Origin of the sequence: Desulfovibrio sp. JC010 (genome assembly GCF_010470675.1) — a bacterium.
Taxonomy (GTDB): Bacteria; Desulfobacterota; Desulfovibrionia; order Desulfovibrionales; family Desulfovibrionaceae; genus Maridesulfovibrio.
Genome location: NZ_VOIQ01000016.1, coordinates 54479 through 112149 on the forward strand (window position 1 = coordinate 54479; position 57671 = coordinate 112149).

Genomic DNA, 57671 nt, shown 5'->3' on the forward strand with positions numbered 1-57671 from the left:
GTCGGTATGAAGGTTAACTTCATTCGCGATATAACACCCATCCCGCACAACGGCTGTCGTCCGCCGAAACGTCGCAGGGTCTAATTTCGAAGGAGTAATAACCTTGGCCAGATATACAAAAGCAAAGTGCAGACTGTGCCGCCGTGAAGGTGAAAAACTTTTCATCAAAGGCGACCGCTGCTTTACTGATAAGTGCTCTTATGAGCGTCGTCCTTATGCTCCCGGTATTGCCGGTCGCATGAGAAAGAAAATGAGTGACTACGCAATTCAGCTTCGCGAGAAGCAGAAAGTACGCCGCATGTACGGTGTGCTCGAAGGTCAGTTCCGCACCTACTTCAAGCGTGCGGATGCCATGAAAGGCGTAACAGGTGCAAACCTGCTCATGCTTCTTGAAACCCGCCTTGACAACGCTGTTTACCGTCTTGGTTTTGCCAACTCCCGCGCGCAGGCTCGCCAGCTCGTGAAACACGGCATCTTCACCAAAAACGGAAGACGTGTTAATGTTCCTTCCATGCATGTTAAGCCCGGTGATGTTATCGAGGTTCGTGAAGAATCCCGTAAGATTCCCGTGATTGCAGAAGCACAGGAAGTGATTGCCCGTCGCGGCTGCCCCGAGTGGCTCGAAGCTGACGGAGCAAAGTTCAAAGGTGAAGTTAAAGCGATGCCGACTAGGGAAGATATCCAGTTCCCTATCAACGAACAGCTGATTGTCGAGCTGTACTCCAAATAAGAAGGATTAGTGCATGCTTATTCAAGACGGTGACAAACTCATCAACACCCGCAACTGGGCCGAGCTGGTTAAGCCGGAACAGCTTGTGCGTGACCCCAAGTCTAACGAGCTTTATGGAAAGTTCATTTGTGAACCCCTTGAGCGCGGATTTGGAACAACCATCGGTAACTCTCTTAGAAGAGTACTGCTTTCCTCAATGCAGGGAGCAGCCGCGGTTGCTGTAAAGATCGAAGGAGTTCAGCACGAATTCACCACTATCGAAGGTGTGATGGAAGATGTGACTGAGATTGTTCTGAACATCAAGCAGATCAGATTCGCAATGACTACAGATGAACCCCAGTTTCTTACCCTCCGGGTAAACAAGCAGGGCGTCGTCACCGCAGCTGATATTCAGGAAAACCAGAACGTCAAAGTCCTCAATCCTGAGCAGATTATTGCGACTCTGTCCGAAAAAATGGATATGGAGATGACTTTCGAGATCCGCATGGGCAAGGGCTATGTTCCTGCTGATATGCACGAAGGTCTTGTCAACGAAATCGGTCACATTGTAGTCGACTCCAGCTTTTCTCCCATCCGTAAGGTTGCTTACAGTGTGGAGCAGGCTCGTGTCGGTCAGATGACTAACTATGACAAGCTCATTCTCGAAGTTTTCACCGATGGTTCCGTTACCCCTGAGGATGCAATTGCCTACAGTGCAAAGATTCTCAAGGATCAGCTCTCCGTATTCATCAACTTCGATGAAATGGGATCCGAGCAGGAAGAGTCCAAAGAAAGCGACCTCGATCTCAACCCGAATCTGTTCAAGAGTATCGACGAACTCGAACTGTCAGTTCGCGCTACCAACTGCCTCAAGGCTGCCAACATTCGCATTGTTGGTGAACTTGTACAGCGCACTGAACAGACCATGCTTAAAACTAAGAACTTCGGACGTAAGTCTCTCGACGAAATCCGCCGCGTTCTTGACAGCATGGAACTCAAGTTCGGTATGGTCCTCGAGGATTTCGATAAAAAGCATCAGGAATGGCTGAAGAGGAAAGAGAAAAATGAGGCATAAAAAGTCCGGAAGAAAGTTCAACAGGAGCAATTCCCACAGGAAAGCCATGCTGAGAAACATGGTTCGCTCCCTGCTGACCTATGAACATATCCGTACCACTGAGCCTAAGGCAAAGGAACTCAGAAGCAGCTGTGAAAAGCTGATCACCCTTGCCCTTCGCAACGACCTCCACTCCAGACGTCTTGCTTACAAGACTCTTGAGAACCACGGTCTTGTTAAGAAGCTCTTCGATGAAATCGGACCCCGCTACGAAGGCGGCGGTGGTGGTTACACCCGTATCATCAAGCTCGCTGAACCCCGTAAGGGTGACTGCGCTCCCATGTGCATCATCGAGCTGACCAAACGCGCTGACGCTTCTGCTGAAGAAGCTGCAGCACCTGCTGAAGCTCCCGCTGAGGAAGCTCAGGAAGCATAAATCAATGCTTATCCAAAAGGGGCGGAAATTTTCCGTCCCTTTTTTTTATAACTACATATAGATATTTTCGATACGAGAGATTACATGGATTTACGTCGACTCGAAGCGTTCTGCAAAGTTTACGAACTCAAAAGTTTTTCCAAAGCAGGTAAAGAGCTTTTCCTTTCCCAGCCCACTATTAGTGCTCATATTTCCACTTTAGAAGAAGAGCTGGGTGTTCATCTTTTCGACCGTCTGGGCCGTTCCATCATGGCCACGCAGGCCGGAGAGGTGCTTTACCGCAATGCCAAGGATATTTATAACCTGATCGGTAAAGCTCACAACGAAATCAATATCCTGCGCGACAAGGTTGTCGGCGATCTTGAAATAGGCGGCAGCACCATTCCTTCCCATTACCTGCTGCCTGATCTGCTCTACAATTACTGCAAAAAATATCCTGATGTCAGCGTGCACTTATCGGTAGGTGATACCACTGAAATCCTTGAAAAGGTTCGCTCCGGTGAGCTTATTCTCGGTGTGGTAGGTGCAACAGTTGATGTTCCCAATATCGAATTCGTGCCTATCATGCGTGATGAGCTTGTAATCGTAGCTCCGCCGGTGCTGGTGCGTAACTATGACGGTATTGACGACATCCAGCATCTGGCCGAGCTGCCATGGGTTATGCGTGAAGGCGGGTCCGGTACCCGCAAGGCCCTTGAAGCCGGTCTTTCCGAAATGGGTACCAGTGTGCGTGAACTGAATGTCACCGTCTGGGTTGAGTCCACTCAGGCTGTGGTTCAGTGCGTAAAAGCAGGGCTGGGAGTCAGCGTAACATCAAGGCTCGCAGCACAGTCACTTATCGATTCCGGTGAGCTTGTCCATATCAAGGACCTGCCCTTGAATCTCGAAAGAAGTTTCTATCTCGCGCATCTGCAGGGCCGTGAATTCTTCCCCGCCGTGCGCTATTTTATTGACCACGTTAAGCAATTAGCTGGATAGCCTTCGGCGACCCTGCCGGGGGCCTTAAACCCTTTTGGGAAAAGGGTTTAAGAATCCCAAAAATTTTCAGTAAGCTTCGCATGTAGCTTATTGAAGCGTCTTTCATAAAAAAGGCCGTAATATCTTTGTGATATTACGGCCTTTGCTGTTATTAAATTTATTAAAATTTAAATATCTATAAACTCTAATTCAGGAATATGATTTATCTCTCCGGTTTTCAGCAGATATTTTGCAAAAACTTTCAAGCCTTCAATCTCTGTTTTGCCGAGATCGTAGACCAAGCCGTCATAGTATGAACGGCTTTCTTCCAGATTGAGCATGGTCTTGTCTGCGGTCATTTCGCAGATTTTATCGATGTTGGCCTGTCCCCATTCCTTGGCGCGGATCAGATCGCGGATAGCCTGTTTTACGTCTTCACGCTGGGCAGCATCTCGGCGCACGGTCCAGATGCCGAAAATGAATGGCAGCCCGGTCCAGCGGATCCACTCTTCGCCCAAATCGAAGATGTAGGGGTAGTCTGCGTGCTTGCGCAGGTTCAGGGCTTCATCGCCGATGCAGAGGATTGCATCAGGCTGTTCGCCGGCTTCGAGTCTTTCGGTGGCGTTACCGGTCTCGTAAGTGGCATTCAGCGGGATGTATTCGCTGAGCAGGACCTTGAGCAGGGCAGCGGAGGTATGTGTCTGGGCACTGACTAAAACTTTGCAGCCTTTTAGCTGTTCCAGCGGCTTGCGGCTGATCATGATTACCGACTGCACAGGGCCGCGGCTGCCGATGGCCAGATCGGGCAGCAGGAGGTACTGCTCAGAGTGGCGCAGGTATTCGATACTGGAGTTTGATGCGATATGCATCAAGCCTTCAGACATCATTTTGTTCAGCTGCGCGGGCGGTCCGTATACGAACTCGAAATTGTTTTCGATCAGTCCGGCTTCCAGCGGATAGTAAATGGGCAGGACATTCAGGTAGGAGATACGTCCTACTTTGACATTATCCATCAGCGTTCTCCGCGAGAGTGTAGTCCATGAGTCGCTGCTTGGGAACAAATCCGGCTTTCTCGATAAGGTTATGGATTTCAGCCTCGGAAAGTCTGAAGCTCACCCCGGCTGCCTTGACCACGTTTTCCTCAATCATGGTGGAGCCGAAATCGTTACCGCCGTAAAAAAGGGCCAGCTGAGAAATTTTTGGCCCCATGGTCACCCATGAAACCTGCACGTTATCGAAGTTGTCGAGCACAATGCGGGAGACTGCCAGCATGCGCAGATATTCCACGCTGGTCATTTTGCGGGCATCGGGAATATTGGTGTTGTCCGGCTGAAAGGTCCACGGGATGAAGGCGGTAAAGCCTCCGGTGCGGTCCTGAACCTCGCGCAGGGCGAAAAGATGCCTGATGCGGTCGATGGGCTGCTCCTCGTGACCGAACATCATGGTCGCTGTGGTGCGTAGTCCCAGATTATGGGCTGTTTCCATGACTTCCAGCCATTTGGCGGTGTTGCATTTTTTCGGTGCGATATGGCTGCGCACTTCATCCACCAGAATTTCAGCACCGCCACCGGGAATGGAAGCCAGCCCGGCTGCAATCAAACGCTCCAATACTTCTTTGATGGAGATGTTATTCAATTCGCTCCAGTAAACCACTTCCGGCGGGGAGAAAGCGTGGATGTGGACTGCCGGGTAGTTTGCTTTAATGAAGCGGAGCATGTCTTCATAGAAATCGAGTGTCAGGTCCGGGTGGTGTCCACCCTGCATGAGAATCTGGGTGCCGCCCAGATCTATGGTTTCCTGAATCTTCCGGCCCAGTTCTTCACGGCTGATCACGAATCCGCCGTCTTTTCCGGGTGCGACATAGAATGCGCAGAAACGGCAGCCGCAATCACAGATGTTTGAATAGTTGATATTGCGGTCAATTACGTAAGTAACATTCGGCTCAGGATGCTTTTTCATCCGAATGGAATGAGCCAGACTTCCAAGATCAAAAAGATCAGCCTTTTCCATCAAGGTCATGGCTTCATCAAAATTAATGCGTTCCCCGGCCATTACTTTTTCGCCGATCTTGAGAACTTCAGCAGGACTTTGTGTAAGATTTGTCATGTTGTACCTTTTTTGCCTTCGGCGACCCTCCGGGGGCTTAAACCCTTTTCCAAAAGGGTTTAAGAATCCCAAAACGTTTTAATAAGGCTTCGCCAACTTTGTATTAAAAATTTGTCTTAACGATCTATATGCGAAGCAAATTAAAAGGTTTTGAAGGGGATGTGGTCTGGGGAAGGGGAAACTTTTGCAAAAGTTTCCCCTTCCCCAGCCGCCGGAGGCATTCTTAAATTTCATTAAAAGCAGCATCGCGCTCGACTGGTTCAAATCCGCAGCCGATAATCATTTCTTTCAGTTCGCTGCGGCTAAGGCCCTGCTCGGATTCTGCACCGGCCATGTGTCCGATTTTTTCCTCGACTACTGTTCCGTCGAAATCATCCGCTCCGAAATGGAGTGCGGTCTGGGCTTGTTTGACGCCGAGCATGACCCAGTAGGCCTTGATATGCGGGATGTTGTCGAGCATGAGGCGGCTGACCGCGATAGTGCGCAGTTCATCGACCCCGGTGAGCGGATTGTCGATCTCGAGTCTGCTGTTCTCGGTCAGGAAGGGCAGGGGGATCAGGCAGTTGAATCCACCGGATATATCCTGCTGGCGGCGCAACTGGTCAAGATGGTCAACACGGTCTGCAAAGGATTCCACGTGCCCGTAAAGCATGGTGCAGTTGGTGGTGTAGCCGAGCTCGTGGGCTTCACCGTGGATGCGCAGCCATTCTTTGCCGGGAAGTTTTTCCGGGCAGATTTTGGCGCGAACTTCCGGGTTGAAAATTTCAGCACCGCCTCCGGTGAGCATTTCTGATCCTGCGGCCTTGAGTCGTTTGAGCACTTCAACAGTGGAGATACCCTCAAATGAAGCAAGGTGTTCGATTTCTACAGCTGTGAAAGCTTTAATTACAGCCTGCGGTAATCGGTTTTTGATTTCAGTGAAGGTCTCTTCGAAAAAAGAAAGCGGGATATTATGATGACAGCCGCCGACCACGTGTACTTCGCGGGGCGGTATGGGCGCGTTTTCCAGCTTTTCAAGAATATCTTCCCGGCTGAGCTTGAAAGCTCCTTTCTCCTCAGGTTTGCGGGCATAGGCGCAGAACAGACAGCCGTTCACACAGATATTGGTATAATTGATGTGGCGGTTGATTACGTAGAAAGTCTTGTTTCCGTGCAACTGGCGTCTGCGGATGGAAGCCAGCGCGCCCAGTGCGTTGAGGTCTGGGCAGTTGAATAGGGTAAGTCCGTCCTCGGTGGAAAGCCGTTCTCCGGCAAGCACTTTGTCGAGAATCGGGCCGAGTCCGGCATTTGCGAAATAGTTTTTTGAAATCATTTATATCACCTTTGTTCAGCCGTAAATAAAAGTCGCTTCCAGCCATGTCAACACTGGATTTCCGGCTCTTAAAAATATAAAACCATGTCCATGAGCAAAATATTGAAATTAGGCTATTCGCCCTGTCCGAACGATACATTTATTTTTCACGCCCTTGCCAGCGGGGCCGTTAGCATAGACCCTTTCAAACTGGACGTCACCCTCGCTGATGTGGAGGAACTTAATTCCATGGCCCGGTCCGGCAAGATGGATGTCTGCAAGGTTTCCGTCCACGCCGCTGCGCATATTATGGATGACTACATCCTGCTGCGTGCCGGGGGAGCCATGGGCCGCGGCGTTGGGCCTTTGCTGCTCACCGGAGCACCTTGCATCATAGGTGACCTCCATGGCAAGCGTATTGCCATACCGGGACGCAATACCACCGCAAATTTACTGTTCAGTCTTATGTGCCGTGAAGCCGGAATTAAGGTCGAGCTGGTAGAAATGGTTTTTGATCAGGTCATGCCCGCTATCAAAAACGGGGAAGTTGATGCCGGGGTGGTAATCCACGAGGGCCGCTTTACTTACGAAGCCCTCGCTCTTTCCAAGCTCGCCGATCTCGGCCAGTGGTGGGAGGATTTTTCCGGTCTGCCCATCCCGCTTGGTTCCATCGCCATTAAGCGTTCGCTGGGCGCGGAAACAGCAGCCATGGTCAATGCCGCCATCCGTAAATCCCTGACCCTTTCCTATATAGATGAAGAAGCCGCATGGCCTTACATTAAAGAACACGCACAGGAAATGGATGACGATGTCATTCAGCAGCACATCAAGACTTTTGTGACCGACTATTCTGATGATGTAGGCGATGAGGGTGAGCAGGCGGTTTTAAGATTGCTTCAGGAAGCAGCCAGAATGGATGGGCTTGAATTGCCTGCCAAGAATATTTTTATTGAGGTGTAGTTTACCCACTTTTCTCATCCTGACTCAAAATTACCCCGCCCATGACCAGTGCGGCTGCAATAAACTGTATGGATGTGAAAGTTTCACCGAGGATCAGCCAGCCGAGGAAAAGGGTGAAGACCGGGATCATGTTTACATAAGCGGTGGTCTGGTTGGCGGGCAGTCTGCTCATGCCGAAGTTGAAGAGCCCGTATGCCCCGATGGTGATGCAGACCCCAAGATATATGATGCTGCCAGCTGCCAGCGGATCAAAAACCGTGGGTAGATCGGTTGAGGGCAGAGCCAGCAACGGCAGGTAAAAAATGGCCCCCATGAATGCCTGAAACGCGGTCAGGAAAAGTGTGGAGTAGTGGGCGGTCATTTTCTTGAGTACGGTCATGTAGCCGACGGCACAACACATGGCCAGAAATTCAAAGAAGTTACCCATTGCCGGGTTGGGCGCGCTCTCGGTGGATTCCGAAGAGAGGGAAAGCCAGATTCCGCCGCAGACAGCCAGTGCGAATCCGATCAAAGTTCTGCGGCTCAGTTTTTCATCTAGGATGAAGCGCGCGGCAACAGCCATGAGCAGCGGAAGGGTGGCGCAGATCATCCCGGCCTGCGAGGCTGAGGTCATGGTCAGGGCCTGACTTTCGAACACGAAATACATGCACGGTTCGCAAAACCCCATAAAGAACAGCCATTTGAAATCCCCTTTGCGGATGGGCTGCTTCTTGAAATTGGGGATAAAGAACAGAAAACAGAGCGAAGCCAGCATCATACGCCCGAAGATAACGAAAGTAGGATCGTAAACCGCCATGGATATCTTGAGTGCAATGAAGGAACTGGACCAGAGCAGCACTGCTGTGAGCAGGGCGACCACTGCAATATATTGGGACTGGAGAAAAGACATTTTAGCCCTCGCGGGAAAGATATTATCGATAAAGGAACCCTGAAATAGGAGTTGTGATTTGCTTTGTCAATGAACCGTTTTGTCCGCAAAGAAAGAATTTATGACTTTAAAATAAATAAATCCCCGCAAACCGTAGCTTGCGGGGATTTGAATTATTGTCTGGAGCAGTTCTTTATCTGGTCCATGCAAGGAGGTTGAACGGAGAGTATTTGTTGTCCGGGTTTTCTGCGTAACGGCAACCGAGATTGGAATCGTCACGCTTGTTGGTGATATCACACTCGGAGCCTACGTAGTGCGGGCATTTGTTGTTGTTGCAGACAACAATAATGCCCCAGCCGGATTCCGGCGGTGCAATCCAGGGGCTGAGGTCTTCTCCGCAATGGGGACATGTCCTTTCTTCCAGTTCAACGCCATCATAAATATAAGTCACGGTATCTCTCCTTGATTGTTTCTTGAAAAATTAAGTGTGAATTAATTCACAACATATGTAAAGTAAGATTGTATTCTCAGGAGTCAAGGCCGCTTATTCAGTTAGTTCGCGTAAAGTCTTGAAAAGAGCCCGCGCGGACTTGGGAGGCTTGGATTTATCTTTTTCTTTTCTGGCATTGCGGGCCAGTTGGGAGATGCGCTGGCGGTCGGCCTGCGGGTGTTTTTCTACAATTTCATCCAGTACGGAAAAGTCACCGTCAACCAGTCTGTCACGCCATTGTTCAAGGGCGTGGAATTTCATGTTGTCGGCCCGGTTTCCGGTCTCGATATCTTCGAGGAATTCAACCAGCGGCTGAGTGTCCACGTCGCGGATAAGTTTTCCGATGTACTGGACTTTACGCCGTTTGGCTTCATGGGATTTAATTGCCATGGCATCCAGCACTTCCTCAATAAAGTAATCCGGCAGGCCGCATTTCTTGACCAGTTCAGGACCAAGGGTCATCAGCTTTTCGGCCAGCTTCTGCAATGCGATCATCTCACGCTTTTTCTGCGATCTGCTCGGACCGGAAAATTCCTCTTCATCATTATATAAATCATCTGCATCGTACATATATGGTATGCCTCCAGCGGCTAAATTTTATAAACAGCGCGTAGCGCATCATATAATAAAAGTCTAGTTGCGGTTGGTGAGCCAGACTCCGAAGATGGTCAGTGCGCCTCCGGTTACGAGGAAGAGATCCACGGGTTCGTCGAGCATTATGGCACCGAGTGCCACTGCGGTAACCGGGACGAGGTTGATGAAAATTCCGGTTTTGGACGGTCCGATTTGCTGAATGGCTTCGAAGTACCAGCTGAATCCGAGACTTGTTCCGAGCAGGGCCAGATAGATTATGCAGCTGTAATCAATAAAAGATGCACTGACTATTTCAGATAATAAACCGTGATACAGGGCAGGGCCGAATAGCATAAATGTTCCGAAAAGGCAGGACCAAAACACCGTTTCAATGGGATGGATTTTTTTCATGACCGGCTTTCCGGCCAGTGAATAGGCGGCCCAGCTAAGCACGCAGCCGACAATGCACAAATCGCCGAAGCTGGTGCCTTCGGTGATTATGGATACGGGATTGCCGTGCCCGATGATGGTGCTGACCCCGGTCAGAGCCAGTACGAACCCGGCGATTTTCCAGAGCGTGAATTTTTCCTTGAAAATAAGGGCCGAGCCAAGGGCGATGAAGGTCGGGGTGGCCGCGATTATGAGTGCCGCTCGCCCAGCGGTAACAGTCTGCAGCCCGCTGAAAAACAGAATATTGTACAGAAAAACCCCGGTCAGACCGAGGAAAGCCAGCGGCAGAATATCCTTACCGGTGCAGCTTGGCCTTTTGCCCGTGGCCCGGCAGGCAAGAAAGAACATGAAGATAGTGGCAAAGAAAAAACGCAGGAAAGCTGCGGAGTAGGGAGTCAGATCTCCGGCAAGAATGCGTCCGGCGATCCATGTTCCGCCCCAGAAGACAACTGAGCCGATGAGTTTTACGTAGAGTATTGCAGATGATGACATGTTATTTTTGATCACGCAGAAGGGTTATTGTGAAGTCAGTTATGTCTTCAACAATTGGCAGGCATTTTTGCTGTTTGATATTGTTTTCTTTGAATTTTGTTTGCCCCTGAGGTTTACCTAGGTCGCATCCGGTAATTTCAAAGCAATTGAGGGATTCATTACGCCTATTAAAATAGTCAGTCAATTCTTGAATCAGGCTATAACAAATGTCTACTTCCTGTTCTGGGGAGGTGCGCCCGTGAATGACGCTTATCGCCAGAATTGCCCCCTGCAATGCACCGCATACTCCTTTAGTTCTTGACGCTCCGGAACAAAAGCCGGTGGCTATTGCAGGAATCCCCGGATTGTTGATAGACATTGCATCGGTTGTAGCCAGTAGCACACTCTCTGCACATAAATAGCCGTTATTGAAATAATGGTATGCTCTTTTCCCATCCATAATATTCTCCTATAAATATGTGCTAAGTGTGACAGTGTGTGTTTGTCAGGGTGATGCTGCGATTTTATTCTGTTTAACCGGGTCTGATTGTTTAATACAGTAAAAAATGCGACTTAAATTGTGGAATCCGAAGAATGTTCGGGTGACTTGCTTTGTTCTGCTATATTGCCTATTATGCGAACTTAATTCGTCCAATTCCCTTTGACCGTAAAATTCTTCCGATTCTTGTGTGGCAGTTTATTGCATTTCCGAAATCAGACATTTGTTCTGTTTTTTAAGACTCACACTGCTGATTTGTCTAGCACAGTATATACTGTTGTATGTCTATCCTACAAAAATGTATGTTGTACAAAACTGTATTACATTTTTGGTTGATCGATTAATCAACTATTGAGGTGTGCAGTCTGTATATTTTAATGTGCAGTAGTGGAAAATTCAGGTATATAAGGAGATGTGCAGAAATTAATTCGTTTACATAGCTGTTTTGCTTAACTTTTGACGTTTTGATGCGTGTTGTTGTGTAGTTTTTTCTTGACAAAACCCTGAAAATTGAATTTTATTCTAAAAAACAGATGACAAAAAGAAAGATTGACGAAACTGATCGTAGAATTCTGACAATACTTCAGAATAGTGGCCGGGTTTCCAATGCCGATATCGCAAGAAAGGTCGGTATGGCTCCTTCAGCAGTTCTTGAACGTGTCCGTAAGTTGGAGCGCAAGGGCGTGCTTACCGGATATGAAGCCATTGTTAACCCCAAGGCCGTCGGACGTTCCCTTACCGCCTTTATTTTTGTGAATGTGAACGAAGGCGTGGGCGCCACCTCCACCGGCGAAGAGCTTTCCCGCGTGCCGGGTGTGCTGGAAGTGCATTACTGTGCAGGCCGGGACAGCTATCTTATCAAGGTTCGTAGTGAGGATACAGACGGACTGGCCATTATGCTGGGGCAGATCGGAAGGATCGAAACAGTCAGGGACACCAACTCAACCATCGTATTAAACACCATCAAGGAGTCTCGGGCAATTCCTCTGGAAGAGGAAGAAGATTACGAATCATAGCAGACTGTAAAATATCCCGTGAACAGGCTCGGCAGTGTGGGCCTGTAATTCCCTGCTGATCAGGGTGGAGTGATTTTTGATCGGTCTGCAAAATTTATGATTTTGAAGAACCATTAAAAATCTCAAGGAGAGTCAGGTATGAACGCAGAAGTCTCCACTCTGGACAGCAAAGTAATCGAACGCGGGAAGCAGTTTTTTGATTCCATATCCGGTGAAGCACCTTCAGTCTTCAACAAGGGCTGGTGGACAGGCAAGGTTATGGACTGGTCCATGAAAAATGAAGATTTCAAGGTCCAGATGTTCCGCTTTGTTGACGTCCTGCCTTACCTGAACACTTCCGAATCCCTTTCCAGACATATCGAAGAATACTTCGCCGGCGAAGACAGTAACATCCCTGACGTCCTTAAATGGGGAGCCACCAAGACCGGATTCGGCGGCGGACTTGTAGCCAAAGTACTCAACAAGACCATCCGTTCCAATATTGAAGGCATGGCCCGCCAGTTCATTATCGGCCAGAAATCCAAGGAAGCGGTGAAGGGGATTCGCAAGCTGCGCAAGGACGGCTTTGCGTTTGTTCTTGACCTGCTCGGCGAGGCAACCGTTTCCCACGAGGAAGCAGCAGCCTACCGCGACGGTTATCTGGAAGTCCTTGATGCTATTGAGAAAGAATACAAGAAATGGGACGCCCTTGACGCTTCCGGCGACCTAGACTGGGGGCACGCTCCCAAAATCAATGTCGCGGTAAAACCCTCCGCTTTTTACTCCCAGTCCAAACCTGTGGATCTTGAAGGCACCGTACAGGGTATGATGGAAGCCATCGAGCCTGTGTACAAGAAGATCATGGACATGAATGGCTTCATGTGCATTGACATGGAAGCCCTCAAGTACAAAGAACCCACCGTTGAAATGTACAAGCGGTTCAGGAAAAAATACCCTGACTATCCGCATCTCGGAATCGTATTTCAGGCTTACCTGCGCAGCGTAGATGATGACGTTTCCGGTCTGCTGGACTGGGCGCGCGAAGAAAAACTGCCCATCTCTATCCGTCTGGTAAAAGGTGCTTACTGGGATTACGAGACCGTACTCGCCAAGCAGAACGACTGGCCTGTTCCGGTCTGGACCCACAAGCCTGAGTCAGACATGGCTTTTGAGCGCGTTTCCAGGATGATTCTGGAAAACCACGACATCTGCCACTATGCCTGCGCATCCCACAACATCCGTTCCATTTCCTCGGTCATGGAAGTTGCCAACGAGCTTGGTGTACCCGAAGAAAAATATGAATTTCAGGTCCTCTACGGCATGGCAGAGCCGGTACGTAAGGGCTTGCGCAACGTTGCCAAGCGCGTGCGTCTCTACTGCCCCTACGGCGATCTCATTCCGGGCATGGCTTATCTCGTGCGCCGTCTGCTGGAAAACACCGCTAACGAATCCTTTCTCAAGCAGACTTTTGCTGATGAAGCTGATGTCAGCCGTCTGCTGGAAAACCCGGAAATCACCCTTAAACGGGAACTGGATGCCAAGCTTCCCAGAAAGGAAGCAGAGCTTGCCGAAGGCGAGCTGGACCGCTTCAACAACTTTCCGCCCGCAGACTTTACTCTCAAGGAAGAGCGTGAAGGATTTCCGGCTGCCATGGCGAAAATCCGTCAGGATTTCGGTAGGCGTTACCCGCTTTTCATCGGCGGGCAGGATGTGACCACCGACGATACCCTTGATTCTTACAACCCGGCTGATCCTTCTGAAATTATCGGCTCTGTTTGTCAGGCCGGAACAGCAGAAGTAGATAAAGCTGTAGCCACTGCCAAGAGTGCCTACCTTGATTGGCGAGATGTGGAACCCAGGGAACGTGCCCAGTATCTGCTCAAGGCTTCTCAGTATCTCAAGGATAATATGTATGAGCTTTGCGCCATGCAGGTTCTTGAAGTTGGCAAGCAGTGGGATCAGGCACAGGGCGATGTGGCCGAGGCCATTGACTTCCTCGAATATTATGCCCGTGAAATGATTCGCCTCGGTAATCCGAAACGCATGGGTAATGCACCGGGCGAATATTCTCAGTATTTTTATCAGGGCAAGGGTGTTGCCGCAGTTATCGCACCGTGGAACTTTCCGCTGGCAATCAGTGTGGGCATGGTTTCCGCAGCCATTGTTGCCGGTTGTCCGGTTGTCTACAAGCCTGCCGGTATTTCCTCTGCTGTGGGCTACGGACTGGTTGAGATGTTCAAAGCCGCAGGGCTGCCCGACGGCGTCTTCAACTACTGCCCCGGTCGCGGTTCCGTAATGGGTGACCATCTTGTGGATCATCCCGATGTTTCCGTAATCGCTTTCACCGGATCAATGGAAGTGGGACTGCGTATTCAGGAACGCGCTGCCAAGGTCCATCCCGGTCAGGAGCAGTGCAAGAAGGTTATCGCTGAAATGGGCGGTAAGAACGGTATCATAATCGACGACGATGCCGACCTTGATGAAGCCGTACTCGGTGTGCTTTACGCTGCCTTCGGTTTTCAGGGCCAGAAGTGCTCAGCCTGCTCCCGCGCCATTGTTCTTGATTCAATTTACGACCGCTTCATCCACCGTCTCAAGGAAGCAGCAGGGTCCATTAAACTCGGACCTGCTGAAAATCCTGCCAACTACATGGGACCGGTTGCTGATAAGGCGGCTCAGAAGAACGTGCTTGAGTACTGCCGCATTGCCGAGGAAGAAGGCAACGTGGTTATCAAGCAGGAAGCTCCTGCTGAGTACCGCGACAAGGGCGGTTGCTACACCCCGCTGTTGGTTGTGGACGGTATCAGCAGAGAACACCGCATTGCGCAGGAAGAAGTCTTCGGACCTGTCCTTTCCATTATGCGCGCCAAGGATTTTGACGAAGCTATTGATATCGCTAATTCCACCAGATTCGCGCTTACCGGAGCGGTTTACTCCAGAAGTCCCAAAAATCTTGAAAGGGCTTCCCGTGAATTCCGGGTCGGTAACCTCTACCTGAACAAACCCAGCGTAGGTGCTCTGGTTGAACGCCACGCATTTGGCGGATTCAAGATGTCCGGTGTCGGCTCCAAGGCCGGTGGTCCCGACTACCTGCTCCAGTTCATGGACCCGCGTCTGGTCTGCGAGAACACCATGCGTCGCGGTTTCGCACCCATCTCCGAGGATGATGACTGGGTGGCATAAGTATAACTACTAATAATTCCAGTATCCAAGTTCCGGCGGACTCTTCAGGGTTCGCCGGTTTTTTTATATGTAGGTATTTGGTTTTTCTATCAGTCTGATGACATTGAATTGATATTAACGTTTGGACAGATTGATTTTTGCTGGGCTATCAATATTTGTAATTTCTTTATTTTATTGACTTTAATTCTCAATTGAGGACGATTCTGAATGCTGACCCCCATTGCCAAGTCATCGCCCCAAGTCCCTCTGCCCTACCATCCGTGTATGAATGAAGAAGCGCACGACAAAGTTGCGCGCATTCACCTTCCGGTAGCTCCGCTGTGCAATATCCAGTGCGCATATTGTCAGCGAGTGCTGGATGCCCCAAAAGGTTGCGCAACAGGTCCCGGCTCAACTGCCGGGGTACTCAGTGTGGATGAGGCGGTTTCCGAAGCCCGGAATTTTTTAGCCCAGTGGGGACCTGATTCCATTGTCGGTATTGCCGGACCCGGCGATCCTCTGGCTAACCCGGAAACCTTCCAGACCCTTGCCGGAATAAAGGCAGGCAACCCTTCGTGCAAAATCTGCCTGTGCACCAATGGGCTGATGCTGCCGGACGAGGTGCAGCGTCTGGCTGATATCGGCCTTGAAACTGTAAGTGTGACTGTGAACGGGATTGACCGTGAGGTTATGGCTGAACTGCATCCCCGGATTCTGCTTGATGGGCGAACCTATGGCGGAACCGAAGGGGCGGGAATATTCACCGACAGGCAGTGGGCAGGCATAGAATCAGCTATCGCACTCGGTATGAGCGTTAAGGTAAATATGGTGGTTGTGCCGGAAGTTAACGGCGCGCAGGCAGAACCCATAGCCCGCCGGGCCGCGCAGGCCGGGGTTACAATTTTCAATCCCGTCCCGCTTATTCCGCGGGGTGGTCTGTGTTCAGCGGCCAAGCCCGGAATCAAATACATGCAAAAGCTGCGGGAAGAATGTTCAGCGCATCTGCCGGTGTTTACCAAGTGTAAGCAGTGCAGGGCCGATGCCAGAGGAATTCCCGGTATGGAGGTGTCTCTTGCAAAATAAAAAAACTGGAATCAACCGCCGAGCCTTTCTTAAAGGCAGTGCTGCACTGGCAACCTTGGCTGTGCCGGGAACTGCAGGTGCAGCAAAGTCTGACAGTGGCGCGCGTTCCCTTGAGGTCTGGTCTTGCGGAGGTCTGGCAGAGGCATTTATCCCGGCCAATAAAGCGTGGGAAGAAAAGCACGGTGTGCCCATTGCCTACACTGGAGCATTTGCCGGAGCACTTGGTAAGTCTTTGCTTGGAAGTGCCCAGACAGAAGTATTTGCCCCCCGGGTCTTGAAGCTGGCCAAGAAATTGAAAGAGCAGGGCAAGATGCTTTCTTTCCAGCCGCTGTGTTTCACAAAATACGTGCTTATCACCCCTAAAGGTAATCCCGCAGGAATAACCTCAATTGACGATCTCAAACGTCCGGGTGTGAAAACAATGTTTTCGCCGGATTCGTCTCCTCCCGGAGGAGCGGCTGTGACCGGGCTGCTCAAGAAGAGCGGTGTTCTGGACGGAGCCACCAAAAATGCTCAGGCCATGGGCTCATGTGTGCAGCATGATGTGGCTGATATTGCTTCCGGCAAGTATGATGCTTCGGTGGTGGAATTGCGCATCACCCGTTTGCCCCGTTACAAGGACGCTTTTGAAATCTTCGACATACCGGAAAAGTTTTTCCCTGCTCCGCCCATCCCGTTCACAATCGGGGTCATGAAATGGGCCAAGGATATGGATGTAGCCCGTGAATTCGTTAAATTCATCTGTGCAGAAGAAGGGCAGGCCTGTTTTGAAAGGGCGGGTTTTATCCCGGCCCTGTCGGAGGAAGGGCAGCGGCTTGCAGAAAAGTACGGGGTGCATGATGGCTGATATTCAATGGGTGAGAAGAATCATTCAGGCTGGCGGTCTCTATGTTCTGGGCACATTTTCCTATTACGGAGTATTCCGCTGTCCTTTTGCCATACCTTACGTCAGCTGTGAGAACTGTCCGGTCATCCAGTGTCCGGGCCGTAAAATATGGCTCAGTGCGTGGATCGGTATTCTGGCGGCAGCCGTCTTATTCGGAAAGTCCTTTTGTTCCTACGCCTGTCCCGGCGGCATGGTCTCAGAACTGCTGTCACGTTTTGCCATATTCAAGGGCAAGGTCAAAGGAGTGCTGGATAAAAGGATTTCATATTTGAGATACGGACTGCTGGCTGCATCCATGTACATGCTTTGGGGTATGGGCAACCCCCGCTGGGCGGTGCCCATCCGTACCGGGGATTTTATTGAGTCCACAGCACTTACTTTTGAACACGCTTCGTGGTTGTGGCTGCTGCGCACGGCTTTTATTGTTGCCGCCCTTGCCGCAGCACTGCTGGTTCCCCATTTCTGGTGCCGTTTCCTTTGTCCCACAGGGGGATTGCTGGAACCTTTCCGGAAGTTCTCTTTCTTCGGTTACCGGATGGATGATTCCTGTACGGACTGTGGGAAGTGTGATCGTCATTGCGATCTTGAAACCCGTCCGGGTGAGCATAACTGTAACAATTGCGGGGCTTGCGAATCGGTTTGTCCGGAGAATTCCATCGCCTTGAAAAAGTTGCGTTGATATTAAGCTGTATGGTCTGCAATAAGTAAGGTCCGCATCAATGACACCATTGATGCGGACTTTTTTTGGGGGGTTAATGCTTGTTTAGTTCTTAGCGGTTGTCTTTAGCTTCATTCATTTTTTCAATAAGAGCCTGCAGCTCAGATGCGAGCTGGTTGACGTTGTCCGCAGCCTCTGTGGACTGAGCTACATTCTCTGATATTTCAGCAGAAATGGTGTTTATTTCCATGGTCGATGAATTGATTTGTTCAGCTGCTGCAGACTGTTCTTCGGTCGCGGTGGCGATGGATTCAACCTGGTTTGCAGATTCGTTGACTATTTCAACAATGGTTTTAAGCGAATCCCCGGCATCCTCTGCCAGTTCTGTGCATTGGGTAACTGCATCGTCAGTTGTTTTCATGATATCAAGACTGGCGGATGTACCTGCCTGAATTGCTGAAATGGCAGTGCCCACTTCCTGTGTTGCGGTCATGGTTTTTTCCGCGAGTTTACGCACTTCATCGGCAACAACGGCAAACCCGCGGCCTGCCTCACCTGCCCGTGCTGCCTCAATGGCGGCATTCAGGGCCAGAAGGTTGGTCTGGTCGGCAATGTCGGAGATGACATTCATAATCTCTCCGATGGATTCGGCTTGCTGGTCCTGCTTGGCAAGGGCGGCTTGAAGCTCTCCGGCACTCTCCTGAACCTGACTTGTTGCTCCGACTACCTGTTCGACAATGGAAAATCCCTCACGTGCTTTTTCAGCAGCCTCGCGGGTACCTTCGGAAGCATTGGATGAATTGCTGGCTACCTCAAGGATGGTTGCACTCATTTGATCAACGGCGGTAGCAGTTTCCTGTACCCGGTGTTTCTGATTATCGGCTCCATCCATAATTCCCGAAGACTGGCGGGCGAGTTGTTCCGCAGCAGAATTCAGGCTCAAGGTGATGTCTCCGGCGTCATCGGCAATTGCGGAAAGTGTTTCCAGCAGAGAGTTTGCGTATTCTTTTTCAGAATTAGCTTCTTCCATTGCCTGTTGGGCTTTTTGGGCCTGATTGTCTGCCTCGATTGATTTTTGTTCGGCCTCGTCCATGCTTTTCTTTAATTTGATAACCATTTCGGCAATAGTTATGCGCAGGGCTTCTAGTTCACCATGGAAGCTGATTCTATTGCAGGATTCAAAGTCGCCGTTGCTGACCTCTTGGGCGCAGGTTTGTAATTTTGAAAGAGGTCCGAGTATGGAGCGGATTATGAGTAAGATCGCAGCAAGAAGTATTATAGCGGCAATCGCTTCTGCGGTAACAATAGCGGCATTGATCTTTCCCTGCTGGTCGTGCAGGTGTTTTCCTGATTTTTTAGCAAGATCTTCAAGAAGCGGTTCCATTTTATGGATTACAGCCCGGAATTTGTCTTGCTCAGATTTTATCAGGAGAGTCATCTGGGCATATTGGTCCATGTTGTCGTTGTATGCTTTCAGCTTATCAATGATGTACTGCTTGCGTTCAGAGGTAAAGTCAGATTCTTCAACACTGGACATCAAAGCGGTTATGTTTTGGTGAAATTTATCCAGATATTTTTCATCAACCCTCATCATGAAATCTTTTTCGTTCCGGCGTAGCCTGAGAATTCCGGCTTCATACAGTTTGTCATTTCCCATTACAGCTTCTTCCGCATCACGCACAGCTGTGCGCAGTTTTCCAAGCAGACCGGAATCCTTGGTGAGACCAAGTTTAATGTAGTCATCGGCAACGACCATGAATTGTTTCTCATAGCTGGAAGTAAGGGATTTACCCTGAAGTGCAAGGTCCTTGAAAGGACCACGTGCCAGTTCGTCCAGCCTGGCTTGCATTTTTTTGGTCGTTGTTTTCAGGTTGTTAAGATATTTTGGGGATTTGCGCATGATGAAGTCTTTTTCTGCCCGCCGGGCCTGCAGCATTTCAATTTCCAGCTGCAGGGCGTTCTCCTCCATGGTCAGGCTTTCTTCAACAAGTTTGTTTCCAAAAAAGTTGATGGCGAAAACAGCCAGAAAACCCGCAATGGCCATTCCCCCGATGGACCAGAGTTTCATTTTTATAGTCATTGATTTGTCTCCAAAGAACATGTTTGCCTATGTTCATTGATGTTAAAATGTTATACTTCCGTTTGTTGTATTTCCCTATTTCTAGCTTCCCTTTCAGGTTACCAACTGCTAAGCAGCATTATAGAATAATTGGGAAAGAGTGTATTATTATGCAAACAGGTGAGATTTTATTTCACAAATCAGGTTCCACAATGACCGTCTCCGGACGTCTTGATGCCGAAGGGGCTGGGAATATCTGGGAGTCGGCGCGCTCTGCTGTCGCTTCCGGGTGTTCCATCGTTGAATGTTCCGGGGTCGATTATCTGGACGGCGGCGGGGCTTCATTATTTATGATGATGAAAGTGGTCTGCCGGGATAAAGGAAAAACTCTTGCTGTTCAAGGGCTGCGGCCCGAATTTGCTGGCTTTCTTGATTTGTTTGATCTTGAAAAAGCCGCGCCTCCCAAGGAAGAAGCCAAGGGAAAAGAAGGTCTCCGTAAATGGATTACCTCAGTCGGTCTTTCCGGTCAGGAAGTGGCCGCAGATATGCGCGAGCAGATTGAGTTTACCGGGGAATGCGTGCTTGCTTCCTTCAGAACTGCAACCTGCAAGAATAAAATGCGCTGGCCGGATTTCTGGCTGACCTGCGAAAAAGTAGGCGCAGACGGCCTGCCTATTATTTTATTGATCGGGTTCCTGATGGGCTTGATCATGTCTTTTCAGTCTGCCGTGTCTCTGGTCCGTTTCGGGGCTGAAATTTTTGTGCCCAATATGCTTGGGCTGGTTATGTTCCGCGAGCTTGGCCCTATGGTCACCGCGATTCTGCTGGCCGGGAGGACCGGATCAGCCTTTGCCGCCGAGATCGGGACCATGAAGGTCAATGAAGAATTGGACGCCCTGAACACCATGGGGCTTAATCCGGTCAGTTTTCTGGTTTTGCCGAGGGTGCTGGCAACAGTCTGTATGACTCCGCTGCTTACTCTTTTTTTTAATTTTATGAGCCTTGTGGGCGGTGCACTGGTTATGCTTTCCATGGGCTATCCGCTTTCTACATTCACCAGCCGTGTATTTGAAAATGTGCAGTGGATGGATTTTTCAGGTGGTATGATCAAGGCGGTGGTCTTCAGTTTTCTTGTGGCCGGGATCGGCTGCCAGCGCGGGCTGGTAACCAGATCCGGGGCCAGTGCGGTGGGGGATTCCACCACCAGTGCTGTGGTCAGCGGGATTATCCTCATTGCGGTTTTTGACGGGATTTTTGCAGTAATTTATTTTCTGGCGGGAATTTAAATTGATTCGCACGAATGAAAATATAATTAACGTGCAGAATCTGACCTGCGCCTACGGTGAGTCCGTAATCATCGATGATATTTCTTTTGATGTCCGGCAGGGTGAAATTTTTATTATCCTGGGCGGTTCCGGGTGCGGTAAAAGTACCGTACTCAAGCATATGATCGGCCTTTATCCCCCGGCGGCGGGGCAGATCTTTATTGATGGGGACGATATCGGTCCTGCATACGGACAGCAGCGTCTTGAAATTTTGCAGCGTATCGGGGTTATGTACCAGATGGGGGCTTTGTTCGGTTCCATGACCCTGCTTGAAAATGTGCGTCTGCCCTTGGAGGAATTTACCTCCATGCCCCGTGAGGCCATGGATTATACCGCGAGGATGAAGCTTTCTCTGGTGGGCCTGGAAAGCTCTGCCGACAAAATGCCTTCCGAGCTTTCCGGAGGAATGCTTAAACGGGGGGCGATCGCCAGAGCCATGGCCCTTGATCCGAAAATTCTTTTTCTGGATGAGCCTTCCGCTGGGCTTGATCCCATAACCTCGGCTGAACTTGATGAGCTGATCCGCAGCCTATCCCGTTCTCTGGGGGTAACTTTTGTTATTGTAACTCACGAATTGCAGTCAATTTTTTCCATTGCAGACCGGGTAATCATGCTGGATAAAAACACTCGTGGGATTATTGCCGAAGGTGATCCCCACGTGCTCAGCGAGGAGTCTAAGCACCCGCAGGTACGCAGGTTCTTTCATCGTGAAGTAGAAGGAAAAGCCAAAGATCAGAATTTGGCTACGGAGAATACATGAGTCGGAAAACCAATCCCTTCAGAGTAGGGCTTTTCATCATTATCGGCACATTGCTGTTTGTTTCAGTGCTGGCAATCCTCGGTGCCGGTAAAATTTTTGAGCACAGCGTTAAGATGGAAACCTATCTTAATGAGTCCGTGAACGGTCTTGAGGTCGGTTCGCCAATCAAGTTTCGTGGGGTAAAGATCGGTTCTGTTGCCCATATTGATTTTGTAACCGATCATTACGTGGATCTGGATCAGAGTGCATTGCGATATGTATATATTCTCGGTGACCTTAATCATAAGATGTTTAAGACCCGTGAAGGTCAGGATTTAGTGCGTGCCCTGCAAAGGGAAGTGGACCGGGGGCTGCGCGCGCGTCCTGTTTCATTGGGGCTGACCGGGCAGCTGTTCCTTGAAATCGACTACGTGGATCCGAACAAGAATCCACCACTAAAAATAACATGGAAGCCTGAATATATGTACGTGCCTGCGGCTCCGTCCATGATGAGTAAGGTTGAGAGTGCGGTGGCATCTATCAGTGATACACTTGAGGATATCAACAAGGCCAACATTGCCGATGCCATCGAGGATGTGCGTGATGTGGCTAAAAGTTTAACCACTTTTCTCAAGAATGCAGATACCGGGGAGATCAGTAAACGGTTGACCGGAACCCTCACTGAGGCTGAAAAATTTATCGCCCGTATAAACCAGCTGCTGGCTGATCCGCAGGTGGACAACCTCATGCCCGATGTGGCCGCTGCGGCCCGCAATATGCGTTTGGTTATGGAAAGTTCTTCCGGGGACATAGTGGCGGCCATGAAGGACATCCGCAAAGCTTCCGCAAGTGCTAAAAATGTGACCGGGGGCATGGAAGCATACCTGTCAGGTCCGCAAGGCAAGCAGACTTTGGCTGATCTTTCCAAGACGCTTAACAATATCAGCGAAGCATCCGACAGGATCAAAGGGGCCGCTGCAAGGTTTGAATCAACCCTTTCAAGGGTGAATATGACCGTGGCCGGGCAGCAGGGCAATATTGAGGCTATTCTCGACAATGTGCGCAGGCTGATGGAAAATCTGCGTGAACTCAGCAGCGAAGCAAAACAGTATCCCGCCGGAGTCCTCTTCGGTGATCCGCCGAAAAAGGGAAGGAGTGGAGAATAATATGATGAAAAGCAGCTCAGAAAAAATATGCCTTATCAGCAGAACGGGACTCGTGCTGCTGATTCTTCTAGCCTGTTCTCTGTCCGGGTGTGTCAAACTTGAACGCCCGACCCTTGACCGTAAATATTTCACCCTTGATGCGGTCCGTCCGGGCAAAGAGAAAAATTCTATTCACTCGAACAAGAATCTAATTGTACGGCGGGTTAAGATTTCACCACGCTACGAGGACCGTGATCTGGTTTACAAGGTAGGGGAGAGCGGTTTTGAAGCAGATTACTACAATTCTTTTTTTGTTCCCCCGGCAGCGATGATCACTCAGGAGTTGCGGGTCTGGATGGGGGATTCCGGGGTTTTTGCCAATGTGCTTGGCCCGGACAGTATGGGGACCGGGGAGCTTTTGCTGGAAGGATTGGTCAATTCTATTTACGGGGATTATTCAACTGCACAGCATAAAGCAGTGCTCAAAATGCAGTTTATCCTGCTGAATAACGGCAATCCCGACCTGCCCATTCTTTATTCCCGTAATTTCAGCCATGAAATCCCGGTGGAAACAACCGGGCCTGAGGCTCTTGTGCAGGCCATGAATAAAGGGCTCAATGATATTTTTATTGAGCTTGAGAAGGACCTTGCTGATGTTGTCCACGTGAATCATTTTGATTCCGGAGATTATTCACAGGAAAAATAGACCCTGTTTTTGCCCTTGATTTTGCAGCGGTACATGTTGTCGTCTGCGCGTTTAATGACTCTTTCCAGGGGTTCATCGTGGGAGAATTCCGCTACACCGATGCTCATTGTTTTATAGACAGAGGGGCCGGTCGGGGGACGGTATTCGTAGTCCGCAAGTGCTGAGCGGATGTCTTCGGCCACTTTCATGCCCTGCTGCCCGCTTGTTCCGGGCAGGATGACCATGAATTCTTCGCCTCCGTAGCGGAAGGCCCTGTCTGTATTGCGGATGGTTTTTTTTATGATTCTGCCGATTGACTCAAGTATATCATCACCGGCGGCATGGCCGTAGGTATCGTTGAACATCTTGAAATCATCAACATCCATAAGCAGGATGCTCAGCGGCTGTCCGGTATTGCGGCTTTTGAAAATTTCTTTTTCGGCAACGTCCAGCATATGGCGGCGGTTGAACAGCCCGGTAAGCTGGTCGGTGATGCTCATGTTTTTGAAGCGTTCTTCACTTTCTTTGAGCTTCTGCTGTGCTTTTTTTCTTTCCGCTATTTCCTGCTCAAGGGCATAGTTTTTTTCATCCAGTTCATGAAGCAGGGTGGCCAGCTGTGCTGCGTTGTCTTCCTGAAGCTCCTTTACTTCCATCAATTCTTCAATCAGTTCTTCACGACGCAGCTCCGCTTCTTTTTCAGCGGTAAGGTCGTGCATGATACAGATACAGTTTTCAGGGGTATCGTCATTTGTGTCGAGTGTGGCCGCGGTCATATCAACAAAATGGATATGGCCTTCTTTATCTATGATGGAAAGGTTCAGGTTGTTTTTGCTGGTCGGTCCGCGAAAGAGATTGCACAGATATTCACGCCCCTCAACATCATGTGCCGGGGTGATTATTTCATGCAGTGGCTTTTGCTGGGCTTCGTCCGGACCGTAGCCTGTTATTTCAGTGAAAGCTGGATTGGAAAAAAGGATTTCGCCCTGTTGATCCATAATAACGATTGCGGAAGCCGCTTTGGCAAATAATTCCTTGAACCGCGACTGCTCAACGTCAGTATATTTGGAATTCATGGAGTCTTCCAAATTTTTATACTTATCCCTGAGCTCCGCCAATTCTGAATAAATAGATCGTGAATTGCGTAAACTTTGCATTATAGAACACCCCTCGACTTTACTCCACCCTATTGGGGTGACATCTTTACGCTGATTTGGAAACTAATCAAGTGTTTTTTGGTTAAAGTCGAAGATGGGATCTTATTTGCTTGCACTTTATTGAATTTTAGACAAACATGTGCGCGCACTTCTTTTTAGGCAAGATAAAAAATAATTCAGGAAAAAATATAATGATAACAATGAAGCTTCTTCTTTCGCCCGTAATTTGCGCCCTGATCGGCTGGTTTACAAACTTTCTTGCGGTTAAAATGCTTTTTCATCCGCATAATCCTATCAAGGTCGGTCCTTTTACCATTCAGGGCATATTTCCCAAACGTCAGAAGGAGCTGGCCCTGCGCTTGGGTGAAATGATCGAAAGGGAGCTTATTTCCCACGCCGATATTAAAGATGTAATTAATGATCCGGCATTTCTCGATAAACATAAGGAAGTAGTTCTTGAATATCTTGATGTTTTCTTCCGCGAGAAGCTGACCTCCCTGCATCCCATGGTGGGCATGTTTCTTAATGATGAAACCATGAAGACTGTAAAGGGCATGCTTTCCCAGGAGCTTGATTCCATGCTGCCCAAGCTCATCGAGACCACTTCCTCCCAGCTTGAATGTTCCCTTGATTTCAAATGCATTGTTCAGGATAAGGTGGAATGTTTTTCCATGGAACAGCTTGAGTCCATCCTTTTTGCCATTATGAAAAAGGAATTCAAGTTTATTGAGATCATTGGCGGCGTACTCGGATTTATCATCGGTCTGATTCAGGTGGGAATTTTCCTGCTCTAAAGCAGTCTTTTTTCGCGTGCTTTGTCCCGTCCGCAGGTTGGTTTTGCGGACGGGATTTTTTTTGGAATTTACTCAACGCAAGAGTTAAGCATTTTTTGCTTCAAGTCTTAAGAATTATATAGTTCCGCCAAGAGTTTGTTTTTTTTGTTATGGTCATAATTGGACACGGGGAGTCCGCTGTTATGCTTCTGGAGGTTTAATTGCGTTTTTTAATTGTGCTGGGGCAGCTGTTTTTCTTTCTGCTCCTGTCCGGTTGCGCCCAGATTGCCGGACCATACTATCTAAATCACGGAGAGTTTGAGGACGGGATCAGGGTCCTTGGTGAAGAGTTCCGGGAAAATCCTGAAGATGCAGCGGCAGCATATTATCTCGGTCGCTACTATCTTGCCCTTGAAGAGCCGGAGTTGGCAGCCGGGTTGTTGAAAAAAGCAGCCGGGCTTGAGCCTGAGAATTCTGAGTACCGTTTCTGGGTCGGTGTTGCCTGCTGGGCACTGGAAGATTTTGAAGAAGAGCAGGCAAGTTACAGGCAGGCACTTTCTTTAGATGAAGATAATGTCTCGGCAAATCTTTATCTGGCCCACACTTATCTTGATGAAGGTAAACTTGATCAGGCCCTTGTCCTCTATGATAAAGTTATCAGGATGGATAAGTATAACCCACAGGCATTATACAACCGGGCCGACATCCTGACCAGACAGCGGAAGAAAGACGCAGCCTTAAAGGAATGGAAGAAATTCCTGGAATATTACCCGGACGGAAGTCTTGCCGTATACGGAACCGAGCAGCTTAACCGTCTGGGGGATTTTACCTACCGTAACTTTATTCTTGGAAAGCGCAATGTCACTTTGCGGACCTTCAGCTTCAGAGCGGGCAGCACTAAGTCCGATTTTGAAAGCAATCTTTCTCTGCGTGTCCTTTCGGCCATAATGGAGTCGGATAAGGACAGCGCATTTCACATTGTCTCCTACTGTAAAGATAATCCCGCACTGGCAAAGGAGCGGGCACAGAAAATAAAGGCGCATATCCTTAATGCGCATCCCGGAATAAATGCCGCACGTCTGCCGCTCAGCTGGTTCGGTGTGCCGGAAAAAATCAAGCACGAGGGTAAAACTTATAATCTGGATGATTCCATCCGGTTCATCACCGTACTTAAGCAGGAGAATCCATCATGAATAATATTATGATCAGATTCTTATGCTTATTGTCTGTTCTGCTTTCTTTGTTTGTTTCAGCGTCTCCAGCACTGTGCGCGGCCGGAGCGGACGAAACTTCCTATTTTTCCACCCCTGATGAGGCTGATGCGGCCGCAGCCGCAGCCCGCGACGCAGCAGTTAGTGAATCGGAAAATGCAGCCCGTGAAGTTGCTGCTGTTGAAAGTGAAGTAAAAGCCGCCAAAGGTGAGGTGCGGGCGGCATTGCATGATCTTGCTGCTGCGAAACAGCGTGGCAGGACAGAAAAGCTGTCTGCTGCGCGTGAGAGGCTGGAAGCTGCCCGGACAAATCTGGATAAGACGGAGAAGAGGGCCGGAAAAGCAGTTTCAGCTATTACTTCGGTAAAAGCATCAACAATCTCCTCCATGCGCAGCCAGAATATGAGCTGGAGCGAAATTGCCCGCGAGTTGGGTGCTGCAAAGGAAACCCTTGCTCCTGCAGCTTCGCTTAACCGTGATTCAACTCAGCGTGAGCCGGGAGCAGGCATAGGCAAAGGTAATTCCGGTGACCGTAAGGGCGGAACAATGCGTGATCTGGTAAGCGGAATTTCCAAAACTCCCGGTGCTGTCGGCGGCAAGGGCGATATTGCTTTGGGACTGAGCAGGGTTTCCGCTAAAGCAAAAAGCGGCAGTAAGGATTCCCGGACTGCAGAATCCGTGGCGGCCCTTGGCGGGCGGGGCAATGCCCCAACCGAACGTGAAGTTGCCTCAATCAGTGCGGCCATATCCAAGGCACGGGCAAAGCTTTCAAAAATGAAGTCCCGAGCGGCTGTGGCCAAAGCCAAGGCCATAGTGGCCCGAAGCAGAAATAAATAAGTTCATATCAATACAAAAACTCCCGCAATATCATAAAGATATTGCGGGAGTTTCTTTATCTCATACGATTTTGCCAACCTACACGGCGAAGCCCCATTAAAAGTTTTTGAAGAGTCCAGAGAAACTTTTTTCAAAAAGTTTCTTTGGTCCCCGAAGGGCCGCCGGAGGCATTTTATTTCCCAGCGCAGGTCTCCAGAAACATCTTGTGACGCTCTGCGTAGGGCGGATATTTGAAGAATGCTGAACCGGAAACAAGCACATCCGCGCCTGCTTCAACAAGTTCGCGACAATTTTCCATGGTTACGCCGCCGTCCAGCTGGATGAGGGTGTCGGCACCCATGTCATCGATCATCTTGCGCAGGTCACGTACCTTCTGGGTACAGAAGGGGATGTACTTCTGACCGCCGAAACCGGGGTTAACGGACATGATCAGCACCATGTGCAGCTGCGGGATCAGGTATTTGATGGATTCCAGCGGGGTGGCCGGGTTCAGCGCGATTGCGGGCTTTACACCTTTTTCAGCTATTGCGGCTACAGCGCGCTCAAGGTGCACGGTGGATTCGGCATGGATGCAGAGCAGGTCTGCCCCGGCATCGCAGAATTCATCGATGTAACGTTCAGGCTGCTCGATCATGAGATGGCAGTCAAAGAACAGGTTGCATTCTTTGCGCATGGATTTGATAACCGGAGGCCCGAAAGTGATGTTGGGCACGAATTTTCCGTCCATTACGTCAAGGTGAGCCCATTTGAGGCCCGCTTCTTCCAGGGCTTTCAGTTCATCGGCCAGACGGCTGAAATCACAGGAAAGCAGGGACGGGGAAATTATTGTTTCCTTGGCTGCCATTATTTTTTCTCCTTGTCTTCCTTCATGTCAAAATCAACCTTGATCTTGAACATTTTGGTGGCGGGCAGATAGAGAACGCGGATTCCGGTTCTCTCGGTGATTGCATCGAGAGTTCCTTTCACGGTCTCCTTGTCCGGCCCGATGAAGGTAAACCAGATGTTGAAGTCGTTTTCACGCAGGTAGTTGTGGGTCACGCCTTTGTGGCGGTTAACCTCGGCCACGAATTCTTCCATTTTTTCTTCAGGCACGCTGGCGGCGCAAAGAGTAGAATGCCAGCCCAGTTCACGGGAACCGAAGTTCGCACCCACGCGGCGGATGACACCGTCTTCGCGCAGAACGTTGACCCGTGAAAGGGCTTCGTCTTCGGATACACCGACCATTTTCCCGATCTCCTCGTAAGGGCGGGGCGCAATGGGGAATCCGGACTGGATGATGCCGAGAATGTCTTTATCTACTGCGTCCATATTTTATCCTTTCAAATTTTTGATGCGCTTCGCGCTTTTGACGATTTGATTTCGCCTCCGGCGGCCAAAGGGGATAATCCCCTTTGGAATCCCTATTAGTTTAAATAGGTTAATTGTCATCACTAATTAGAACAAATTATTTTCTCTTAATGTCTCCAGCGGCGAAGCCATATTAAAAAAGTTTGGGATTCTTAAACCCTTTTCAAAGGGTTTAAGGCTCCCGGCAGGGCCGCCGGAGGCTTTCTTAAGCCTTTTTAGGCTTTTTCTTCGGCTCGTAGGAACAGAGCGGCTCAGGTCCGAGATAGCTGCCTTCCATGGTCTGGGCACGCGCGCGGCAACCGCCGCAGACTTTTTCGTATTCGCAGTGACCGCACTTGCCGTCGTAGGTGTCGGGGTTGCGCAGGTTCAGGAACTGCGGGGATTTGGCCCAGATTTCCGGGAAGGGAATCTCGCGTACGTTGCCGCAATCGAGGTCGAGGTAGCCGCAGGGCTGCACTTGACCGCGATGGGAAATAAAGCAGAAGCCTACGCCGCCGAGACAGCCGCGGCTGACCGCATCAAGTCCGAAGTTTTCAAAATTGACCGGGATACCTTCTTCCTTGGCCCGCTGGCGCAGGATGCGGTGGTAGTGCGGAGCACAGGTGGCCTTAAGTTGCATGTCGGTGGTCTTCTGGAAATCGTAGAACCAGTTGAGGACCTCTTCGTATTCTTCGGCGGAAATAACTTCCGCCCCCAGTTCGGCAGCACGTCCAGTGGGTACCAGCAGGAAAATGTGCCATGCGGACGCTCCAAGATCTTTAGCGAGCTTGAAAATATCCTTGAACATGTGCAGGTTGTTGCGGGTCACGGTGGTGTTGATCTGGAATTCGATTCCGGCGTCTTTCAGGTACTGAATGCCCTGCATGGCCTGATCGAACGCGCCCACTTCACCGCGAAATTCATCGTGGTATTCAGCTTTGGCAGCATCAATGGAGATGGAGCAACGCTGGATGCCCACTTCCTTAAGCTGAACGGAATTTTCCGCAGTGAGCAGGGTTCCGTTGGGAGCCATTACGCAGCGCAGACCTTTGTCATTGGCATAAGATACCAGTTCGAAAACATCGTGGCGCAGCAGCGGTTCGCCGCCGGTGAAGATGATGATCGGGTCCCCGGTTTCGGGAAAAGTATCGATAAGCGCTTTTGCTTCCTCGGTGGAAAGCTCGCCCGGATAAGGTTCGGGGTGTGCTTCGGCTCTACAGTGCTTGCAGGCAAGGTTGCAGGAGCGGGTGATTTCCCATGCAATCAGACGCAGCGGCGGGGAGCCGTCAGCGTTTTTCTGCGGGATGGGATGCACGCCCGGATGACCTCCGGGATGTCCGCCACCGGGGTGTCCCGGTTTGCCGCCGGGGTGACCGCCCGGGTGTCCACCGCCGGGATGCCCGGCTGTCATTTTTTTATCGCTCATATTATTTCTCGCTCAGTCTTTTGAGTACGTCTTCAGTGAAGTAGGTAAGGATCAGGTCTGCTCCGGCACGCTTCAGGCCTATGAGGGATTCCCAGACCACTGATTCTTCATCCACCCAGCCGTTAATTGCCGCAGCCTTGATCATGGAATATTCACCGCTGACCTGATAAGCCGCAACCGGCAGGTCGAAATTATCGCGTGTCTGGCGGATGATGTCCATGTAGGGTCCGGCAGGCTTTACCATGAGTATGTCCGCGCCTTCAATCACGTCCGCCGCTGCTTCACGCAGTCCTTCACGGGCGTTTGCCGGGTCCATCTGGTAGGTTTTGCGGTCGCCGAACTGAGGTGCGCCTTCCGCTGCCTCGCGGAAAGGACCGTAGTAGCCGGAAGCGTATTTTACGGAATAGGACATGAGCGGCAGGTCTTCGTAGCCGTTTTCATCCAGAATTTCCCGGATGGCGGCAACACGTCCGTCCATCATATCCGAAGGTGCAACCATGTCCGCGCCTGCCTTGGCGTGGGAGAGGGCTGTTTTTGCCAGCAGGTCGAGGGTCGCATCGTTCAAGATGGTCTCGTCCTTAACCAGTCCGCAATGGCCGTGGGAAGTGAATTCACACAGACATACATCAGTACAGACCAGCAGTTCGGGCCAGCGTTTTTTCAGCATGCGCACGGCCTGCTGTACAATGCCGTCCTCAGCATAAGCCTGAGTGCCTGCGGGGTCCTTTTCAGCGGGGATGCCGAAGAGGATCAGGCTTTTCAGACCGTTTGCAACAGCTTCTTCCACTTTGATTTCCAGCTGTTTCAGGCTGAGCTGAAACTGGCCGGGCATGGAGGAAACTTCTTTTTTGAAATTTTCATCGTCTGTTTCATAGACGAAGTAGGGCATCATCAGATCATTGGCGGAAAGGGTTGTTTCGCGCACCAGATCACGAATAACCGGGGTACGTCTGAGTCTGCGTCCCCTATGAAAATCGAATACCATGTGAATGCCTCCGGCGGCCCTTCGGGGACCAGAGAACCTTTTTGAAAAAAGGTTCTCTGGACTCTCCAAAAACTTTTATTAGGGCTTCGCCTTGTTAGCGATATGAAGTCTGTTATAGCCTCGGCAATTAAAACCCTTAAGGATTCCAAAGGGGATTATCCCCTTTGGCCGCCGGAGGCGAAATCATTTTATCAATAGCGCGAAGCGCATCAAAATAAATAAATCCCGGCAGACCTAGTGGCCCGCCGGGATTTAATAATCTTTATCGTCGACAGGACGACCGTCTTGAAACGTTTATCAAAACAGGCGGGCCTAGTCCTTCTTGATTTCCTCATCGGTGAGGTAACAAGCCGGATCTTCTGCCCAGATGTCGCCGTGGTATGCTTCAGCGCGGGCACGGAAGTTACCGCCGCAGATGTTCAGGTAACGACATTCTGCGCAGCGTCCGCCAACGTATTTTTTCTTGTCTTTGAGTTTGTGCAGCAGCTCTATGTTCTCGTCCATCCAGATTTCGGAGAAGGGACGTTCCAGAACGTTGCCGAAGGTGTGGTTGCGCCAGAACTGGTCGGCGTGAACCTGACCGTCCCAGGAGATACAACCGATACCGCGACCGGAGTTGTTGCCTTCGTTGAACTGCAGCAGTTCGAGCACTTCCTTGGCGCGTGCGGGATCTTCTTTCAGCAGACGCTGGTAAACGTAAACACCGTCAGCATGGTTATCAACGGTGAGGATTTCTTTAGGCATGCCTGCATCGTAGAGAGCCTTGGTCTCGTCCATGATCAAGTCAAGCAGCTGGCGGCTTTCAGCGTGGGTCAGATCTTCTTTGATCAGTTCGGAACCACGACCGGAGTATACCAGATGGTAGAAACATGCTCTGGGAACTTCGAGGTCTTTGAGAACCTGAAATACGGAAGGAACTTCAGTCCAGTTGCGTTTGTTGATGGTGAAACGCAGACCGACTTTCAGACCTTCGGCTTTACAGTTCTCAACAGCTTCAAGAGCTTTTTTGTAAGAACCGGGAACGCCGCGGAATTTGTCGTGGGTCTCTTCGGTACCGTCAATGGAGATACCTACGTAGGAAAGGCCGACTTCCTTCAGTTCGCGTGCTTTTTCCTTGGTGATCAGGGTGCCGTTGGTGGAGATAACCGCACGCATGCCCTTGCTGGTGGCGTAGCTTGCCAGCTCAACGAGGTCTTTGCGGACCAGCGGTTCGCCGCCGGAAAAGAGCATTACGGGCGCGCCGAATGCTGCGAGATCGTCGATGATCTCTTTTGCTTTTGAGGTGGAAATTTCATCCTGACCATCAGGGTCAACAGCCTGTGCGTAACAGTGAACACATTTCAGGTTGCAACGTCTGGTCATGTTCCAGACAACAACAGGCTTCTTGTCTTTGGAAAACTGCAGAAGATGAGAAGGCAGTTTGCCGGACTCACGTCCGTAGCGCAGGGCATCGGAAGATTCTACCGCGCCACAGTAAAGTTTAGAAATACCAATCATTTATAAAAATCCTCCCTAGCTGCGTATCACGCGCCAGGCTATCAGTTTTGACGATGTTTTCCCGTGTTGTGAAGTAATAATAATTACTGCTTATGGACCGTCAACCGGGAAAATCAATCGGTTATGCGTAACGAGAGAGCGAGTTTTGAAGTAACACAAATGAAGGCGGGGGAAAAGGGCTAATTGGGAGGTTGTGCAGTCTAATTTAACTATTTGAAAAATATGATTAAATAGTTGAGATTAGTTATCAATTGAAGGGCTTTGGAGTTGAAAGACCTCCCTGTTAGGTGTGTTTTGCAATGAGGTGGCAGCTTAACCGCTGAAACGCCTGTTGATACGAAGCGGCGAAGCCAACTAAAAGGTTTTGAAGGGGATGGGGTCTGGGGAAGGGGAAACTTTTGCAAAAGTTTCCCCTTCCCCAGCCGCCGGAGGCATCAAATCTTAAGGCGCAATAGAAACCTGAACCCGCCTGTTCAGCAGCTTATTGTACTTGCTTGTATTGGGCACCAGCGGATTGGATTCGCCGAATCCTGTTGTGCCGATGCGTTGCGGCGCAATGGGGAAGTTGTCGGTCAGATATTTTTTGACCGCCTCCGCCCGTTCCTTGCTGAGTTTGGTGTTGTATTCAGGTGATGCATCGGAATCAGTATGGCCGCCGATGATGACTCTTTTGTTCTTAAGGTTATCGCTGATGAGCGCTTTACCCAGTTCGTTAAGCAGGGTGTATGATTCCGGCTTGATTTCGGATGAATCCACGTCAAATTGCACCGCGAGGTTGATGGAACGTGGTTTGGCTTTAGCTTTGGAATTTTGCGCAGGAGCGGCTGCCGGGGCTGCCTGTTGCTTGGCTGGCTTAGATGCAACGGATTGATTGTCCGGAGTCATGTTTTTTTTCTGCAAAGGCTGTCCGTTCTGCTGTGGAGCCTGCATTTCAACCATGTTCGGCATCAACCCGGCTACCATGCCCTGATTTGTTTTTTCATAACGGGCCCATGAAGTGAGCGGTACGGCCATATCCTGAGCAATTGCCTGAATAATTTTGTAGAAAGCTGAATCAGGCATGCGGTGCTCACGTTTCACAAAGATAAAATCATCATCCATTTTCTTTTCAATGCGCCCGCTTTGTTCAAAGGAGCAGACCATCTGACCTCGTTTGGTTTCATAGATCCGGACCTGAATGGTCAGGGCGGAATCGTCCATGGTGTGCCCTAAATAGAGGTAGGGAACAACTCCCACCACCAGCAGGTCGTAGCCCCTTGACCGGGCGGTGAAAAGAGCTTCATCAAGTCCCCGGTAGGTCAGGCTTTCATCATAAACCATGGACGGGAAAATCTGCAGGCTGGTCCAGTTCTGCCAGACTCCTTTAGCTACCCGCTGACCCCAGTCGCTGCCTTTGTACATGGTCTGGGTTACATGAAAGGGGTAAAAAAGCGCGGATAGCGGTCCGTAATGGGGCTTGTCCGGCCTTGAGTAAACCATGAGCTGTGACAGGGATACTTCGGCGTCCTGATAATACACGGATTGGGTGGCGATCTGCGGTTCGAAATGGGTGCAGGCCGAAAGAGCCAGCAGAATGATAAGTAGATATTTTTTCATGTTGTTAACCGGGGCTTTGGTTTTATTGATAGTGTCTGAAAATTGACCATACTACAGGTGCTAGTATATCAGCAATATTTATGCCGTAAAGGTGCTGTTAAGTAAAAAGGGCGGTTCCTCATATGAAGAACCGCCCTTGGTTTTTTTATTGTATCAGCTTGGTTGGAGATGGTGCCGCCTGCATGGATTCCAGTATTTGTTCCCGTGATTGGATCAGGCTCTGGCGCAGTTCCATTTTGCGTTGAACAGAGAGTTTTTTGAATTCCGGCTGATGGGTCAATTCGGTGAGCTGATCCATTTCGCCTTTTATCTTTTCCACTCTTTGCAGCAGTTCGCTTTCCGGCGAACAGACCTGCGAACAGGCATCGGCCAGAGCGGTTATCTCCCGGGCCATGTCCCTGAATGTGCGGGGGTTGATTTCTTTGGCAATGCGGATGCGCTCCTTGGCATTGTCCATCTTTCCTTTAATCCATCCAAACATATATATCCCCGGTCAGCTAGATTGTGGGCTGATTGAACTGCATGTAAAAGCCCAGAATAACCAATAGTAACACAATAGGCATCACCATTGAAAGCACAACCCGCATGTATGTCGTATTGTGGATGTTTTTGTACGCGATGATGGAAATTGCCATGCTGATCAGCGCACCTACCATATCGCCTACAAGAGGGATAATGCATAAAACCATGGGGGCGTATGAGTAAGTCGTAGCCCTGAAAGTTGCCTGAAAGCCGCGGTCTCCGGCTCCGAATATCATGAGCAGGACGTGGGTCACGCCTATGAACGGAAAGCTGAGTGCGGCCAGCACCAGCGGATAAAGCAGTAGCGAGAATAAAGCTGAGACTGTTCCGTCTTGCAGGGAGCTGGCAATCATGGAATCATCCATGAATTGGCCCACTTCGGGGCCCATGGAACCGACCAGTCCGGTCATACCCCAGACGAAATTACAGATTTCCTGAAATTCGGCCATCATGACGAAGAAAAATAGAGGCATCAAAAGCCCCTTGAGCGGCATATCCTTGAAAAAAATTGCCGGGGAAAGGATGATCTGTTTGATGGTCAGGAAAAGGCCGGGAAAGAAACCGTATTTTTCCAGATTTTCAAACGGAACCTCATTACCGCCGTCCGGCGACTCGGCAGCGTATGCATGCTCTTCATCATGAATGTCCTCTTCGGGCTTCATTGAATCAAGACGCTGCCAGATATCTGATTTTTCTTCCTGAACAGACTCTTCCCGCGCTGGTTCACCTTGAGCGGCTTCCCGGTCACCGAACTGTTCATCGAATGGAGCAGGCTGTTCGTATCCGTGTTCTGCTGGAGCATGCTCATCATTGGCATGCTGCTGAACATAAGCCGCCGCATCCCCGTATTCTTCTTCGGGTTTGGCGTGGCTGATTTCCTGCGGATCCAGTCCCGGCACGGGATCTGGTTCCACTTCAAAGTCTCTGAATTTAAATTTAGCCTGACATTTCGGGCATGTTGCCAACTGGGCAGTGGCCGGGATTTTATCTTCCGGAATTTCACTGCTGAAATTACACTCGGGACAAGTAACTTTCATATTAAATCCTTGAAGCAGTTTGTCTGAATAGTTTGGTCAGACCTAATAAATTTTATACTGTTAGGCAATGCCAATTGTGCATGAACATCATGACAGATTGATGTCCGGAAGCAGCAGGGGGCCGACTCTTCTGTCTTTTCGGGGGCTAAGCAATTCCTTGGGGATATGTGGAAAATCATTCCCCAGCCGATGGCTGAATCTGCCTTCGGTGGAGTTGTTGAAATTTTTCAGTTTGGATTCGATTTTTTCCCTGCTTTTTAAAATGTGGGTCAGGTGCTGAATCGGGCAGTGCGGAAGAATGCCGGACGGCCCTTTGATTCCGGTCAGCTGTTCGTGGATTTTATTTACGAATTTAAGGTCTTGTGTGTTTTTAAAGAGCCTGAGTTGCAGATCCGGCCACAAGCCGTAGCCGATGCGACTGTGTTTGTTGTCCGGGTAAAAGGTCATGCGGGGCAGATACCAGCCGTTGCAGTTTTCTATTGAAGGTATACGTCTGATTTTCTCCCAACTGTCAGCGTCCAGTCTTTCGTCCGCATCCATATAGATTACCCAGTCGCCGGAACAATGCTCAAGCATGCGGTTGCGTTGTGCAGAAAAATCAGCGTTCAGGGGCTGGCGGATGTTGATGATTTCTGCTTCATGGAATCCGCTCAATTTCGGAGCGTGGTCGTTTTCTGCGCAATCCCAGACCAGCACAATTTCATCAATCCAGTCGGGAAAATTGCGGATGAACTCTTCCAGTTCCGGTTCATCCGGGCTGAGAATGGCACCCGCGGAAATTGATCCGCTGATTGTTTCAGGTTGCTCAATCTGTCTTGTCCCGGAAAAAAGTTTTTGCAGGTTCTGGTGATTTTTCTTGCTTTCGCCTTCCAGTGCGGGATTGAGGATCAGGTGGCAGTCCTCCGTGGAATAGCCGTTCTGGATGAGCAGGAGCAGGATAGCCCATAAGGAAGAGTCGGTCAGCAGGGTGCAATTGGATTGTTTTGAAAAGTCGATGCAGTTTTCTGCATGTAGTCTCCTGACCTGTTCCGGGTAAAGATCACACAGCAGCAGTTCCTGATCCGGCAATTTCATCTCCGCAATGGCTTCGGCAAGCTTACCATCTCCCGCACCGAAGAGAATTACGGTTCCCGCATTGCGCCGCTGTGTAAAGCGGAGGTGTTTTTTCGCTTGTTCATCCGAATCTCCGGCGTCCGGGGTCAAATCTTCCTGTTTTTGCCCGGAAAGGTGATAGGCCAGAATTTGTTGCGAGTAGGTGCTGAAAATATGGTCCATGGCTTAGATAATATTTTTTGTTTTGAGCAGTTCCAGATAAATACAGCCCAGCTTGGCGGCAATGTCCTGAGCACGGAAAAGTTCTGCTGCTTTTGTCCGTCCCTTTTCGCCCATGCGGCGGGCTTCCTGTGGATTGCTCAGCAGGAAATTAACTGCCTGCGCGTACTCATCTGCGTTGCTGGCAATAAGGCCGGTTTCTCCATGATCGACAAGCTCCAATTGGGCATTATCCCGTAAATCCCGGCTGGGGTGGGTGATGACCGGAAGTCCTGCGGCCATGGCTTCGGCAATGACCAGTCCGAAAGATTCCCCGGTGTCATTGGCGTGCACCAGAAATGAGATGGAGTTGAGAAATTCGGCAATTTCATTGTCCGTCAAAACCGGCGATAGGAAATTTACGTATTTTTGCAGATTGTTGTCTGCAACGAATTGTTTCGCTTCCGGGATTCCGCCTATTATCTGGTAGTTGAAAGGTGGCAGTTCCTTTTTCTCAACCAGTGTTTTCAGGATGGGCAGAAAATCAAGGGCCAGGTTGGACCATTTCCCTTTGTCCGCCCGGGAAATCCTTCCGAAACTGCTTTGGGGAAACTTCCGGTCTGCCGGGCAGTTGTCGCGGAACAAGTCAGTATCTACCGGGTTGTAGAGTACTGAGAATTTCGGTTTGACTGCCGGGATAGAATTTACTTTTTCGAATCTCTTTGCGCAAAAGTGGGAGACAAAGAGGTGGCGGTCAATCAGGTCTGCTTCCGGGCTGGGATCGTGGTGCCCGAATACATTTGTTTCCACCAATACAGTAGTCCGGGCCAGCTTGAAGGGGCGCAGTGATCCCGGCTCGGTCCAGCCTGCGCGATGGATGTGGGCTACATGGGGCCGGAATTTTGTCAGAATGGAGAACAGGTCCGGTCCTATGAAAGTAGGGATTCCCTGTTTGCGAAGAAGTTTTCCTCGCGGACCGTCAGATGAAGAGTAGACAGCTGTATGGAATTGTTTTTTATCCAGATTGACGGCAAAGGACTGCATTACCTTTTCCGTGCCGCCCAGCCCCAGAGACGGGGAGATTTGAAGTACCCTGATTCTGTTAGCTTTCATGATTGAAATAAATGACAGATAGGACGCTCTAAGTAAAGAATATACTTAATGGTGTGTTGGTCTGGTCAATGTAAAACAGCCCCTGCCGTAAAGCAGGGGCTGTTCAGTTAGTTAAGCTTGGAGCAAATTCCGGTTTTGTCTTACGCTCCGCCGCCGTATGCATTGGCAGCTTTTTTCAGCCGCATGGAATTGGGAGCGGGCATATTCTGCGGTGCAGCTTGGGGCATGCTGAAGCGTGAATCATTTGCAAAGCTGCGGTTTACGTTTACGCTTCCTGCATTTGCACTGGCTGTGGTCTGCAGGGGCACTGCGGCCTGCGCTTCTTCTGTGGGGATGATTTCCCGGTAAGCGGAAGCAATGCCGTCGATGATCTTGATCACTTCGTCAAGCTTTTCGGTGTCCATTTTCAGGTTAGCCTGCAGAAGTCTGGTGTTGCAGAAGATGTAAAGTTGGCTGAGGTTTTCGGCCAGCTCTCCACCTTTTTCCTTGTTCAGGCTGGAAGTCAATTCAGAGATAACTTCAATGGCTTTGGAGATAAGGATACCCTTGGCGGCGTAATCCCTTTCGTCAATCTTGACCTTGGCCTGCTTCATGAATTTGATCGCAGCATCATAAAGCATAAGGAGAAGTTCTCCCTTTGAAGTGGTATGGACCTGAGTTGAAAGATAAGCTTGAGCGGCTTTTTGCATATATTTGCTCCTCCTGACTTACTGATCGGCAGTCCTTTTTGAAAACCTTAGAGGATTTTTGAATTTTTATTCTTAATTTATATTAAGTTTGGATTTACTTTACATTAATTACTGTTAAGCCCGTTGATGCTTGAAGCCAACTGGGCCTGAATTCCCTGATAGTTACCGAGCAGTGCGTCCAGTCGGGCATACTTTTCAGTCAACATTTGTTTTTTCAGATCAATTCGATCTTCTTCAGATTCAATTTTTTTATCGATATTCTTCATGATCGTATCGTAGTTATCCTGAAGAATTTCGAGCGGGCCGTCTTGGCTGGTGATTTCACCAAGGATTTCGACCATTTCCCCAATTTTTCCAAGCTTCAGATTGATGTGCATTGCATTGGGATCATCTGTGTTGGAGCTGCCGTATACTCCGTCAGTCTTGTTTTCAACACGGATGGCCATACCGGAAGCAGAAGAACCTGAGGCACCGGTTATCTGCCATGTGGTCGAATCCACTGATGCAGGTTCGCCGTTAATCCATGCCTTGGTAAGCACGCCGCCGGAAACTTCGTATCGAACATTGTATTCCCCGGCTTTGGTTGTGCCGTTGATGTGGGATAAGTATGTCAGGTTCGGTGAGTCGGATTCACCAAGGTAGTTGGCGGAAAACAGTTTAGCTACGGCCATGGGATCATCATTAAGGGCTTTTGTTAACTCCTCAGTATCGAGTTCAAGCAAGCCCATATTGGCACCGCCGCTGTCGGCATTTGTTTTAATGCCCAGCTGTGCGAGAGATGAATACCTGTCTCCGGAGGTGTTGCCCGTGGATGGGTCTTCATAAAACCATGAAAAGCCGATACCTTTGTTGGCTACTACTTCCTTCAGTCTTTGCCCGACCAGAAGTTCAACACCGTAGTTACCGGTCAGAATTGAACCTTTAGCTGAATCGGAAGAGGTTGTGACGTCCGTCAGGTCCTTGATCATCTGCCGGACAGTATTGACCTGATCAACAAATTTCTGGACGTTCTCGACCATCCCGTCCTTATCAGTTGTTACACCGATATTCATACTTGCCCCGGAAGCCATTGCCTGCTTCAGGTTTAAGGTCACGCCCGGAATAACATCGTCAATAGTGTTTGACTCCCGTTCAATCCAATAATTTGGAAGATATGGATAGCCGTCTACTTTGATCTGGGCGTTCTGGGCATCCTGAGAGCGGTAATATGTCGTTTCATCAAAAATTGATCCATGAATACTGCTTAATACTATCTGGTGGCTTGCACCAAGATCCAACCCGTAAATTTGCAAATGGACAACGCCGCCGTCGTCGAGGGTTGCAGCTCTGATTTTATCCCGGCTGTCCGCATGGTTGTTAATCATATTAACAAAACCTTGCATGGTGGTCCCGGCAGGAATGTTACTGAGCGTGATTTTGTCACCGTCGTAATAAAAGGTAAATGATCCGGCAGCAGAGAAATAAACGTCACTTGCCTCAGCAGTGCCACCAAGTCCTACGATAATATCATTTTTGGCCAGCTGATGTACTTCCAGAGAGTGAGCGGTGACGTCTGCCTCAGCGGATGCTGTGGCAGTTGCTATGTCTGAATTTGTGCTGGATACGGTCTTAGTCATGAATTCATCAAGTGTATCCATGGACTTGAGCGTAGTCTGCAGACCGAGCAGGGCGGTATTCAGTTCCTGAAATTTTTCAACCTTATCGCTCCACGAGCTTTTCCAGCTTTCGAGCCTGTTGATATGGGTTCGTTCAAGCTTGATAAGTCCGTCAATGAGCTGCTGGAAGTCTGTTCCAGAGCCGAGACCGGTAAAGTTGATATTTCCTGAGGTGTAATCAGACATAAATTTCTCCGGGAATTTTTTTCCCTGGTTCTATTCTCACCTCATCCGATGCAATCAGGATGCCAAATATTAATGCCGGGTTAAGATGGTGTTAATGGTTCTTTGTTTTGTACTAATATGAAAGCCGGGCCGGCAAAACCGACCCGGCTGTTCACATTGGTCTGACTTAGTCAGAATGTTTCATGCTGCTTTCAGGTTATTAACCGATGAGCTGCATAGCCATTCTGGGCATGCTGTTAGCCTGCGAGAGCATAGCTACTGCGGACTGGGTCAGGATCTGGTTGCGGGTGAACTCGGTCATTTCAGTTGCAACGTCAACGTCGGAGATCTGGGACTCCGCAGCCTGAACGTTTTCTGCCTGGATGGACAGGTTGGTAATGGTGTTTTCCAGCCTGTTCTGCAGGGCACCGAGGTTAGCGCGGATCTTATCCTTGGAGATGATCGCGTTGTTCAGAGCGTCCAAAGACTTCTGTGCCAGTTCCTGAGTCGAGATGCTCTTTCCGTCGTTACTTGCTGCACCTGCACCGACACCGAGGGCCGAAGCAGTAGAAGTGCCGATGGAAACATAGTAGTAGTCCTCTGCGCTGTCGTTAGCGGTACCGAAGTGAACCTTTACAGGACCAGTCGAGCTGAGAGCGGCCCCGCTGTGGGCAGAGTTTTCACCGGACATGTTACCATTGAGCAGGTGAATACCGTTAAAGTCAGTTGCGTTAGCAATACGGGTGATTTCTGAAGCCATGGCCTGATATTCGGAGTCGATGATCAGACGCTGGTCAGAGTTGTAGGTACCGGTTGATGCCTGAGTTGCAAGTTCCTTCATACGAATGAGCTTTTCATCAATAACACCGAGAGCGCCGTCAGCGGTCTGGATCATTGAAATTGCATCGTTGGCGTTACGGATACCCTGGTTGAGTGACTTAATGTCCGCGCGCATAAGTTCGCGAATTGCGAGACCTGCAGCATCGTCAGCCGCGGTTCCAACACGAAGACCTGAAGACAGGCGACGGGTTGATACACCGAGGTTACCATACGATTCCGCCAAGTTGCGGTTGGCATTCATAGCCATCAAGTTGTGGTTAATTACTAAAGACATGTTTTCCTCCTTGAAATGTGATCTTTGGCTTCCTTGCCAAAAACATTGCCTTGGAACTTCGGTTCACAAAGCGAAACTGGTCCTTCGTGACTACCTGATCGTCTGAAACATAGATAACTTTAGGGTTGGTGATTTTTTTTTGTTTTTTGAATAAAAAAAGGGACCTCCGTTTATGGAGATCCCTTTCTGTAATATTAATTTTTATAAAAAATGATTAGCGCGGCGTTATGTCCTTCAGCTTATCCCGTGCAGCTTTAAGGGATATTCCCCGTTTGCCGATGATGGTCTCGAGGTTTTCTTCAGCGTCCGAACCGCGCAGGTACATGGGGATAGGCATTTCAGTTGAATATTCAGCTTTTTCTGCAGCTTGCAGTATGTCATGCACAGCGGGAACGTTGAACCTTTCCGGCATGGCTGAGTATTGTGGATTTCCGGCCAGAAATTCGTCAAAGAATGCTTTGTTTTTCAGTAGACCGCTTCCGACAAGCACTGCTTTTTCCTGCCTGTGGGAAACAATAACTTCAGCCGCCTCATGAACGGAAACCGGAAGAGGGGGCGTCAGTGGCGTCAGGCTTCCTTCTTCATTGATGGGTGCGAAGCCCTGAACGTATACCTGCATTCGTCTGGAATGGGTAACCGCCCATACTGGCAGTCTGCTTACAACAGCCGCTCCTCTGGCAAGAATGGGCAGATATTCCAAAGCACTGACCGGGCAGCCGTTACCGGCGGAGATTCCGGCGGCAGCGGCAAAGGTCAGGCGCAGGCCGGTAAAACTTCCCGGTCCTGCTGCAAGGGCAATCCGGGAAATATACCCGGCATCATATCCGAACATTTTCAGGGAATCGTGAATGGTAGGGACCAGGAAGTTGACCGAGCGTCCTGGTACAACAAGGGTTTTGGCTTCCAGCAGGGAGTATGGCTCGTCCGCGTCATCCCGTTTGGCGATGACTATCTGTAAAGTCTCTTCTGTACCGTTGATGGCCAGCAGGATATCTTCTTTTTCTTCTATAGATGAGTTCATCGGAGTTACACTTATTTAGTGCTCAATGTTCTTACAATGTCGTTGAAAATTGCAAAGGCCATCAGGCAGAGCAGCAGCAGGAGTCCTACGCGGCTGGCAGCGGCCTGAAGCTTTTCATTAAGGGGTTTGCGAAGGATTGTTTCAAGACTGAAAAACAGCAGGTGCCCACCGTCAAGAACCGGGATGGGCAGCAGGTTGAGCAGTCCGAGGTTGATGCTGATGAAAGCTGTGAAACTAAGCAGCTCGAGCAGTCCGCGTTCAGACTGTTGTTTGATGGCCTGCGCAATCATGATCGGACCGCCGATGGAATCCATGGGCACGACCCGTTCAACCATTTTTACGATGCTGGTGCAGATCAGTTTGGTCACGTCCCAGGTCTGTTCCGCAGCAGCCACAGCTCCGTCCATTCCGTCCATTTCAACGGTTTTGGAGTCGCCTGAGGCAACGATGCCCACAACCGGTCTGCGGATGGTTTCCCCGAAGATATTCTTGAGCTCCTGAACCTGCGGTTTAATTGAGATTGCTTTGGTGCTGCCGTCTCTTTCGATAACGAAATCAAGGGTGTCGGACTGACTGGATTGAATGGTTTCGGCAAGGTCGGTCCAGAAGACAATTTTGTGCCCTTCAATGGAAAGAACCTTATCTCCTACTTCAATCCCGGCCTGCAAAGCCGGGCTGCCCGGCTGCAGCTGTCCGACAGTGGGAGCCATTCCCATCTGTCCGTGACTGATGATGATCCCCCAGAAGATAATCCACGCGAGCACGAAGTTGAAAATGGGACCTGCGGCAACCACGATCATGCGGTGCCACGGCGGACGGTTCATGAAAAGTTCTTTCTCGCTGAACCCGTTGTCTTCGTTCATATCCCGTTCTTCTCCGGCAAGGCTTACGTAGCCGCCGAGGGGAACCAGCGAAAGACGGTAGTTGGTGGCTCCCCAGGTGAAGCCAGCCAGCCTCGGACCGAAGCCCAGCGAAAAGGTTTTTACTCCGATGCCGAGCATGCGCGCCGCAAGGAAGTGGCCGAGCTCGTGGAAGAAAATCAGTCCGCCGAGGACTATAATAAAGTCAACAATCCAAGACATAATAGTTCCTTAGACGATGGCGTCCATGACGTCCCGTCTGGTTTTAATATCCAGTTCCAGAACAGCATCAGCTTCGCTGACATCACACCCGGCATGGGCTTCCAGTGCTTTGCCGATGATGGCCGGAATATCCAGAAAGCGGATTTTTTCTTTCAGGAAAAGATCTACTGCAACTTCGTTTGCCGCGTTGAGTACAATGGGATGGCTCTGTCCGGCTGCAAAAGAATCCGCTGCATGTTTCAGGCAGGGGAATACTTCAAGGTCCGGCTTCTCAAAGGTCAGCGTGCCTACTTCAGCAAGGTTGAGCTGCTTCAGTTCAAGAGGTACGCGTTGCGGGAAGCACATGCAGAAAGCAATGGGAATCTGCATGTCCGGTACGCCCAGATGCGCGAGCTGGGAGCCGTCCACATATTCCACCAGCGAATGGATGATGGATTGCGGATGGACCACCACGTCCACCTGTTCCGGCGGCAACCCGTAGAGATGGCAGGCTTCAATGAATTCCAGCCCTTTGTTCATGAGGGTCGCGGAATCAATACTGATTTTCGCGCCCATGTCCCAGTTGGGATGGGCCAGTGCCTGATCGCGGGTTACGGTTTCAAGAAATTCTTTGGATTTGCCCCGGAACGGCCCGCCGGAAGCGGTCAGGATCAACCTGCTGACTTCATCGCCGCCATGTCCGGCCAGTCCCTGGAAAAGAGCATTGTGTTCAGAATCTACAGGGAGGATTGTTGCTCCGGTGCGCTGGCAGGCATCACGGATGATGTGGCCGCCGAGCACAAGGGATTCCTTGTTGGCGAGGGCGATCATCTTTCCTTTTTGGGCTGCAGCGAGGGTCGGTTCAAAGCCTGCGGCTCCGACAATGGAAGAAAGCACCATTGATACTTCATCCAGCTCGGAAAGGGTGATGTAGGCTGCGGGGCCGGTCAGGATTTCCGGCTTGTAGTCGGCCGGGAGCAGGCTTTTCAGTTCTGCTGCGGCTTCGTCATTGAGTACCGCGAGATACTGCGGGCGGTGCTTGATGGCCTGCTCGGCCAGCAGCTTGGCATTTCTGGCTCCTGCAAGGGCGGTTACCTTGAAGAGGTCCGGATGCTGCTCAATTACTTTGAGGGTGCTGGTTCCGATAGAGCCGGTGCTGCCCAGTATGGAAACTGATCTGGGGAATTCCGGGAGTTTTGCTTCTGCCGGCCAGGGGGAAATATATGTTTGCAACTCTGTTTATCCGTCGTGTTTATGGACTCGTAGTCCGGTTTAAAAGAAAGCGTGAATCTGTCTTGCCAGAACGTAGATGGGCAGGGCAAGCACGAGGCTGTCGATGCGGTCCAGCACCCCGCCGTGTCCGGGAAGTATTTTGCCGGAATCTTTGATTTGAAGTTTGCGCTTGAGTGCTGATTCGAAAAAGTCACCCATCTGCGAGCCTATGTTGAGCATTGCTGCAAGGACTATCCAGTACAGGACCGGGGCGTGTCCGAAAAAATATCCGTATACGGTGCAGCAGATAATGCAACCTGAAAATCCGCCGATTGATCCGGCCCATGATTTCTTGGGGCTGATCTGGGGCCAGATTTTTCTCTTGCCGAAAAATGTTCCGGCATAAAAGGCGGCAGTGTCAGACGATGATGCCGCAAGGAGCACAAAAAGTATTTCCCAGCTGTTCATGGAGGTCATGAACTGCATGGTTACCGGGATGTATACCAACCCGGCGAAAAGGATCAGGCTGTCAACGTAAGTAGCCCGGTCCGGTTTGGCGCTGTATGAGAGCAGGAACCGGAAATTGAACAACCAGAATGCACCCAGCATGATCAGGAGCATCCAGACCGGGGAGACTGCAGCGGAGGTCAGGATTATTCCCGCTCCGGCGGTCAGACCTACAACCCGTGAAGCAAGGTGGGAACTGTCCTGCCAGAACATGGCGTAAAATTCATAGAGGGCGATGGTGCAGAAAACAGCCAGCCCGCCTGTTAAAACGTGTCCGCCCATGATCAGGGCTGTGGCAAGGGCTGCTATTAAGAGCAGGGAGGTGATGATTCTTTTTTGAAGGCTGCTTAAGGGCATGAAGTCCTCGGTTAAAATTTCCACAAAAAATGCAATTAAAATATATGTATACTCATTTGGAAGCAGGCTCTTTCCGCTCAATGGGGATGCCTGTTCTTCGCAAACAGTAAAAAGTCAGTACCGATTACGGGCAGATTATAATGTTAATCGTGCAAAAAACTCCATTTTTATAATTCATTAATAGGTGGCGGGCAAGCTGTTGACAGTTATTTTTCCATATTAATTCTGTCACAGCTGATTCAGGCTGAATTTGAATAATATTTTTTAAGAATATTGCGAGAAGGTTTTAGCTAAGGCTTCTTTGTGTTATGAATATGGACAGGTAAATAGAGTTAGTGCAGGCAAGTTGTTATTGTGATTGATATTAAGTTTGCCAAGATTGTCTTATACTTGTATTGATGATTTAAGCTATATTCAAAAATATAATTCGGAAATTATACTTGTTTTGGAGGGGATGGTGTCGCGGAAAGGTGCAACAGATTTAAGGGCGCGGGAACTGAAGAAAGTTCTTGAGGGTGCTGTGAGCGGTTTTCAGGGAACTGAATATCAGAGCGTTGTGCGCAGTTTGTGCAGTGAAATGGAAGCGGCACTTGAGCGTGATCTCGGTTCCAAAGATGATCTCGTGGAGCGTTTGACCGAGATCGGCCTTGCTCTTTCCGGGGAAACGCGTCTGGAGCGTTTGCTGGAAATGATCGTTGACGAGGCAAGGGTTCTAACCCGGGCAGACGCCGGAACCCTGTACGTGGTTGACCGCGAAGGCCGTAAGCTTGAATTTTCAATCCTTCAGAATGATACCATGCAGGTACGCATGGGCGGTACCAGCGGAAACGAGATCACCCTGCCTCCCGTTCCTCTGTACTCCTCCGGAAATACACCCAATAAATCTAATGTTTCATCCTATTGCGGGCTGACCGGTGAAACCATTAATATTGCCGATGTGTATGAAGCCGAGGGTTTTGATTTTACCGGACCGCGTAAATATGACGCTGCCACCGGATACCGTTCCAAATCCATGCTGGTGCTGGCCCTGAAAAACCACGAGCAGGATATTATCGGGGTTTTGCAGCTCTTGAACGCCCTGGATGAAGATGGTGAGATTATCGAATTTTCACCGGATGTGGTGGATATTGTGGGTTCACTGGCCTCACAGGCCGCCATTGCCCTGACCAACGCCCAGCTCATTCAGGGATTGAAGGATCTGCTCTATTCGGTCATCCAGAGTATTGCCGCAGCCATTGATGCCAAGTCCCCTTATACCAACGGTCACATTGAGCGTGTAGTGACCATCACTATGATGATTGCTGATAAGGTCAATTGCTTGAAAGAGGGTAAATACGCGGAAACCTGCTTTACTGAAGACGAGCTTGAGGAATTGAAGCTTGCCGCATGGATGCACGATGTGGGCAAGATTTCCATCCCGGAGCATGTGGTGGATAAATCCACAAAGCTGGAAACAATTTTCGACCGTGCTGAGCTGGTGGATGCCCGTTTCAGGCTTATTGCCGAGATCATCAAAAACAGACAGCTGGAAGAAACTGTGGCCGCACTTTCAAACGGCGTTGACCCTTCAAAGGTCATGGAAATAGAGATGCGCTATGCGGTTGAACTGGAGCAGTTGGAAGAAGACAGGCTGTTTATCAATTCCTGCAACATCCCAAAAGAGTTTATGACCGATGAACGCATTGAGCGGGTGACTGATATCGCGTCCCGGACCTATGAGAGTAATGGGGAGACATTCAACTGGTTGACAGATGATGAAGTCAAGAATCTCTGCATCCGTAAAGGGACTCTGACCGATAAAGAACGCACGGTAATTGAAAGTCATGCGGCAATCACCCATGAGATGCTCTCCCGGTTGCCTTTTCCCAAGCGGCTTTCCCGTGTGCCCGAATACGCTGCCGGGCACCATGAGAAGCTGGACGGCTCCGGCTATCCCAACGGACTTGGCGGGGAAGAATTGCCTCTGCAGGCCAGAATTATGGCAGTTGCCGATATTTTTGAAGCCCTGACCGCAAAGGACCGGCCTTACAAAAAGCCCATGAAGCTTTCGCAGGCGATTAAGATTTTAGGGTTTATGGTCAAGGACAAGCACATTGACGAGGATGTATGTAGCCTGTTCATCGAATCCGGTCTGTACATGGATTACGCCAAGGCCGAGCTTGATCCTTCGCAGATTGAAGAAGAATAAGAATTCTGTCTCGGACAATAAAAATCCGACAATAACAATACAAAAAGGGAATGCCGTTTGAGCGGCATTCCCTTTTTGTTGTTCAAATAGTTGGAACTATTTGCTGTATTTGGCTTTGACCGCTTTAAAGGCGTCTTTACCGTCTGCGGTTTTTACGCCTTCAAGCCATGTTTTTACTGTGTCAAGATTGTTAGCAATCCATTCGGAGGCTACGTCTGCAGCTTCCTTGTTTTTGTATCCGTGTTCGTTGATCCATTCGCTCTGGGTCTGTGAAGAGATAACAAAGTTTTCAAGGAGTTTTTGGATTTGAGGGTACTGTTTTACAAATCCTGCACGGGTCACGGTATAGACATCGCTTGCGCTGATCAAGTCTTCTGTTCCGGGAATGGGGTTGAGGAATTTAATGTCCATGCGCACTGCCATCCAGTGAGGTTTCCAGCAGCCGAAAACAACCCATTTGTCCGCTTTGATTCGGTTGCCTGCTTCTGCAAGCATTACCGGTGTGGTGGTGCCTACATGTTCCCATTCGCCAAGCTGGCCCACATTGTTTGCAATCATCTTGCTCATGGCGGTGTGCATTCCTGATCCAGGCTCAATGTCATAGATTGTTTTGTCAAATTTTGCGGCATGTTTATTGAGATCTCCAACGGACTTAACTCCGCCGTCCCATGCCTGTTTGGAAACACACATTCCGATCAACGCATCGCTGAGGTTGGTGCGTACTTTTACGGCCTCTCCTTTTTCTACCAGAGGATCAAGCATGGGGTTCTGTTGCGGTGTCCAGCCTGCAAGGAACACGTCCATGTCGTTCTGGCTCATGCTTTTGTAAATAATAGGCGGGCCGACTTCGAGCATTTCACTTTCATAGCCCATGGCGGAAAGCAACTGTACTACAACATTGGTTTTGACTGTTACTCCGGGCCACGGTGGAACTCCGAATTTAATTTTTGTATCAGCAGATGCAAATGCGGGAATGAATGTCGCAATACATAAAAAAAGGGTAATCTTGATAATACAAGATTTCATTGGATCCTCCAATTGGGTTATGGTGTTCTGGGTTTTATGAAAGTAAAATAGATGCAAGAACAAAGAATATGGTCCTGCAACGTGTTTGTATATGTGGATTTAAAGTAAAAATCAAGGCCCGTCATAAATAATATGACGGGCCTCTTTGATTGATTCTGAAATCGTGATGTCGGATTATCTTTTCTTATTATTTTCCTGCCAATGTGTCAGTACGGTGTCAATGGTGCGTAAGCGGGCAATTTTACGTGCGATATCGATTACAGCCAGCTTGATGAGGCGGTCCTTTTTGGGGTGCATGTATTCCCCGGTCAGGTTCAGGGCGTATGAGGTGGGCGGATCGAATTCAACGCCGAGGAAGTCGCCGTTGATGTCCACCAGTGCGGAGTACTGTTCGTAATCCTCATCATATTCAATGTCCACTTCCGATGCACCTATGACCACGTAATCGATGTAGTTGTCACGGGCGATGGAAATGATTTCGTCTTCGGTTACGGTCTGCTGTGAGGTGGCATATGACCTCTTGCAGGAGTCGAGCAGGAATCCGGTGATCATGCGGTCGCGGTGGGTCTCAAACCCGGCTTCGTTGAATTCCTGCTGCAAAGATTTATTCAGGTTGCGGATCAGGTTTTCGCATTCCTGCGGGGAAAGGTTTTCCCCTTTGATGCGCGGCACCAGTGAAAAGACAATGGTGGGTTTTCCGGTTTTCTTATAAATTTTGTACCCGTCTTTGCTTCCGCATACTCCGCTGGCGGCAAAGGAGAGTAACAGCAGGGAGCTGATCAGCGCACAAAGCAGGATTCTTGATATTTTCATTTTGCCTCCGTCTTGACCGCTATGGTCCTGTTTTACCTTTTACACTGGTTCAGATCACTCAGGGAGTTGATCAGGCTGTTGTACAGATTTACATCCGAAACCTTGGTATGCCGCTTGGCAATAGTGGCGGTCACACCCTTGATGCATTTTACAACCTTGCCGCCGCCTTGCAGGATGGCTGCTGTGGTGTAGTTGCGTTCGATAAATGCACCGAGGTCGTTGTCCTTGGTTCCGGTCTTGATTATCAGCTTGTAGACTACCTGCGGTTTGGGCAAACGCATGGTGGTCTGGTAGACATTATCTCGTTCGGAAAATCCGGATTTATCCGCCCCCTGCTGGAATGATACGCCGAACATGGATACCGCTGCATGCAGTCCGCGTCTGAACGCAGGCCCGCGCGATTTTGGCGGGAGCACAAGGTTCTCTTCAGAGAGAGCCTGCGACGCAAGCATCTGGGCCAGTGATTTATATTTGGCGTGGTTTTCGATACGTTTTTGCGTACCTTTGGAAAGCTCGATTTGTTTTATTTCGCACGTTTTTGTGGAAAACAGGTAGTCGAGATCGGCAAGGCATTTGCCCAGCTCGTTCTGGGCACCCGGTTTAAGTCGTTTTTTGTCAGTGAAAAAACCGACAATGGCGGCCCTTATCTGCCCGGCAAGCGGGTTCAGGCTGAAGCTTGGGGTTTTATCAAGATAGGGAACTGAGATCAGCATGGGGGCAGAGTATACCAAAGATTCCGTTGCGGCCTGAAAAAGCAGGAAGTTCAGGCCGATATAGACCCGCCCCTTATACAGTCGCTGTTCAGCTGATCCGTATTCGTCCACAAATGAAATCACATTGTCCACAAATAGCAGGGGGACGAGGATGGATTCGGGATCGAATTTGGTGTTGAATCCGGCCCGTTTTATGTTCACACCCTCGTTTTTAGCTGCAGCGCGCTTTAGAAATCCAAGCACCCCTTTGCGCAGGGCTTTTTTGAACTGCTTGTCTTTGAGGATTGTTTCAAGCTCTGCCTTGTGGCGGTCCTTTTCTTTATTGCGCACCTTGCCGATGGCGGATGGAATGATATAAAGCTCCTTCGCCTCGGACCATGCGGGACAAAGCAGCATGGCCAGTAGAACCGGAATTATGCACAATAAGCGGACCATATTTTTACCACTGGTGTCCCTGAATATTATCTTGGGCTTCCTGATCCTTGATGTCTTCTGTTTTATGCTTGGAGCTTTCTGTTTCATCTTTCAGGTCCCCGGCTGATTCACCTACGTCATGCATGGTGGTCTTGGCTGACTGGGCATGCTGGAATTTTTTTGCACAACCGGTGGAGCCGAGCAGCAGCATGGAGCAGATGATGAGCATCAGTATTTTTTTCATTGGTATACTCCTTTTGAATTTTGTTTAGTCTAGCATGTCTTCAGCCAGAGCAACAGAGGAAGCTTTCTCTTCTACCTGCTTAAAGCCGGATGCGGCCTGACTGGCAAGCTTCTTTTTCAGTCTGCTGCTTAAGGTCAGTTTTTGCTGGTAATAAGATTCGAGCATGGTGGTGACCTGCGTGTTTTTACGGCGTGCGGTCATGATAATGCTGCTGATATCTTTGCCCTGTTTTGTGATTACAGCCGAGTTGCCTTCAATGTAGTTGAAGTCGGCTTCAAAGTCGTTGAAAAGGCTTTGCAGGCTCTCAAATTGTTCCATGGTATCCATAAGCCTTGGAAGTGCAGCTATTGCCCCGATGGGGTTATTCTGGGCATTACTTATCTGTGCAACCAGTTCTGCAATGGAGAGGCCGATAATTGTCAGTTGTTTGGTAACTTCCGCACTCATCTGTTCGCCTTTTTCAGCATATGAGTTCATGGCCCGGTCAATGCTCAGGATAACATTGCCTGATTTGTCCATGCTCATGTCGTAAAGTGCATTGGATGCGTGCAGATTGGTGGAAAATGAACTGATGATGGAGTCGAGGTTTTGAAGCTGTGCTGCATTGAGCTGTGAAAAATCAGCAGCTTCTGATTTTATCCGGCTTTCCAGAGCCTTGAGCATCCTGCCGTTCTCGGCAATTTTTACCGCCGCTCCTTCGATTGAGTCGGTGGGCTCGTATGAAAGGTCTTTGATGAAAGCCTTGATGGAGATCTTTTTCATGCCTGTGGAGCTGACACCCCGTGCTGTATCTGCCGCGGCCTTGTAGTTCTGGTTCATGGCGGAAACAGTTTTGCCCACCAGAGATTGCAGGGCGCGGGTCTCGTTGAGTGCGCCGAGCATCTGCTCTCTGATTTCAACTGTTTTTTTTGCCAACTCCTTGCTTGTGTCCAATGTTTTCAGGATATTGATAAGAGCGTCGTTGGTGCTTTGGGGCTGGGCGGCCTGCATGTTCTTCTGTCCGCCACCCATAAGTGCCTGGGCAAAGGCACCGAATAATGCCATCGCGGCCTGATTGTCTCCGCTGCTTTTCTTTTTAACTGTTTTTTTCTTGGTTTTGGTGCTGGTCCTGATTTTGATTTTTTCTTTTTTGGGCTTGGGGGCAAACTTTTTTGCAGGCGTTGCCGCTGCAATATTGGTGGATCCGGAATCTTCCGGTACTACTTTGGCGGTAAAGGTTCTTGTTTCAGTCTTGGCTATGGGGGTCAGCGGGTCGGCAACACATACTTTGGTGAAAGCATAACCTTCAAAGTCTTCACCTTTGATCAGGTAAAAATCGTTTTCAACACCCATGATGTCGAAGGTGGTCTGGGGCTGCAGTATCCGGACGCTGGGAGATTTCTTGCTGGCTGCTTCGTAGACAACGGCTTTTTCTTTGTTGCGTCCTCTGGTGCCGAGGTAGTTTCCGAAATCAAGATTGATCAGCTTGTGGTAGACGAAGCCGGGCTTTCCGCTGCCGTCCATACGTTTGATTTTGTACCAGTTGCCGTTCTTTCCGACCAGTTCCACCTGTGTGTTTCTGGCCAGAATATCAACAATATCCGCTTTGGATGACGAGACTTCGCGGACATTGCTTTTAAGGAGTGATCTACCTGTAACAACGGGTGTGATGACTACTGTTTCTGTGCGCACTGCAGTTTTGACTGCGTTGTTCTGCTGTTTGTTCTTCTGCGGAATGCATCCTGCTGCAAGCAGGCATAGCGCAAGAGATACCAAAACGTATGATACCAATCTTGATGACATGAAATACCTCCCTATATTCATGTATATGTACTGGCCCTAAAGATTTCTATAGCTGACAGATTATAAAAATCATACCAAGTCTCGGCTTATGGCATATTTTCTAAATAGAATAAAGTAGTTTAACTTATTTTGTCGATAAAAAAATGAATTTTTTGCATGTCGCGCAGGGCGGAGGAATTTTGTTGGCGCGGCGTAAAAGAAAAAATCCCGTGAAGATCAATCATCACGGGATTTTTTACGATATTGCTAAGGCAAATTTAAATCTGATCGCCGGTCTTGCCGAAACGACGCTGGCGTCCGGCAAAATCGGCCAGAGCTTTATCCAGTTCTTCAGGGGTGAAGTCAGGCCAGTAGACATCGGTGAAATAAAGTTCCGAGTATGCGGCCTGATAGAGCAGGTAATTTGATAAACGCTGCTCTCCGCTGGTGCGGATGATCAGGTCCGGGTCGGGCTGCCCGGCAGTGTACAGGTAGCCGGACAGGGTTTCCTCGGTAATCTTATCTTCACTGATTCCTTCAGAAATCATTTTTCTGCAGGCCCTTACCAGTTCATCCCTGCCTGAATAGTTCAGGGCCAGATTGAGGGTCATGGACTTGCAGTTTTCCGTTTTTTTTATGGTGTGGGCCACAACTTGTCTTACGCCGAAGGGGAACTCAGAGAGTTCCCCCAGTATTTTCAGGCGTACACCCTGCTCACGCAGGCTGGACAATTCTTTTTTCAGGAAGACTTGCAGAAGATCGAATAGTGTTGCGATTTCGTCTTTGGGTCTGGCCCAGTTTTCCTTGGAAAAGGTATACAGAGTCAGGTGTTCAACGCCGAGTTCGCGGCATCTGGTGACGATGTTTTTCGCAGCTTCGGTCCCGGCCTTATGGCCTTCGCTTCGCTTTAGTCCTCGCGATTTGGCCCACCGTCCATTGCCGTCCATGATGACGGCGATATGTCGGGGCGTCATGATATTAGATTTCCAGAATTTCCTTCTCTTTTTCGCCGCATGCTACATCGCATTTTTTGACGTAATCATCAGTGATTTTCTGTACGTCGTCCTGAGCTTTGCGCTGTTCGTCTTCGGATATATCCTTGTCCTTTTCCAGCTTTTTCAGGGTGTCGTTCATGTCGCGACGAACGTTGCGGATAGCGATTTTGGAATCTTCGGTGTACTTTTTAGCGATTTTAACCAGTTCCTTACGGCGTTCCTCAGTGAGGGGCGGAATGGTGATACGCAGTACTTTACCGTCATTAACAGGGTTCAAGCCGAGGTCGGACTGCTGCAGGGCTTTCTCAATAAGCGGGAAAGCTCCTTTATCCCAAGGCTGGATGGAGATGGTCCGGGAATCGGGAATAGAAACGGAAGCCAACTGGTTAATGGGAGTAGGGGTTCCGTAGTAATCAACGGAAACGTTATCCACCAGCGAGGTGGCTGCACGACCGGTGCGCAGTTTTGCGAAATCGTTTTCCAGTGAGGTCAGTGCGCCTTCCATTCTTTTTTTGCCGTCGGCAAGAACTTCCTTAATCATTATTATCCTCCGTGAACAATTGTTCCGATCTGCTCACCTTTAACAACCCGTTCGATATTTCCTTTTTCGAAAAGGTTGAAAACAATGATGGGCATGTTGTTATCCATGGCCAGTGAAGTGGCGGTGGAGTCCATTACACCCAGTCTCTTTTCCAGAGTTTCAAGGTAGGTGATAGATTCAAATTTAACTGCATCGTCGTGCTTCATCGGGTCCTTATCGTAGACACCGTCCACTTTAGTCGCCTTGATGATAGCCTCGGTCTTAAGTTCCATGGCCCTGAGTGCTGCTGCGGTGTCGGTAGTGAAATAAGGGTTACCGGTACCGGCTGCACAAATTACAACCCTGCCTTTTTCAAGGTGGCGTACGGCCCTGCGGCGAATGTAAGGCTCGGCCACGGCCTGCATGGGGATGGCGGACATAACCCTTGTATCACATCCCAGCTTTTCAAGGGCGTCCTGAACAGCCAGAGCGTTCATGATGGTTGCCAGCATTCCCATGTAGTCGGCGGAAGCGCGGTCCATGCCTTTTGCAGAATCAGACATGCCGCGAAAAATATTACCGCCGCCGATGACCAGAGCGACCTGAAGTCCTTTCTTGGCAACCTCTGCAATTTCGCCTGCAAATTGGCTGATTGCTGAAGGTTTGATACCGAACTGCTGGTCGCCTGCCAGTGCCTCACCGCTGAGTTTGATCATTACCCGTGAATAGCGCAACTTGTCCATACTTTCTCCCGTTTTTCCGCGGATCTTGTCCGGTTATGAGTAGATATATCGGCCGGAGATTGAATTATCTGGCGCGGGAGGGGCGTTCCCTCCTGTCTTCCGGCTGTATAATATGTTTTTCCCGTTTCCGTTCAGTTGCCCGATGTTACCAGAAAATCCCGCGTCCGGTAATCAACAGGTCAGAAATTGCTCCTTTAAAAAGCTCAAACCCATACGGACAGGTTCCGTATTGATTTGAGCTTAGAAAAATATCCACCGCTGAACTTTCCGCATATTGTTTCGGTCAGTTCGTTTTCGCGGCTTTAGGTCGCTGTGAGGAGCAGGTAGTCGGTGTTTCAAATTTATCCTTGGTCGGAGGTGATCCGCTTGTTAAAAAAAGGACAAAAAAAACGGGCCTTGCGGCCCGTTTTAATGAAGTCTTATTCAGCTTCGCTTTCTTCGGCTGCTGCTTCCGCGAGGTTGATGCGGGCGAAGCGACCGATCTGCATGTTCTCACCGAGAACTGCGATGGTGTCGTTGAGGAGGTCTTTAATGGTCTTCTTGTCGTCCTTGATGAAGGGCTGCTCAAGAAGGCATACTTCTTTGTAGTATTTGTTTACACGGCCTTCAACGATCTTTTCAGCGATGTTTTCGGGCTTGCCTTCGGCAATAGCCTGCTGCTTGTAGATTTCTTTTTCTTTCTCAAGCATTTCCTGAGGCAGATCTTCGGGCTTTACACAAACAGGGCTGGTAGCTGCAACCTGCATTGCGAGGTCTTTGGACAGCTGGATGAACTGTTCAGCCTTAGCAACGAAGTCGGTTTCACATTGGAGTTCAACCATAGCAACGAGTTTGCCGTTGCTGTGGGTGTAAGTGCCGACCAGACCTTCGCTGGTAGCGCGGCCTGCTTTCTTGGCAGCCTTGGCGAGGCCTTTTTCACGCAGGTGCTTGATTGCTTTTTCTTCGTCACCGCCGCATTCTGCGAGGGCTTTTTTGCAATCCATCATTCCTACGCCGGTTTTCTCACGCAGGGCCTTAACCATCTGTGCGGTAATAGCCATGATTATTTTGCCTCCTGAGGAGTTTCTTCTTTAGCTTCAGTTTCTACAGCTTTCTCAGCAGCTTTGGTTTCTTCAGCTTCCATAGCTTTGTCTTCCTTGCGGCGTGCTGCGCCTTCGAGGCAGGCATCAGCCATGTGGGAAGCGAAGAGCTTGATAGCGCGGATAGCGTCATCGTTGCCGGGAATGATGTAGTCAACCATATCGGGATCGCAGTTGGAGTCTACTACTGCAACTACGGGGATACCGAGCTTGCGGCATTCCTGAATAGCGATCTGCTCACGCTTGGGATCGATGACGAAAGCAACAGCGGGTGCACCGTTCAGGTCTTTGATACCGCCGAGTGCGAGGTTGAGTTTCTTAACCTCACGACCCATCATTACGATTTCTTTTTTGGGGAAACGTTTGATGGAACCGTCTTCGAACATTTCTTCAAGCTTTTTGAGGCGATCGATGCTTTTTTTGATGGTCTGGAAGTTGGTCAGAGTACCACCCATCCAGCGGTGGGTCACGTGGAACATGCCTGCGCGGGATGCTTCAGCAGCGATGGCTTCCTGAGCCTGACGCTTGGTGCCGATGAAAAGAACTTTGCCGCCTTTTGCAACGGAGTCTGCGATGAAGTCGTGAGCTTTACGGAAAAGCTTTACGGTCTGCTGCAGGTCCATGATGTGGATACCGTTACGTGCGCCGAAAATGTAAGGACGCATTTTGGGGTTCCAACGACGGGTCTGGTGACCAAAGTGAACACCGGTCTCCAGCATCTGTTTCATAGTTACGTATGCCATAATTTCCTCCTGGGTTTTTCCTCCATCCCGGCGATAATGAACCTGCAACCGTTGCAGGCACCCATATTGAGGCCGGAATGTGTGATTTGGCTACGCACCATTACAGGGATTAGCCGCAAAAGGCAACCCTAGGTGCGATGTTTTTTGAAAATTCTTACTGCACCGGCGTGTTCAGCGAATCATCGTCAACAACCGGGTTGCTGAGCTTGCCGATTCCTTCAATCTCCACTTCGACCCGGTCTCCGGCAGTCAATGTACCGATTCCCGGAGGTGTCCCGGTCAGGATAACGTCACCGGGATTGAGGGTCATGTGGTGTGAAATA

57 protein-coding genes (2 of these 57 running past the window's edge) are annotated in these 57671 nt (G+C 49.7%); 19 read left to right on the forward strand and 38 right to left on the reverse strand.

The genetic code is table 11. The annotated features are described in order from the left end of the window. From rpsK to FMR86_RS16890, 5 genes are all read left to right on the forward strand, one after another. Positions 1-84, forward strand: partial view of a 30S ribosomal protein S11 gene (rpsK, locus tag FMR86_RS16870; RefSeq protein ID WP_015851090.1) — the end only. Its footprint begins 306 nt before the window's first position; only the last 84 of its 390 coding nucleotides appear in the window; its start codon lies off the left edge, out of view; its stop codon occupies positions 82-84. Positions 85-103: 19 nt separating this feature from the next. After that, positions 104-730 (forward strand): 30S ribosomal protein S4, encoded by a 627-nt coding sequence (gene rpsD / locus FMR86_RS16875; RefSeq protein ID WP_163352569.1) that lies wholly within the window; start codon positions 104-106, stop codon positions 728-730. Between the two features lie 13 nt (positions 731-743). Next, on the forward strand, positions 744-1784 hold the full coding sequence (locus tag FMR86_RS16880) for a DNA-directed RNA polymerase subunit alpha (protein ID WP_163352570.1): 1041 nt from the start codon (positions 744-746) through the stop codon (positions 1782-1784). After that, entirely contained in the window at positions 1774-2199 is a 426-nt protein-coding gene (rplQ, locus tag FMR86_RS16885; RefSeq protein ID WP_163352571.1) for a 50S ribosomal protein L17, read from the forward strand. Before FMR86_RS16880 ends, rplQ begins: the two co-directional genes overlap by 11 nt. Positions 2200-2283: 84 nt before the next feature. Further along, complete coding sequence (locus FMR86_RS16890) at positions 2284-3177, forward strand: selenium metabolism-associated LysR family transcriptional regulator (RefSeq protein ID WP_163352572.1); 894 nt, start codon at positions 2284-2286, stop codon at positions 3175-3177. Positions 3178-3344: 167 nt separating this feature from the next. On the opposite strand, the gene FMR86_RS16895 is transcribed toward FMR86_RS16890, so the two are convergent. The 3 genes from FMR86_RS16895 to mqnE all read right to left on the reverse strand — a co-directional run bounded on the left by FMR86_RS16895 (position 3345) and on the right by mqnE (position 6574). After that, entirely contained in the window at positions 3345-4169 is an 825-nt protein-coding gene (locus tag FMR86_RS16895) for a menaquinone biosynthesis protein (RefSeq protein WP_163352573.1), read from the reverse strand. Then, a complete protein-coding gene (mqnC, locus tag FMR86_RS16900; protein ID WP_163352574.1) occupies positions 4162-5262 on the reverse strand; it encodes a cyclic dehypoxanthinyl futalosine synthase in 1101 nt (366 codons plus the stop codon). The genes FMR86_RS16895 and mqnC overlap by 8 nt, the downstream gene beginning before the upstream one ends. Positions 5263-5485: 223 nt before the next feature. Then, positions 5486-6574 (reverse strand): aminofutalosine synthase MqnE, encoded by a 1089-nt coding sequence (gene mqnE, locus FMR86_RS16905; protein WP_163352575.1) that lies wholly within the window; start codon positions 6572-6574, stop codon positions 5486-5488. Between the two features lie 90 nt (positions 6575-6664). Here mqnE and FMR86_RS16910 point away from each other — a divergent pair, with 90 nt between their 5' ends. Next, the gene (locus FMR86_RS16910) at positions 6665-7513 is read left to right on the forward strand and encodes a 1,4-dihydroxy-6-naphthoate synthase (protein WP_163352576.1); all 849 of its coding nucleotides are present in this window, start codon (positions 6665-6667) and stop codon (positions 7511-7513) included. A 1-nt stretch (position 7514) separates the two neighbouring features. Here FMR86_RS16910 and FMR86_RS16915 read toward each other — a convergent pair whose 3' ends face one another. From FMR86_RS16915 to FMR86_RS16935, 5 genes are all read right to left on the reverse strand, one after another. Continuing rightward, positions 7515-8402: a DMT family transporter gene (locus FMR86_RS16915; RefSeq protein ID WP_163352577.1), complete on the reverse strand. Its 888-nt coding sequence runs from the start codon at positions 8400-8402 to the stop codon at positions 7515-7517. A gap of 172 nt (positions 8403-8574) precedes the next feature. Beyond that, positions 8575-8832 carry a hypothetical protein gene (locus FMR86_RS16920; RefSeq protein WP_163352578.1) on the reverse strand — a complete coding sequence of 86 codons (258 nt, stop codon included), beginning with the start codon at positions 8830-8832 and terminating at the stop codon, positions 8575-8577. 93 nt (positions 8833-8925) lie between these two features. Beyond that, positions 8926-9441, reverse strand: a complete 516-nt coding sequence (gene yjgA, locus FMR86_RS16925; RefSeq protein WP_163352579.1) for a ribosome biogenesis factor YjgA — start codon at positions 9439-9441, stop codon at positions 8926-8928. A gap of 63 nt (positions 9442-9504) precedes the next feature. Beyond that, entirely contained in the window at positions 9505-10386 is an 882-nt protein-coding gene (locus FMR86_RS16930; protein ID WP_163352580.1) for a DMT family transporter, read from the reverse strand. A gap of 1 nt (position 10387) precedes the next feature. Next, complete coding sequence (locus FMR86_RS16935) at positions 10388-10825, reverse strand: C-GCAxxG-C-C family protein (protein WP_163352581.1); 438 nt, start codon at positions 10823-10825, stop codon at positions 10388-10390. 572 nt (positions 10826-11397) lie between these two features. Between FMR86_RS16935 and FMR86_RS16940 the strand changes: the two genes are divergently transcribed. The 5 genes from FMR86_RS16940 (at position 11398) to FMR86_RS16960 (ending at position 17669) form a co-directional block, all read left to right on the forward strand. Beyond that, positions 11398-11880, forward strand: coding sequence for an Lrp/AsnC family transcriptional regulator (locus FMR86_RS16940; RefSeq protein WP_163352582.1), 483 nt, complete (start codon positions 11398-11400; stop codon positions 11878-11880). A gap of 138 nt (positions 11881-12018) precedes the next feature. Beyond that, the gene (locus tag FMR86_RS16945) at positions 12019-15042 is read left to right on the forward strand and encodes a proline dehydrogenase family protein (protein ID WP_163352583.1); all 3024 of its coding nucleotides are present in this window, start codon (positions 12019-12021) and stop codon (positions 15040-15042) included. Positions 15043-15249: 207 nt separating this feature from the next. Then, positions 15250-16104, forward strand: a complete 855-nt coding sequence (locus tag FMR86_RS16950; RefSeq protein WP_163352584.1) for a radical SAM protein — start codon at positions 15250-15252, stop codon at positions 16102-16104. Then, a complete protein-coding gene (locus FMR86_RS16955) occupies positions 16094-16951 on the forward strand; it encodes a substrate-binding domain-containing protein (RefSeq protein WP_239057276.1) in 858 nt (285 codons plus the stop codon). The genes FMR86_RS16950 and FMR86_RS16955 overlap by 11 nt, the downstream gene beginning before the upstream one ends. Continuing rightward, entirely contained in the window at positions 16944-17669 is a 726-nt protein-coding gene (locus FMR86_RS16960; RefSeq protein WP_239057277.1) for a 4Fe-4S binding protein, read from the forward strand. The genes FMR86_RS16955 and FMR86_RS16960 overlap by 8 nt, the downstream gene beginning before the upstream one ends. 91 nt (positions 17670-17760) lie before the next feature. On the opposite strand, the gene FMR86_RS16965 is transcribed toward FMR86_RS16960, so the two are convergent. After that, positions 17761-19728 (reverse strand): methyl-accepting chemotaxis protein, encoded by a 1968-nt coding sequence (locus tag FMR86_RS16965; protein ID WP_163352586.1) that lies wholly within the window; start codon positions 19726-19728, stop codon positions 17761-17763. 191 nt (positions 19729-19919) lie between these two features. Between FMR86_RS16965 and FMR86_RS16970 the strand changes: the two genes are divergently transcribed. The 4 genes from FMR86_RS16970 to FMR86_RS16985 are packed head-to-tail and all read left to right on the forward strand — an operon-like array spanning position 19920 to position 23622. Next, positions 19920-20993, forward strand: coding sequence for an MlaE family lipid ABC transporter permease subunit (locus FMR86_RS16970; RefSeq protein ID WP_239057278.1), 1074 nt, complete (start codon positions 19920-19922; stop codon positions 20991-20993). Between the two features lies 1 nt (position 20994). Further along, positions 20995-21792 (forward strand): ABC transporter ATP-binding protein, encoded by a 798-nt coding sequence (locus FMR86_RS16975; RefSeq protein ID WP_203544965.1) that lies wholly within the window; start codon positions 20995-20997, stop codon positions 21790-21792. Then, positions 21789-22937 carry an MlaD family protein gene (locus FMR86_RS16980; protein WP_163352588.1) on the forward strand — a complete coding sequence of 383 codons (1149 nt, stop codon included), beginning with the start codon at positions 21789-21791 and terminating at the stop codon, positions 22935-22937. The genes FMR86_RS16975 and FMR86_RS16980 overlap by 4 nt, the downstream gene beginning before the upstream one ends. 1 nt (position 22938) lies before the next feature. Beyond that, positions 22939-23622, forward strand: coding sequence for an ABC-type transport auxiliary lipoprotein family protein (locus FMR86_RS16985; RefSeq protein ID WP_239057279.1), 684 nt, complete (start codon positions 22939-22941; stop codon positions 23620-23622). Here the strand turns inward: FMR86_RS16985 and FMR86_RS16990 are convergent. Beyond that, positions 23604-24674 (reverse strand): sensor domain-containing diguanylate cyclase, encoded by a 1071-nt coding sequence (locus FMR86_RS16990; RefSeq protein WP_239057280.1) that lies wholly within the window; start codon positions 24672-24674, stop codon positions 23604-23606. The genes FMR86_RS16985 and FMR86_RS16990 overlap by 19 nt on opposite strands. A gap of 272 nt (positions 24675-24946) precedes the next feature. On the opposite strand from FMR86_RS16990, the gene FMR86_RS16995 reads away from it, so the two are divergent. The 3 genes from FMR86_RS16995 (at position 24947) to FMR86_RS17005 (ending at position 27575) form a co-directional block, all read left to right on the forward strand. Next, the gene (locus FMR86_RS16995; RefSeq protein WP_163352590.1) at positions 24947-25549 is read left to right on the forward strand and encodes a DUF445 domain-containing protein; all 603 of its coding nucleotides are present in this window, start codon (positions 24947-24949) and stop codon (positions 25547-25549) included. A 200-nt stretch (positions 25550-25749) separates the two neighbouring features. Next, positions 25750-26721: a tetratricopeptide repeat protein gene (locus FMR86_RS17000; RefSeq protein ID WP_163352591.1), complete on the forward strand. Its 972-nt coding sequence runs from the start codon at positions 25750-25752 to the stop codon at positions 26719-26721. Further along, positions 26718-27575, forward strand: coding sequence for a hypothetical protein (locus FMR86_RS17005; protein ID WP_163352592.1), 858 nt, complete (start codon positions 26718-26720; stop codon positions 27573-27575). The genes FMR86_RS17000 and FMR86_RS17005 overlap by 4 nt, the downstream gene beginning before the upstream one ends. 172 nt (positions 27576-27747) lie before the next feature. On the opposite strand, the gene rpe is transcribed toward FMR86_RS17005, so the two are convergent. The 17 genes from rpe to FMR86_RS17090 form a co-directional block, all read right to left on the reverse strand. Then, positions 27748-28419 (reverse strand): ribulose-phosphate 3-epimerase, encoded by a 672-nt coding sequence (gene rpe, locus FMR86_RS17010; RefSeq protein ID WP_163352593.1) that lies wholly within the window; start codon positions 28417-28419, stop codon positions 27748-27750. Then, positions 28419-28883 carry an AsnC family transcriptional regulator gene (locus tag FMR86_RS17015; RefSeq protein WP_163352594.1) on the reverse strand — a complete coding sequence of 155 codons (465 nt, stop codon included), beginning with the start codon at positions 28881-28883 and terminating at the stop codon, positions 28419-28421. Before FMR86_RS17015 ends, rpe begins: the two co-directional genes overlap by 1 nt. Positions 28884-29127: 244 nt before the next feature. After that, on the reverse strand, positions 29128-30327 hold the full coding sequence (ahbD, locus tag FMR86_RS17020) for a heme b synthase (RefSeq protein WP_163352595.1): 1200 nt from the start codon (positions 30325-30327) through the stop codon (positions 29128-29130). 1 nt (position 30328) lies between these two features. Next, positions 30329-31312: a porphobilinogen synthase gene (gene hemB, locus FMR86_RS17025; protein WP_163352596.1), complete on the reverse strand. Its 984-nt coding sequence runs from the start codon at positions 31310-31312 to the stop codon at positions 30329-30331. Between the two features lie 312 nt (positions 31313-31624). After that, positions 31625-32809, reverse strand: a complete 1185-nt coding sequence (gene ahbC, locus FMR86_RS17030) for a 12,18-didecarboxysiroheme deacetylase (RefSeq protein WP_163352597.1) — start codon at positions 32807-32809, stop codon at positions 31625-31627. Between the two features lie 441 nt (positions 32810-33250). Continuing rightward, positions 33251-34405 (reverse strand): OmpA family protein, encoded by a 1155-nt coding sequence (locus FMR86_RS17035; protein ID WP_163352598.1) that lies wholly within the window; start codon positions 34403-34405, stop codon positions 33251-33253. A gap of 145 nt (positions 34406-34550) precedes the next feature. Next, positions 34551-34886: a hypothetical protein gene (locus FMR86_RS17040; RefSeq protein ID WP_163352599.1), complete on the reverse strand. Its 336-nt coding sequence runs from the start codon at positions 34884-34886 to the stop codon at positions 34551-34553. 16 nt (positions 34887-34902) lie between these two features. Next, complete coding sequence (locus tag FMR86_RS17045) at positions 34903-35964, reverse strand: zinc-ribbon domain-containing protein (RefSeq protein ID WP_163352600.1); 1062 nt, start codon at positions 35962-35964, stop codon at positions 34903-34905. A gap of 87 nt (positions 35965-36051) precedes the next feature. Next, on the reverse strand, positions 36052-37239 hold the full coding sequence (locus tag FMR86_RS17050; protein ID WP_163352601.1) for a glycosyltransferase: 1188 nt from the start codon (positions 37237-37239) through the stop codon (positions 36052-36054). A gap of 3 nt (positions 37240-37242) precedes the next feature. Further along, on the reverse strand, positions 37243-38328 hold the full coding sequence (locus FMR86_RS17055; protein ID WP_163352602.1) for a glycosyltransferase family 4 protein: 1086 nt from the start codon (positions 38326-38328) through the stop codon (positions 37243-37245). Between the two features lie 140 nt (positions 38329-38468). Beyond that, on the reverse strand, positions 38469-39017 hold the full coding sequence (gene fliS, locus FMR86_RS17060) for a flagellar export chaperone FliS (RefSeq protein WP_163352603.1): 549 nt from the start codon (positions 39015-39017) through the stop codon (positions 38469-38471). A 104-nt stretch (positions 39018-39121) separates the two neighbouring features. Then, positions 39122-40858, reverse strand: a complete 1737-nt coding sequence (fliD, locus tag FMR86_RS17065) for a flagellar filament capping protein FliD (protein ID WP_163352604.1) — start codon at positions 40856-40858, stop codon at positions 39122-39124. A gap of 199 nt (positions 40859-41057) precedes the next feature. Further along, the gene (locus tag FMR86_RS17070) at positions 41058-41951 is read right to left on the reverse strand and encodes a flagellin (RefSeq protein ID WP_163352605.1); all 894 of its coding nucleotides are present in this window, start codon (positions 41949-41951) and stop codon (positions 41058-41060) included. A 214-nt stretch (positions 41952-42165) separates the two neighbouring features. Then, positions 42166-42972, reverse strand: a complete 807-nt coding sequence (gene tsaB / locus FMR86_RS17075) for a tRNA (adenosine(37)-N6)-threonylcarbamoyltransferase complex dimerization subunit type 1 TsaB (RefSeq protein ID WP_163352606.1) — start codon at positions 42970-42972, stop codon at positions 42166-42168. An 11-nt stretch (positions 42973-42983) separates the two neighbouring features. Continuing rightward, complete coding sequence (gene rseP, locus FMR86_RS17080) at positions 42984-44054, reverse strand: RIP metalloprotease RseP (RefSeq protein ID WP_163352607.1); 1071 nt, start codon at positions 44052-44054, stop codon at positions 42984-42986. Positions 44055-44063: 9 nt separating this feature from the next. Next, positions 44064-45266, reverse strand: coding sequence for a 1-deoxy-D-xylulose-5-phosphate reductoisomerase (locus FMR86_RS17085; RefSeq protein WP_163352608.1), 1203 nt, complete (start codon positions 45264-45266; stop codon positions 44064-44066). 39 nt (positions 45267-45305) lie between these two features. After that, complete coding sequence (locus tag FMR86_RS17090; protein ID WP_163352609.1) at positions 45306-46109, reverse strand: phosphatidate cytidylyltransferase; 804 nt, start codon at positions 46107-46109, stop codon at positions 45306-45308. 457 nt (positions 46110-46566) lie between these two features. On the opposite strand from FMR86_RS17090, the gene FMR86_RS17095 reads away from it, so the two are divergent. Continuing rightward, complete coding sequence (locus tag FMR86_RS17095) at positions 46567-48297, forward strand: HD domain-containing phosphohydrolase (protein ID WP_373682497.1); 1731 nt, start codon at positions 46567-46569, stop codon at positions 48295-48297. A 96-nt stretch (positions 48298-48393) separates the two neighbouring features. Here the strand turns inward: FMR86_RS17095 and FMR86_RS17100 are convergent, their stop codons facing one another. The 11 genes from FMR86_RS17100 to FMR86_RS17150 all read right to left on the reverse strand — a co-directional run. After that, positions 48394-49323, reverse strand: coding sequence for a glycine betaine ABC transporter substrate-binding protein (locus FMR86_RS17100; RefSeq protein ID WP_163352611.1), 930 nt, complete (start codon positions 49321-49323; stop codon positions 48394-48396). Positions 49324-49497: 174 nt separating this feature from the next. Further along, positions 49498-50136: a hypothetical protein gene (locus tag FMR86_RS17105; protein WP_163352612.1), complete on the reverse strand. Its 639-nt coding sequence runs from the start codon at positions 50134-50136 to the stop codon at positions 49498-49500. 32 nt (positions 50137-50168) lie between these two features. Next, positions 50169-51284, reverse strand: coding sequence for a hypothetical protein (locus FMR86_RS17110; protein ID WP_163352613.1), 1116 nt, complete (start codon positions 51282-51284; stop codon positions 50169-50171). Between the two features lie 4 nt (positions 51285-51288). After that, positions 51289-51507, reverse strand: coding sequence for a hypothetical protein (locus tag FMR86_RS17115; RefSeq protein ID WP_163352614.1), 219 nt, complete (start codon positions 51505-51507; stop codon positions 51289-51291). A gap of 24 nt (positions 51508-51531) precedes the next feature. Beyond that, on the reverse strand, positions 51532-53289 hold the full coding sequence (locus FMR86_RS17120; RefSeq protein ID WP_163352615.1) for an SH3 domain-containing protein: 1758 nt from the start codon (positions 53287-53289) through the stop codon (positions 51532-51534). A gap of 257 nt (positions 53290-53546) precedes the next feature. Beyond that, positions 53547-54242 (reverse strand): polyprenyl diphosphate synthase, encoded by a 696-nt coding sequence (gene uppS, locus FMR86_RS17125; protein WP_163352616.1) that lies wholly within the window; start codon positions 54240-54242, stop codon positions 53547-53549. 4 nt (positions 54243-54246) lie between these two features. After that, the gene (frr, locus tag FMR86_RS17130; protein WP_163352617.1) at positions 54247-54804 is read right to left on the reverse strand and encodes a ribosome recycling factor; all 558 of its coding nucleotides are present in this window, start codon (positions 54802-54804) and stop codon (positions 54247-54249) included. Between the two features lie 2 nt (positions 54805-54806). After that, positions 54807-55526, reverse strand: a complete 720-nt coding sequence (gene pyrH, locus FMR86_RS17135; RefSeq protein ID WP_015851143.1) for a UMP kinase — start codon at positions 55524-55526, stop codon at positions 54807-54809. 419 nt (positions 55527-55945) lie between these two features. Beyond that, positions 55946-56566, reverse strand: coding sequence for a translation elongation factor Ts (tsf, locus tag FMR86_RS17140; protein ID WP_203544967.1), 621 nt, complete (start codon positions 56564-56566; stop codon positions 55946-55948). A 2-nt stretch (positions 56567-56568) separates the two neighbouring features. Further along, complete coding sequence (rpsB, locus tag FMR86_RS17145; RefSeq protein WP_163352618.1) at positions 56569-57348, reverse strand: 30S ribosomal protein S2; 780 nt, start codon at positions 57346-57348, stop codon at positions 56569-56571. Positions 57349-57502: 154 nt separating this feature from the next. After that, positions 57503-57671: the 3' end of a fumarylacetoacetate hydrolase family protein gene (locus tag FMR86_RS17150; protein ID WP_163352622.1), read on the reverse strand. 599 nt of this gene lie beyond the right edge of the window; only the last 169 of its 768 coding nucleotides appear in the window; its start codon lies off the right edge, out of view — the gene reads right to left on this strand; it ends in the stop codon at positions 57503-57505.

Coding starts and splice junctions, on each gene's coding strand:
- FMR86_RS16945 (WP_163352583.1), top strand. CDS start 12,019: ATGAACGCAGAAGTCTCCACTCTGGACAGCAAAGTAATCGAACGCGGG.
- FMR86_RS17005 (WP_163352592.1), top strand. CDS start 26,718: ATGAATAATATTATGATCAGATTCTTATGCTTATTGTCTGTTCTGCTT.
- frr (WP_163352617.1), bottom strand. CDS start 54,804: ATGATTAAGGAAGTTCTTGCCGACGGCAAAAAAAGAATGGAAGGCGCA.
- uppS (WP_163352616.1), bottom strand. CDS start 54,242: ATGACGCCCCGACATATCGCCGTCATCATGGACGGCAATGGACGGTGG.
- rplQ (WP_163352571.1), top strand. CDS start 1,774: ATGAGGCATAAAAAGTCCGGAAGAAAGTTCAACAGGAGCAATTCCCAC.
- FMR86_RS17050 (WP_163352601.1), bottom strand. CDS start 37,239: ATGGACCATATTTTCAGCACCTACTCGCAACAAATTCTGGCCTATCAC.
- FMR86_RS17115 (WP_163352614.1), bottom strand. CDS start 51,507: ATGAAAAAAATACTGATGCTCATCATCTGCTCCATGCTGCTGCTCGGC.
- rpe (WP_163352593.1), bottom strand. CDS start 28,419: ATGGCAGCCAAGGAAACAATAATTTCCCCGTCCCTGCTTTCCTGTGAT.
- FMR86_RS17055 (WP_163352602.1), bottom strand. CDS start 38,328: ATGAAAGCTAACAGAATCAGGGTACTTCAAATCTCCCCGTCTCTGGGG.
- FMR86_RS16910 (WP_163352576.1), top strand. CDS start 6,665: ATGAGCAAAATATTGAAATTAGGCTATTCGCCCTGTCCGAACGATACA.
- rseP (WP_163352607.1), bottom strand. CDS start 44,054: ATGTCTTGGATTGTTGACTTTATTATAGTCCTCGGCGGACTGATTTTC.
- FMR86_RS17105 (WP_163352612.1), bottom strand. CDS start 50,136: ATGAAAATATCAAGAATCCTGCTTTGTGCGCTGATCAGCTCCCTGCTG.
- FMR86_RS17045 (WP_163352600.1), bottom strand. CDS start 35,964: ATGAAAGTTACTTGTCCCGAGTGTAATTTCAGCAGTGAAATTCCGGAA.
- FMR86_RS17070 (WP_163352605.1), bottom strand. CDS start 41,951: ATGTCTTTAGTAATTAACCACAACTTGATGGCTATGAATGCCAACCGC.
- FMR86_RS16965 (WP_163352586.1), bottom strand. CDS start 19,728: ATGACTATAAAAATGAAACTCTGGTCCATCGGGGGAATGGCCATTGCG.
- FMR86_RS16890 (WP_163352572.1), top strand. CDS start 2,284: ATGGATTTACGTCGACTCGAAGCGTTCTGCAAAGTTTACGAACTCAAA.
- FMR86_RS16930 (WP_163352580.1), bottom strand. CDS start 10,386: ATGTCATCATCTGCAATACTCTACGTAAAACTCATCGGCTCAGTTGTC.
- FMR86_RS16960 (WP_239057277.1), top strand. CDS start 16,944: ATGGCTGATATTCAATGGGTGAGAAGAATCATTCAGGCTGGCGGTCTC.
- yjgA (WP_163352579.1), bottom strand. CDS start 9,441: ATGTACGATGCAGATGATTTATATAATGATGAAGAGGAATTTTCCGGT.
- pyrH (WP_015851143.1), bottom strand. CDS start 55,526: ATGGACAAGTTGCGCTATTCACGGGTAATGATCAAACTCAGCGGTGAG.
- FMR86_RS17040 (WP_163352599.1), bottom strand. CDS start 34,886: ATGTTTGGATGGATTAAAGGAAAGATGGACAATGCCAAGGAGCGCATC.
- FMR86_RS16940 (WP_163352582.1), top strand. CDS start 11,398: ATGACAAAAAGAAAGATTGACGAAACTGATCGTAGAATTCTGACAATA.
- FMR86_RS16990 (WP_239057280.1), bottom strand. CDS start 24,674: ATGAATTCCAAATATACTGACGTTGAGCAGTCGCGGTTCAAGGAATTA.
- FMR86_RS17120 (WP_163352615.1), bottom strand. CDS start 53,289: ATGTCATCAAGATTGGTATCATACGTTTTGGTATCTCTTGCGCTATGC.
- FMR86_RS16895 (WP_163352573.1), bottom strand. CDS start 4,169: ATGGATAATGTCAAAGTAGGACGTATCTCCTACCTGAATGTCCTGCCC.
- FMR86_RS17110 (WP_163352613.1), bottom strand. CDS start 51,284: ATGGTCCGCTTATTGTGCATAATTCCGGTTCTACTGGCCATGCTGCTT.
- mqnE (WP_163352575.1), bottom strand. CDS start 6,574: ATGATTTCAAAAAACTATTTCGCAAATGCCGGACTCGGCCCGATTCTC.
- FMR86_RS16985 (WP_239057279.1), top strand. CDS start 22,939: ATGATGAAAAGCAGCTCAGAAAAAATATGCCTTATCAGCAGAACGGGA.
- FMR86_RS16995 (WP_163352590.1), top strand. CDS start 24,947: ATGATAACAATGAAGCTTCTTCTTTCGCCCGTAATTTGCGCCCTGATC.
- FMR86_RS16915 (WP_163352577.1), bottom strand. CDS start 8,402: ATGTCTTTTCTCCAGTCCCAATATATTGCAGTGGTCGCCCTGCTCACA.
- ahbC (WP_163352597.1), bottom strand. CDS start 32,809: ATGATTGGTATTTCTAAACTTTACTGTGGCGCGGTAGAATCTTCCGAT.
- rpsB (WP_163352618.1), bottom strand. CDS start 57,348: ATGGCATACGTAACTATGAAACAGATGCTGGAGACCGGTGTTCACTTT.
- fliD (WP_163352604.1), bottom strand. CDS start 40,858: ATGTCTGATTACACCTCAGGAAATATCAACTTTACCGGTCTCGGCTCT.
- FMR86_RS16880 (WP_163352570.1), top strand. CDS start 744: ATGCTTATTCAAGACGGTGACAAACTCATCAACACCCGCAACTGGGCC.
- ahbD (WP_163352595.1), bottom strand. CDS start 30,327: ATGAGCGATAAAAAAATGACAGCCGGGCATCCCGGCGGTGGACACCCG.
- fliS (WP_163352603.1), bottom strand. CDS start 39,017: ATGCAAAAAGCCGCTCAAGCTTATCTTTCAACTCAGGTCCATACCACT.
- tsf (WP_203544967.1), bottom strand. CDS start 56,566: ATGGCTATTACCGCACAGATGGTTAAGGCCCTGCGTGAGAAAACCGGC.
- FMR86_RS16970 (WP_239057278.1), top strand. CDS start 19,920: ATGACCGTCTCCGGACGTCTTGATGCCGAAGGGGCTGGGAATATCTGG.
- hemB (WP_163352596.1), bottom strand. CDS start 31,312: ATGGTATTCGATTTTCATAGGGGACGCAGACTCAGACGTACCCCGGTT.
- FMR86_RS16935 (WP_163352581.1), bottom strand. CDS start 10,825: ATGGATGGGAAAAGAGCATACCATTATTTCAATAACGGCTATTTATGT.
- tsaB (WP_163352606.1), bottom strand. CDS start 42,972: ATGAACTCATCTATAGAAGAAAAAGAAGATATCCTGCTGGCCATCAAC.
- FMR86_RS17015 (WP_163352594.1), bottom strand. CDS start 28,883: ATGGACGCAGTAGATAAAGACATTCTCGGCATCATCCAGTCCGGATTC.
- FMR86_RS16950 (WP_163352584.1), top strand. CDS start 15,250: ATGCTGACCCCCATTGCCAAGTCATCGCCCCAAGTCCCTCTGCCCTAC.
- FMR86_RS17090 (WP_163352609.1), bottom strand. CDS start 46,109: ATGCCCTTAAGCAGCCTTCAAAAAAGAATCATCACCTCCCTGCTCTTA.
- mqnC (WP_163352574.1), bottom strand. CDS start 5,262: ATGACAAATCTTACACAAAGTCCTGCTGAAGTTCTCAAGATCGGCGAA.
- FMR86_RS17035 (WP_163352598.1), bottom strand. CDS start 34,405: ATGAAAAAATATCTACTTATCATTCTGCTGGCTCTTTCGGCCTGCACC.
- FMR86_RS16980 (WP_163352588.1), top strand. CDS start 21,789: ATGAGTCGGAAAACCAATCCCTTCAGAGTAGGGCTTTTCATCATTATC.
- FMR86_RS17100 (WP_163352611.1), bottom strand. CDS start 49,323: ATGAAATCTTGTATTATCAAGATTACCCTTTTTTTATGTATTGCGACA.